At 57.9% G+C, this 56,405-nt stretch carries 56 protein-coding genes and 1 riboswitch (1 of these 57 running past the window's edge); of the genes, 36 read left to right on the top strand and 20 right to left on the bottom strand.

The annotated features are described in order from the left end of the window. Window positions 1–108 precede the first annotated feature (108 nt). The 7 genes from I9184_RS11310 (at window position 109) to I9184_RS11280 (ending at window position 7,481) form a co-directional block, all read left to right on the top strand. Window positions 109–558 carry a CopD family protein gene (locus I9184_RS11310; protein WP_209834379.1) on the top strand — a complete coding sequence of 150 codons (450 nt, stop codon included), beginning with the start codon at window positions 109–111 and terminating at the stop codon, window positions 556–558. 122 nt (window positions 559–680) lie between these two features. Beyond that, the gene (gene rho / locus I9184_RS11305; RefSeq protein ID WP_171635359.1) at window positions 681–1,952 is read left to right on the top strand and encodes a transcription termination factor Rho; all 1,272 of its coding nucleotides are present in this window, start codon (window positions 681–683) and stop codon (window positions 1,950–1,952) included. A 31-nt stretch (window positions 1,953–1,983) separates the two neighbouring features. Continuing rightward, on the top strand, window positions 1,984–3,270 hold the full coding sequence (gene mnmE, locus I9184_RS11300; RefSeq protein ID WP_209834377.1) for a tRNA uridine-5-carboxymethylaminomethyl(34) synthesis GTPase MnmE: 1,287 nt from the start codon (window positions 1,984–1,986) through the stop codon (window positions 3,268–3,270). 12 nt (window positions 3,271–3,282) lie between these two features. Further along, window positions 3,283–5,151 carry a tRNA uridine-5-carboxymethylaminomethyl(34) synthesis enzyme MnmG gene (gene mnmG / locus I9184_RS11295; RefSeq protein ID WP_171635361.1) on the top strand — a complete coding sequence of 623 codons (1,869 nt, stop codon included), beginning with the start codon at window positions 3,283–3,285 and terminating at the stop codon, window positions 5,149–5,151. Beyond that, window positions 5,148–5,768 carry a 16S rRNA (guanine(527)-N(7))-methyltransferase RsmG gene (gene rsmG, locus I9184_RS11290; RefSeq protein ID WP_209834375.1) on the top strand — a complete coding sequence of 207 codons (621 nt, stop codon included), beginning with the start codon at window positions 5,148–5,150 and terminating at the stop codon, window positions 5,766–5,768. The genes mnmG and rsmG overlap by 4 nt, the downstream gene beginning before the upstream one ends. After that, on the top strand, window positions 5,761–6,564 hold the full coding sequence (locus tag I9184_RS11285; protein ID WP_152459610.1) for an AAA family ATPase: 804 nt from the start codon (window positions 5,761–5,763) through the stop codon (window positions 6,562–6,564). The genes rsmG and I9184_RS11285 overlap by 8 nt, the downstream gene beginning before the upstream one ends. Window positions 6,565–6,584: 20 nt before the next feature. After that, window positions 6,585–7,481 carry a ParB/RepB/Spo0J family partition protein gene (locus I9184_RS11280; RefSeq protein ID WP_171635364.1) on the top strand — a complete coding sequence of 299 codons (897 nt, stop codon included), beginning with the start codon at window positions 6,585–6,587 and terminating at the stop codon, window positions 7,479–7,481. Here I9184_RS11280 and I9184_RS11275 read toward each other — a convergent pair. From I9184_RS11275 to rph, 4 genes are read right to left on the bottom strand one after another with little or no spacing between them, the layout of a single operon-like run. Then, window positions 7,471–7,824, bottom strand: coding sequence for a YbaN family protein (locus I9184_RS11275; protein WP_171724007.1), 354 nt, complete (start codon window positions 7,822–7,824; stop codon window positions 7,471–7,473). The two genes, I9184_RS11280 and I9184_RS11275, sit on opposite strands and share 11 nt — an antisense overlap. A gap of 2 nt (window positions 7,825–7,826) precedes the next feature. Beyond that, the gene (gene hemW / locus I9184_RS11270; RefSeq protein ID WP_209834373.1) at window positions 7,827–8,981 is read right to left on the bottom strand and encodes a radical SAM family heme chaperone HemW; all 1,155 of its coding nucleotides are present in this window, start codon (window positions 8,979–8,981) and stop codon (window positions 7,827–7,829) included. After that, window positions 8,971–9,585, bottom strand: a complete 615-nt coding sequence (gene rdgB, locus I9184_RS11265; RefSeq protein WP_171635366.1) for an RdgB/HAM1 family non-canonical purine NTP pyrophosphatase — start codon at window positions 9,583–9,585, stop codon at window positions 8,971–8,973. The genes hemW and rdgB overlap by 11 nt, the downstream gene beginning before the upstream one ends. Further along, window positions 9,582–10,295 (bottom strand): ribonuclease PH, encoded by a 714-nt coding sequence (rph, locus tag I9184_RS11260; RefSeq protein ID WP_171635367.1) that lies wholly within the window; start codon window positions 10,293–10,295, stop codon window positions 9,582–9,584. The genes rdgB and rph overlap by 4 nt, the downstream gene beginning before the upstream one ends. Before the next feature lie 112 nt (window positions 10,296–10,407). On the opposite strand from rph, the gene hrcA reads away from it, so the two are divergent. Together hrcA and I9184_RS11250 are read left to right on the top strand one after the other, a co-directional pair. After that, window positions 10,408–11,472: a heat-inducible transcriptional repressor HrcA gene (gene hrcA, locus I9184_RS11255; protein WP_152459604.1), complete on the top strand. Its 1,065-nt coding sequence runs from the start codon at window positions 10,408–10,410 to the stop codon at window positions 11,470–11,472. A gap of 10 nt (window positions 11,473–11,482) precedes the next feature. Next, window positions 11,483–12,046, top strand: a complete 564-nt coding sequence (locus tag I9184_RS11250; RefSeq protein ID WP_171116719.1) for a nucleotide exchange factor GrpE — start codon at window positions 11,483–11,485, stop codon at window positions 12,044–12,046. Between the two features lie 58 nt (window positions 12,047–12,104). On the opposite strand, the gene mutS is transcribed toward I9184_RS11250, so the two are convergent. Further along, a complete protein-coding gene (gene mutS / locus I9184_RS11245) occupies window positions 12,105–14,720 on the bottom strand; it encodes a DNA mismatch repair protein MutS (RefSeq protein ID WP_209834479.1) in 2,616 nt (871 codons plus the stop codon). 161 nt (window positions 14,721–14,881) lie between these two features. On the opposite strand from mutS, the gene I9184_RS11240 reads away from it, so the two are divergent. Beyond that, window positions 14,882–17,137 carry an NADP-dependent malic enzyme gene (locus I9184_RS11240; RefSeq protein WP_171724010.1) on the top strand — a complete coding sequence of 752 codons (2,256 nt, stop codon included), beginning with the start codon at window positions 14,882–14,884 and terminating at the stop codon, window positions 17,135–17,137. Window positions 17,138–17,140: 3 nt separating this feature from the next. After that, a complete protein-coding gene (locus I9184_RS11235) occupies window positions 17,141–18,013 on the top strand; it encodes a ribokinase (protein WP_171635370.1) in 873 nt (290 codons plus the stop codon). Here I9184_RS11235 and msrA read toward each other — a convergent pair. The 4 genes from msrA to I9184_RS11215 all read right to left on the bottom strand — a co-directional run bounded on the left by msrA (window position 18,010) and on the right by I9184_RS11215 (window position 20,896). Further along, window positions 18,010–18,681 carry a peptide-methionine (S)-S-oxide reductase MsrA gene (gene msrA / locus I9184_RS11230; protein ID WP_171635373.1) on the bottom strand — a complete coding sequence of 224 codons (672 nt, stop codon included), beginning with the start codon at window positions 18,679–18,681 and terminating at the stop codon, window positions 18,010–18,012. The genes I9184_RS11235 and msrA overlap by 4 nt on opposite strands. A gap of 190 nt (window positions 18,682–18,871) precedes the next feature. Further along, the gene (locus I9184_RS11225; protein WP_152459599.1) at window positions 18,872–19,153 is read right to left on the bottom strand and encodes an SCP2 sterol-binding domain-containing protein; all 282 of its coding nucleotides are present in this window, start codon (window positions 19,151–19,153) and stop codon (window positions 18,872–18,874) included. A 79-nt stretch (window positions 19,154–19,232) separates the two neighbouring features. After that, a complete protein-coding gene (locus I9184_RS11220; protein WP_171233588.1) occupies window positions 19,233–19,637 on the bottom strand; it encodes a DUF1810 domain-containing protein in 405 nt (134 codons plus the stop codon). Between the two features lie 32 nt (window positions 19,638–19,669). Next, entirely contained in the window at window positions 19,670–20,896 is a 1,227-nt protein-coding gene (locus I9184_RS11215) for an argininosuccinate synthase (RefSeq protein WP_152459598.1), read from the bottom strand. Between the two features lie 141 nt (window positions 20,897–21,037). Here I9184_RS11215 and I9184_RS11210 point away from each other — a divergent pair, with 141 nt between their 5' ends. Together I9184_RS11210 and ilvA are read left to right on the top strand one after the other, a co-directional pair. Beyond that, window positions 21,038–21,805, top strand: a complete 768-nt coding sequence (locus I9184_RS11210) for a hypothetical protein (RefSeq protein WP_171724014.1) — start codon at window positions 21,038–21,040, stop codon at window positions 21,803–21,805. Between the two features lie 58 nt (window positions 21,806–21,863). Further along, the gene (gene ilvA / locus I9184_RS11205) at window positions 21,864–23,090 is read left to right on the top strand and encodes a threonine ammonia-lyase IlvA (protein WP_171724015.1); all 1,227 of its coding nucleotides are present in this window, start codon (window positions 21,864–21,866) and stop codon (window positions 23,088–23,090) included. On the opposite strand, the gene I9184_RS11200 is transcribed toward ilvA, so the two are convergent. Beyond that, entirely contained in the window at window positions 23,087–23,416 is a 330-nt protein-coding gene (locus tag I9184_RS11200) for an Hpt domain-containing protein (RefSeq protein WP_209834371.1), read from the bottom strand. The genes ilvA and I9184_RS11200 overlap by 4 nt on opposite strands. 163 nt (window positions 23,417–23,579) lie before the next feature. Here I9184_RS11200 and I9184_RS11195 point away from each other — a divergent pair, with 163 nt between their 5' ends. Beyond that, on the top strand, window positions 23,580–24,854 hold the full coding sequence (locus I9184_RS11195; protein WP_171635382.1) for a SpoIIE family protein phosphatase: 1,275 nt from the start codon (window positions 23,580–23,582) through the stop codon (window positions 24,852–24,854). Here I9184_RS11195 and I9184_RS11190 read toward each other — a convergent pair. After that, window positions 24,851–25,294 carry an NUDIX hydrolase gene (locus I9184_RS11190; RefSeq protein ID WP_152459593.1) on the bottom strand — a complete coding sequence of 148 codons (444 nt, stop codon included), beginning with the start codon at window positions 25,292–25,294 and terminating at the stop codon, window positions 24,851–24,853. The genes I9184_RS11195 and I9184_RS11190 overlap by 4 nt on opposite strands. A gap of 76 nt (window positions 25,295–25,370) precedes the next feature. Here I9184_RS11190 and I9184_RS11185 point away from each other — a divergent pair, with 76 nt between their 5' ends. The 8 genes from I9184_RS11185 (at window position 25,371) to I9184_RS11150 (ending at window position 34,610) form a co-directional block, all read left to right on the top strand. Further along, window positions 25,371–26,357 (top strand): Hsp33 family molecular chaperone HslO, encoded by a 987-nt coding sequence (locus I9184_RS11185; protein ID WP_209834369.1) that lies wholly within the window; start codon window positions 25,371–25,373, stop codon window positions 26,355–26,357. Then, the gene (locus I9184_RS11180) at window positions 26,350–26,946 is read left to right on the top strand and encodes a CoA pyrophosphatase (protein WP_348539526.1); all 597 of its coding nucleotides are present in this window, start codon (window positions 26,350–26,352) and stop codon (window positions 26,944–26,946) included. The genes I9184_RS11185 and I9184_RS11180 overlap by 8 nt, the downstream gene beginning before the upstream one ends. After that, window positions 26,943–28,097 (top strand): CCA tRNA nucleotidyltransferase, encoded by a 1,155-nt coding sequence (locus I9184_RS11175; protein WP_209834364.1) that lies wholly within the window; start codon window positions 26,943–26,945, stop codon window positions 28,095–28,097. Before I9184_RS11180 ends, I9184_RS11175 begins: the two co-directional genes overlap by 4 nt. Before the next feature lie 191 nt (window positions 28,098–28,288). Next, complete coding sequence (locus I9184_RS11170) at window positions 28,289–30,127, top strand: ABC transporter ATP-binding protein (protein ID WP_209834362.1); 1,839 nt, start codon at window positions 28,289–28,291, stop codon at window positions 30,125–30,127. Then, on the top strand, window positions 30,124–31,956 hold the full coding sequence (locus I9184_RS11165) for an ABC transporter ATP-binding protein (protein WP_209834360.1): 1,833 nt from the start codon (window positions 30,124–30,126) through the stop codon (window positions 31,954–31,956). The genes I9184_RS11170 and I9184_RS11165 overlap by 4 nt, the downstream gene beginning before the upstream one ends. Before the next feature lie 39 nt (window positions 31,957–31,995). Further along, complete coding sequence (locus I9184_RS11160; RefSeq protein WP_209834358.1) at window positions 31,996–33,225, top strand: class I SAM-dependent RNA methyltransferase; 1,230 nt, start codon at window positions 31,996–31,998, stop codon at window positions 33,223–33,225. Window positions 33,226–33,246: 21 nt separating this feature from the next. Then, the gene (locus I9184_RS11155; protein ID WP_171635393.1) at window positions 33,247–34,032 is read left to right on the top strand and encodes an ion transporter; all 786 of its coding nucleotides are present in this window, start codon (window positions 33,247–33,249) and stop codon (window positions 34,030–34,032) included. Window positions 34,033–34,091: 59 nt separating this feature from the next. Next, on the top strand, window positions 34,092–34,610 hold the full coding sequence (locus tag I9184_RS11150; protein ID WP_171230125.1) for a L,D-transpeptidase family protein: 519 nt from the start codon (window positions 34,092–34,094) through the stop codon (window positions 34,608–34,610). On the opposite strand, the gene I9184_RS11145 is transcribed toward I9184_RS11150, so the two are convergent. The 7 genes from I9184_RS11145 to cysQ all read right to left on the bottom strand — a co-directional run bounded on the left by I9184_RS11145 (window position 34,607) and on the right by cysQ (window position 42,623). Further along, window positions 34,607–36,046, bottom strand: a complete 1,440-nt coding sequence (locus I9184_RS11145) for a nodulation protein NodH (protein WP_209834356.1) — start codon at window positions 36,044–36,046, stop codon at window positions 34,607–34,609. The genes I9184_RS11150 and I9184_RS11145 overlap by 4 nt on opposite strands. Window positions 36,047–36,052: 6 nt before the next feature. Continuing rightward, window positions 36,053–37,753, bottom strand: coding sequence for a beta-1,6-N-acetylglucosaminyltransferase (locus I9184_RS11140; RefSeq protein WP_209834354.1), 1,701 nt, complete (start codon window positions 37,751–37,753; stop codon window positions 36,053–36,055). Beyond that, window positions 37,750–38,736 carry a glycosyltransferase family 2 protein gene (locus tag I9184_RS11135; RefSeq protein ID WP_209834477.1) on the bottom strand — a complete coding sequence of 329 codons (987 nt, stop codon included), beginning with the start codon at window positions 38,734–38,736 and terminating at the stop codon, window positions 37,750–37,752. The genes I9184_RS11140 and I9184_RS11135 overlap by 4 nt, the downstream gene beginning before the upstream one ends. Window positions 38,737–38,920: 184 nt before the next feature. Then, window positions 38,921–39,964, bottom strand: a complete 1,044-nt coding sequence (locus I9184_RS11130) for a glycosyltransferase family 2 protein (RefSeq protein WP_209834352.1) — start codon at window positions 39,962–39,964, stop codon at window positions 38,921–38,923. A gap of 7 nt (window positions 39,965–39,971) precedes the next feature. Beyond that, window positions 39,972–40,955, bottom strand: coding sequence for a UDP-glucose 4-epimerase GalE (gene galE, locus I9184_RS11125; RefSeq protein ID WP_171724023.1), 984 nt, complete (start codon window positions 40,953–40,955; stop codon window positions 39,972–39,974). 70 nt (window positions 40,956–41,025) lie between these two features. Beyond that, on the bottom strand, window positions 41,026–41,826 hold the full coding sequence (locus I9184_RS11120; RefSeq protein ID WP_209834350.1) for a manno-octulosonate cytidylyltransferase: 801 nt from the start codon (window positions 41,824–41,826) through the stop codon (window positions 41,026–41,028). Further along, entirely contained in the window at window positions 41,826–42,623 is a 798-nt protein-coding gene (gene cysQ, locus I9184_RS11115) for a 3'(2'),5'-bisphosphate nucleotidase CysQ (RefSeq protein ID WP_171724025.1), read from the bottom strand. Before cysQ ends, I9184_RS11120 begins: the two co-directional genes overlap by 1 nt. 122 nt (window positions 42,624–42,745) lie before the next feature. Between cysQ and I9184_RS11110 the strand changes: the two genes are divergently transcribed. Next, window positions 42,746–43,570 (top strand): ABC transporter permease, encoded by an 825-nt coding sequence (locus I9184_RS11110; protein WP_171616598.1) that lies wholly within the window; start codon window positions 42,746–42,748, stop codon window positions 43,568–43,570. On the opposite strand, the gene I9184_RS11105 is transcribed toward I9184_RS11110, so the two are convergent. Continuing rightward, on the bottom strand, window positions 43,567–44,169 hold the full coding sequence (locus I9184_RS11105) for an alpha-ketoglutarate-dependent dioxygenase AlkB (protein WP_171635415.1): 603 nt from the start codon (window positions 44,167–44,169) through the stop codon (window positions 43,567–43,569). The two genes, I9184_RS11110 and I9184_RS11105, sit on opposite strands and share 4 nt — an antisense overlap. Window positions 44,170–44,381: 212 nt before the next feature. Here I9184_RS11105 and dnaK point away from each other — a divergent pair, with 212 nt between their 5' ends. The 13 genes from dnaK to radC all read left to right on the top strand — a co-directional run bounded on the left by dnaK (window position 44,382) and on the right by radC (window position 56,052). Next, window positions 44,382–46,289, top strand: coding sequence for a molecular chaperone DnaK (dnaK, locus tag I9184_RS11100; RefSeq protein ID WP_209834348.1), 1,908 nt, complete (start codon window positions 44,382–44,384; stop codon window positions 46,287–46,289). A 74-nt stretch (window positions 46,290–46,363) separates the two neighbouring features. Beyond that, on the top strand, window positions 46,364–47,512 hold the full coding sequence (dnaJ, locus tag I9184_RS11095; RefSeq protein WP_171635418.1) for a molecular chaperone DnaJ: 1,149 nt from the start codon (window positions 46,364–46,366) through the stop codon (window positions 47,510–47,512). A gap of 238 nt (window positions 47,513–47,750) precedes the next feature. After that, window positions 47,751–47,856, top strand: a riboswitch (TPP riboswitch). A gap of 44 nt (window positions 47,857–47,900) precedes the next feature. Next, entirely contained in the window at window positions 47,901–48,704 is an 804-nt protein-coding gene (gene thiD, locus I9184_RS11090) for a bifunctional hydroxymethylpyrimidine kinase/phosphomethylpyrimidine kinase (protein WP_171635419.1), read from the top strand. Then, complete coding sequence (thiO, locus tag I9184_RS11085; RefSeq protein ID WP_209834346.1) at window positions 48,701–49,678, top strand: glycine oxidase ThiO; 978 nt, start codon at window positions 48,701–48,703, stop codon at window positions 49,676–49,678. Before thiD ends, thiO begins: the two co-directional genes overlap by 4 nt. Next, entirely contained in the window at window positions 49,662–49,856 is a 195-nt protein-coding gene (thiS, locus tag I9184_RS11080; RefSeq protein WP_171635425.1) for a sulfur carrier protein ThiS, read from the top strand. Before thiO ends, thiS begins: the two co-directional genes overlap by 17 nt. Before the next feature lie 2 nt (window positions 49,857–49,858). After that, window positions 49,859–50,623 (top strand): thiazole synthase, encoded by a 765-nt coding sequence (locus tag I9184_RS11075; RefSeq protein WP_171635428.1) that lies wholly within the window; start codon window positions 49,859–49,861, stop codon window positions 50,621–50,623. Continuing rightward, the gene (locus I9184_RS11070) at window positions 50,620–51,216 is read left to right on the top strand and encodes a thiamine phosphate synthase (RefSeq protein ID WP_171330620.1); all 597 of its coding nucleotides are present in this window, start codon (window positions 50,620–50,622) and stop codon (window positions 51,214–51,216) included. Before I9184_RS11075 ends, I9184_RS11070 begins: the two co-directional genes overlap by 4 nt. After that, window positions 51,213–52,178, top strand: coding sequence for a HesA/MoeB/ThiF family protein (locus I9184_RS11065; protein WP_209834344.1), 966 nt, complete (start codon window positions 51,213–51,215; stop codon window positions 52,176–52,178). The genes I9184_RS11070 and I9184_RS11065 overlap by 4 nt, the downstream gene beginning before the upstream one ends. Before the next feature lie 20 nt (window positions 52,179–52,198). Further along, window positions 52,199–53,134, top strand: coding sequence for an ABC transporter substrate-binding protein (locus tag I9184_RS11060; RefSeq protein ID WP_152459567.1), 936 nt, complete (start codon window positions 52,199–52,201; stop codon window positions 53,132–53,134). Continuing rightward, window positions 53,131–53,805, top strand: coding sequence for a thiaminase II (tenA, locus tag I9184_RS11055; RefSeq protein ID WP_209834342.1), 675 nt, complete (start codon window positions 53,131–53,133; stop codon window positions 53,803–53,805). The genes I9184_RS11060 and tenA overlap by 4 nt, the downstream gene beginning before the upstream one ends. Then, window positions 53,802–54,530 carry an ABC transporter ATP-binding protein gene (locus I9184_RS11050; RefSeq protein WP_171635439.1) on the top strand — a complete coding sequence of 243 codons (729 nt, stop codon included), beginning with the start codon at window positions 53,802–53,804 and terminating at the stop codon, window positions 54,528–54,530. Before tenA ends, I9184_RS11050 begins: the two co-directional genes overlap by 4 nt. Then, window positions 54,527–55,261, top strand: a complete 735-nt coding sequence (locus I9184_RS11045) for an ABC transporter permease (protein ID WP_152459564.1) — start codon at window positions 54,527–54,529, stop codon at window positions 55,259–55,261. Before I9184_RS11050 ends, I9184_RS11045 begins: the two co-directional genes overlap by 4 nt. A gap of 35 nt (window positions 55,262–55,296) precedes the next feature. Then, entirely contained in the window at window positions 55,297–56,052 is a 756-nt protein-coding gene (gene radC / locus I9184_RS11040; RefSeq protein WP_171724034.1) for a DNA repair protein RadC, read from the top strand. 3 nt (window positions 56,053–56,055) lie between these two features. Here radC and I9184_RS11035 read toward each other — a convergent pair whose 3' ends face one another. Further along, window positions 56,056–56,405: the end of a phosphate ABC transporter substrate-binding/OmpA family protein gene (locus tag I9184_RS11035; protein ID WP_209834340.1), read on the bottom strand. The gene runs 1,207 nt beyond the window's last position; the window shows 350 of its 1,557 coding nt (coding positions 1,208–1,557); its start codon lies beyond the right edge, outside the window — the gene reads right to left on this strand; the stop codon is at window positions 56,056–56,058.

Raw genomic sequence — 56,405 nt, 5'->3', positions numbered from 1 at the left:
TTGTGTAAAAAAGTAATCCACGGATTTTACTCACCCTACAAAACCATCATCCTTTTTCTTTTCTTATTTTTTTATTAGGGAGGGTCCCGAACAACGCCCGGAGCCGAAATGACCGATCTTCTGTTCACTTTGTACCCATGGGTGAAGTCACTCCATATCATGGCGGTGATTTCGTGGATGGCCGGCCTGTTCTACCTGCCCAGGTTGTTCGTCTATCACGTCGAAAAGGCGCAGGCCGTCGAAGGCGCACAGGACATTTTCTTTGAAATGGAAGAAAAGCTGCTGCGTGTGATCATGAGACCCGCGATGATCGTTGCGTGGGTTTGTGGTTCGATCATGGTGTTCACGCCCGGCATCGTGGGATGGGACTGGAGCTGGCCTTGGGTCAAGGGCGCTGCCGTGATCGGCATGACCTGGTTTCATCACTGGCTGATGGCGCGACGCAAGGATTTTCTGGAAGGGCGAAACACGCTCAGTGGGCGGCAGTTTCGCATGATGAACGAGGTCCCGACCGTTTTGATGGTTGCCATCGTTCTGGCGGTTGTTCTGAAGTTCTGAGGGCATGTTTGACTCCGCCCCGCACTGCGCTTATGTAGGGGTCAACACGCCCGTCCGGGCGGCGTATCTTCCATACTGAAATTCCACTTCGTGCCGCGCTGTCAGCGGTGAAGGTATATATCATGACAACCGAATCCCTGAATCTTGCTGACCTGAAAGCCAAAAGCCCCAAAGACCTTCTGGCGATGGCCGAAGAGCTGGAGATCGAAAACGCCTCGACCATGCGCAAGGGCGAGATGATGTTCCAGATCCTGCGTGAACGCGCCGATGAAGGCTGGACCGTTGGTGGCGATGGCGTGCTTGAAGTGCTTCAGGACGGATTCGGCTTCCTGCGCTCGCCCGAGGCGAACTATCTGCCCGGCCCGGATGACATCTACGTCTCACCCGAGATGATCCGCCAGCACTCATTGCGGACAGGGGATACCGTGGAAGGCGAGATCAAAGCCCCGGATGAGAATGAGCGCTATTTCGCGCTGACAAAGGTGACCAAGATCAACTTCGAAGACCCGGAAAAGGCCAGGCACAAGATCCTGTTCGACAACCTGACGCCGCTTTATCCGGATGAGCGGCTGAAGATGGAGATCGAGGATCCGACCATCAAGGACAAGTCTGCACGGGTGATCGACCTGGTCGCGCCGATCGGCAAGGGCCAGCGGTCGTTGATCGTGGCGCCGCCGCGCACCGGTAAGACGGTGATCCTGCAAAACATCGCGCACTCGATCGAGCGCAACCACCCGGAATGCTACCTGATCGTCCTGCTGATCGACGAACGCCCGGAAGAAGTCACCGACATGCAGCGTTCAGTGAAGGGCGAGGTGGTATCCTCGACCTTTGATGAACCCGCGACGCGCCACGTGGCTGTGTCGGAAATGGTCATCGAAAAAGCCAAGCGTTTGGTCGAACATAAACGAGATGTTGTTATTCTTCTTGATTCGATCACAAGACTTGGTAGGGCCTTTAACACGGTGGTCCCATCCTCGGGTAAAGTTCTGACCGGTGGTGTGGACGCAAACGCCCTGCAACGGCCCAAGCGTTTCTTTGGCGCGGCGCGGAATATTGAAGAGGGTGGCTCGCTGACGATCATCGCAACCGCACTGATTGATACCGGCAGCCGGATGGACGAGGTCATCTTTGAAGAATTCAAAGGTACTGGTAACTCGGAAATCGTTCTGGATCGCAAGATCGCGGACAAGCGTGTGTTCCCGGCCATCGACATCCTCAAATCCGGCACGCGGAAAGAGGACCTGCTGGTCGACAAGGGCGATCTGGCCAAGACCTTCGTTTTGCGGCGTATCCTCAACCCGATGGGCACGACCGACGCAATCGAGTTCTTGTTGTCCAAGTTAAAGCAGACAAAGACAAACAGCGAATTCTTCGATTCCATGAACACCTGACACTGGTCTTTAACTCTAGCGAGGCCTTCGAATGGATACGATATTCGCCTTGGCCAGCGCGCAGGGCAAAGCCGGGGTGGCGGTCATCCGCCTCTCGGGTCCGGACTCTCATTCAGCTGCGGCGCGCCTGACGAGTGGTGCGCTGCCAAAGCGTGGCATGGTCCTGCGCACTCTGACCGATCATGGCGGAGCACGTTTGGACGACGGATTGGTCTTGACCTTCCAGGCCCCGGCCAGTTTTACCGGTGAGGACGTGGCCGAGCTTCAGATTCATGGAAGCACCGCCTCTGTCAACGCCGTTCTGCGTTGCCTGTCGGATACGGAAGGATTGCGCATCGCTGAACCGGGTGAGTTCACACGACGGGCGCTGGAAAACGGCAAGATGGACCTGACTCAGGTCGAAGGCCTGGCCGATCTAATCGATGCAGAAACGGAAGCACAACGTAAGCAGGCTCAGACCATTCTGGCGGGCGAGCTGGGCACGTTGGCTGAACGGTGGCGTCGGGATTTGATACGGGCTGCGTCCCTGTTGGAGGCTGTCATCGATTTTGCTGATGAAGAAGTTCCAACCGATGTGACGCCGGAAGTGCGCGAGCTGATCCAAGGCGTCATGTCGGACCTTCATCGCGAAGCAGATGGCGTCAAGATTGCCGAGCGAATTCGTACAGGGTTCGAGGTTGCGATCGTCGGCCTTCCAAATGCGGGAAAATCCACTCTTTTGAATGCTTTGGCAGGCCGTGAGGCGGCCATTACTTCGGAATATGCCGGGACCACGCGCGATGTGATCGAAGTTCGAATGGATCTGGCTGGTTTACCGGTGACCTTGCTGGATACGGCAGGCCTGCGAGAGACCGAAGATCATGTCGAAAACCTGGGTATCGAGCTTGCGCGCAGCAGAGCGGAGGCCGCCGACCTTCGCGTTTTCCTGTCTGAAACACCGAAGGACCTGGGGGTGGAGATGCGGGAAGATGATATACATGTTTTGCCCAAAGCAGATCTTAGAGGGATCGGGGAAAAGGGTGTTTCAGGGAAATCTGGCCAGGGAATAGATGCGTTAGTAGACCAGATATCGTGTGTTTTGCGCCAGCGAACCACTACCCATGGTATTGCAACTCGGGAACGTCACCGCATTGCAATCACCAGAGCATTGGACTCACTCACATCTGCAATCTCGGTTCTGGAATCAGGCCCAGACCTGTATGATATAGCGGCGGAGGAGCTGAGAACCGCCATACGCGCCCTTGAATCCTTGGTGGGCAGAATTGACGTGGAAACTCTGCTGGATGAAATCTTCTCCAGCTTCTGTTTGGGAAAATAAGGAGTGTTTCACGTGAAACATTCGAAGTTTGATGTCATCGTCATCGGCGCAGGTCACGCCGGAACCGAAGCCGCTCATGCATCAGCCAGAATGGGTGCTACAACTGCGCTGGTAACGCTGTCCGCAACGGACATTGGCGTCATGTCCTGCAATCCAGCGATTGGCGGTTTGGGGAAAGGCCATCTTGTGCGTGAGATTGACGCTTTGGATGGCGTCATGGGTCGGGTGGCGGATCAGGCGGGCATTCAGTTTCGATTATTGAACCGTCGAAAGGGGCCCGCCGTTCAGGGGCCGAGAGCGCAGGCGGATCGCGCCCTTTATCGTCTTGCCATGCAACAGGTAACGGAGAAGCAGGATAACCTGTCCGTCGTTGTCGGCGAGGTTGTCGATTTCCTGATGAACGGCGAAAAGGTTGCAGGTGTTGTTCTTTCCGATGGATCAGAACTTTCCGCGCGCGCCGTTATTTTGACGTCCGGTACGTTTCTAAGGGGCGTCATCCATATCGGTGACGTGTCTCGCCCAGGCGGGAGAATGGGGGATCGGCCTTCCATCAAACTGGCTGAGCGGTTGGATAGATACGATCTTCCCATGGGGCGATTGAAAACCGGAACACCACCGCGTCTGGACGGGCGGAGCATTGATTGGTCCGATCTTGAAAGGCAGGACGGCGACGATGAACCAACCCTGTTTTCTTTCATGTCGAAATCCGTTGTCGCGCCCCAGATTTCTTGTGGAATTACGCATACAAATGCGCGAACTCATGAGATCATTGCGTCGAATCTTTCGAAATCTGCCATGTATGGCGGTCACATCGATGGGGTAGGCCCGCGTTACTGCCCTTCGATCGAAGACAAGATCGTACGCTTCGCCGACAAGGAATCGCATCAAATCTTCCTTGAACCCGAAGGGGTCAACGACCACACAATCTATCCGAACGGCATATCGACATCTCTGCCCCAGGATGTTCAGCTGGACTATGTGCGGTCGATCAAAGGCTTGGAAAATGCAGAGATTCTGCAACCGGGATATGCAATCGAATACGACTATGTTGATCCGCGCGTCCTGAGTGCTTCTTTATCCTTGCCGGCTGTTCCCGGACTATATCTAGCGGGCCAGATAAATGGGACCACAGGATATGAGGAAGCTGCGGCTCAGGGCATGGTGGCCGGACTCAACGCGGCGTTAGAGACCCAAGGGCGGGAGCCTATCCATTTTACACGATCCGACAGTTATATTGGCGTAATGATTGACGATTTAACAACTCGAGGAGTTGCCGAACCTTACCGCATGTTCACGTCACGCGCGGAGTTCCGGCTATCTCTGCGTGCCGACAATGCTGATCAACGGCTGACTCCGCTTGGTTTGGAATTGGGGTGCGTCGGAGAAGGGCGCAAGGTTCAGTTCGAAGATAAAATGGACCAACTTGAGAGTGTGAAGTCAAAGCTGACGGAACGCACTTATACGCCCAAGGAAGTTCTCGCTGCCGGTATAAACGTTAATCAGGACGGAAACCGAAGGGATGGGATGGCAATTCTGGCGTTTCCCGATACCTCATTTGAAGATTTGTTGCCTCTCGTTCCTGATCTGCAGGACGTTGACCCAAAGATCAGGCTTCAGATCGAGAGGGACGCCTTGTATGCCAACTACATTGCCAGACAAAAGCGGGATGTCGAAGCAATGAAGCGGGATGAATCCTATGTTATCCCGAATGAGTTCGACTATTTTGCCTTGGACGGCCTGTCTTCGGAGATGAAACAGAAGCTGTCGCAGGCGAAACCCGCCAATATCGCTCAGGCAAGCCGTGTCGAGGGCGTTACTCCGGCAGCGCTGACGCTCGTTCTGGCAAAACTGCGCCGGGATCAAAGAGCTCGTCAGGCATGATGGTTGATTATTCGAAGTTTGAAGACCTGAATGTTTCACGTGAAACATTCGATCGCCTCGTGACCTATGTTGATCTGGTGAAGCGTTGGAATCCTAAGATCAACCTCGTGTCTAAGAACAGTTTGGAGCATATCTGGGATCGGCATATTCTTGATTCGGTGCAAGTCTATCGGTGCGCTGACAGGTTTGACACCTGGGCAGACCTGGGAAGCGGAGGCGGATTCCCTGGTATGGTCTGCGCCATCATCGCTGCGGAAGAAAACTTAGGCGCCGCATTCAATATGATCGAGAGCGACCAGCGGAAATCGGCTTTCTTGCGCAGCGTTGCGCGGGAATGCGGCATAAAATGCACGGTGATCTCAAAGAGGATTGAATCGGTTGATCCTTTGGCTGCAAGCATAATTTCTGCCCGAGCACTGGCTGACTTGCGCACCCTGTTGTCCTTTTGTGACAGGCATTTACACACCAACGGGACAGCGTTGTTGCCCAAAGGCGCAAATTGGAAAAAAGAGCTGGAAGACGCACGTGAGGAATGGAATTTCGAGGCTGAGGCGATTACAAGTTTAACTGAACCTCAAGCCGTTATCCTTAAGATAAATGGAGTATCACGTGGTTGATTTGTCTCGACCTTCAGGGCCTCGGATAATTGCTGTTGCCAATCAGAAGGGCGGGGTCGGAAAAACAACCACAGCGATCAACCTTGCAGCAGGATTGGCCGAATCCGGGTGTCGGGTGCTGGTGGTTGACCTTGACCCGCAGGGGAACGCTTCGACAGGTTTGGGTGTCGAAGATCGAGACTGGACAACTTATGATTTGATCCTCGACGACGCGCCATTGGAAGCCGTCGTTCAGGAGACTGAAATCGAAGGTCTTTTCGTTGTTCCGGCGACCGTTGATCTGAGTTCCGCCGATATTGAACTGATCTCCAACGAAAAACGCAGCTATCTTTTGCATGATGCTTTGAGGCAGCCAGCCATAGATGCGTTTGAACTGGATTTCGTGCTTATTGACTGCCCGCCATCCTTAAACTTGTTGACCGTGAATGCAATGGTTGCTTCGCATTCGGTGCTTGTTCCGCTGCAGAGCGAGTTCTTTGCTCTTGAAGGGCTTTCACAGCTGATGCTGACGATTCGAGAGGTCCGCCAAACGGCGAATCCAGATCTGAGAATCGAAGGTATTGTGTTGACCATGTATGACAACCGCAACAACTTGTCCCGTCAGGTTGAAAAGGACGCGCGTGACAATCTGGGTGAGATGGTCTTTAAAACGAAGATACCCAGAAATGTGCGGGTCAGCGAAGCGCCGTCATATGCGCTGCCTGTTTTGCAATATGACTCGGGATCGCTTGGGGCCATGGCCTATCGGCATCTTGCTCGTGAGATCTTGCACAAGAACAATAAGACCGCTGCCTGAGCGGGAACGAGGAGGGCGACATGAGCGCCAAGAAAGCAAAGTCCAGAGGTTTGGGGCGGGGGTTGTCTGCCCTTATGGCGGATGTGAATCCTGAATCAGAAGGCCGGATTTCAACGGATGCACGCAGACCGGATCTGAAAGTCCCGATTGAAAAGCTGAAAGCCAACCCCAACCAGCCGCGCCGGACATTCATGCCCGAGCAGTTGGACGAGCTGGCAGCGTCGGTTAAGGAAAAAGGTATTATTCAGCCGTTGATCGTTCGCTCGACGGGGTCCGATGAATACGAAATCGTCGCGGGGGAACGCCGTTGGCGCGCGGCACAGATGGCGCAGCTGCATGATATCCCGGTGATTGTGCGTGAATTCGATGATACGGAAGTGTTGGAAGTTGCGATTATCGAAAACATCCAACGCGCGGATCTGAACGCGGTGGAAGAGGCCGCCGGCTACAAGCAGTTGATGGACCGGTTTGGTCACACACAGGAAAAGCTCGCCGAGGCCCTGGGTAAAAGCCGCAGCCACATCGCAAATCTTTTGCGGCTTCTGTCCTTGCCGTTGGATGTTCAAACCCTTGTTATTGAAGGAAAATTATCTGCGGGCCACGCCAGGGCGCTGATTACGGCGGAAAATCCGTCGGAACTTGCGAAACAGATCGTCAAGGATGGCTTGTCGGTGCGCGCAACCGAGGCTCTGGTCAAAAAACAGCAGCAAGGCACTGCCGAGCGTTCTGCGCCGCGCTCCAGAAATCTGGATGCTGGAAAGGATGCAGACACACGTGCGTTGGAAAAAGACCTGTCCGCGATCCTGGCGATGAAAGTTTCAATCAATCACAAGGCCGGAACGGAAACGGGACAAGTTGTTCTGACCTACGAAAACCTGGATCAGCTGGACGACTTGTGCGCCAAGCTCAGCCGTTAGGCCGTGACCAGATAAAGATCATGACACCGCCCAGCACAACCGCCTGAATGATCAACACAAAAGGCGGTGCTGACAACAAAACAGAGAGTCCAAAAACGGCGGCGATCGAGACGGTTGCCGCCTTTTTTGCGGCTGGTCGAATGGCACCGGAACTTTGCCAATCAAGAATCAGTGGCCCAAAAAGGTTATGGGTCACAAGCCAATTGTGCAGCCGCGAGGATGAGCGGGCGAAGAAAAACGCGGCAAGCAGAAGAAAAGGCACCGTTGGAAGAAGGGGCAGAACAACCCCAACAGCCGCCATGGCAACACATAGCAATCCCAGTCCGGCCCAAAGATACTGCATGCTCAGTCCAACAACTCCCGGATGACTGCGTTCAATACGGCGCGACCGTCTGATGTGGCGATGAGGCGCCCGTTGCTGCGCTGTACCATGTTGATGTCGGTCAGATGATCTATGGCTTCAGAAGGAAGAGAGCGGCCAGACAAGGCTTGCCACCTGTCCATATCTAGTCCCTCAGAAATTCTCATACCCATCATAAGGTATTCATTTGCCTGATCTTCAAGGGGCAATGCGCTGCGGTTCTTTTCACCATTGCCTTGATTCGCGGCATTAAGCCAACGCTGGGGGTTCAGATAGGTTTCGGTCGCGTATTTCCGACCATTCAGGGTAATCCTCCCATGGGCGCCGGGGCCGATTCCCACATAGTCGCCATACCGCCAGTAAATCAGGTTGTGCTGCGATTCTGCGCCCGGTCGGGCATGGTTCGAAACTTCATAGGCCGGCAAGCCATGTGCTTCGCAGATTTCCTGCGTGGCCAGATACATGTCGGCGGCACTGTCATCTTCGGGCAAGCCGAGTAACTTACCGACGGCGTATCGATCCCCAAAGGCCGTCCCGTCTTCGATCGTCAGTTGATAGAGCGACAGGTGGTCGATGGCCATCGATAGCGCTTGGGTCAGTTCCTCTTGCCAGGCGTCCAGTGTCTGGTGTTGGCGCGCATAGATCAGGTCAAAGCTGACCCGGTTGAAACAGTTGCGGGCGATGTCAAAGGCGGCGCGGGCCTCTGCCGCGGTGTGGATGCGGCCCAGCCGCCTCAGGTCTTCGTCATTCATTGCCTGAATGCCCATCGAAACCCGGTTCACGCCCGCATCGCGATAGGCGGCGAACCGCCCGGCCTCGACCGAACCGGGATTGGCCTCGAGCGTGATTTCCATGTCATTGGCGGGCCGCCACAGGGCGCGGGCGGTGTCGATCACGGCGGCCACGGTCTCGGGTGCCATCAGTGACGGGGTGCCGCCGCCAAAGAAGATCGTGTTCAGAACCCGGTCGGGCGTTTCGGCAGCAGATCGCTTGAGTTCGGACAGATAGGCGCTAAGCCATTGTTTTTGGTCAATATTTTTGGAAACATGGCTATTGAAGTCGCAATAGGGGCATTTGGCCTCGCAAAAGGGCCAATGCACATACAGGCCAAAGCCCCCGTTGCGCCAATCATCCGCCAAAGCAGCCTTTCACGAACATTTCCACCGCGCGACCGCGATGGCTGATCTTGTTCTTTTCCCAGCGATCCATCTCGGCAAAGGTAATGTCGTAGCCGTCGGGGACAAACATCGGGTCATAGCCGAACCCATCCTTGCCGCGGATCGGCCAGACCAGATGACCGGGCGCGACGCCTTCGAACACTTCGTCGTGCCCGTCGGGCCAGGCCAGAACCAGAGTGCAGCGGAATTGGGCCGTGCGAGGGTGCGGCGCGTTTTTTGCTTCGAGCTCATCATGGGCGCGAGTCATGGCCATCAGAAAATCGCGGCCATTTCCGGTTTCGGCCCAGTCGGCCGTGTATACACCCGGCGCGCCGTTCAGCGCGTCGATCGTGATACCGGAATCGTCCGACAGGGCGGGAAGTCCGGTGGCCTGTGCGGCGGCGTGGGCCTTGATCCGGGCGTTGCCGACAAATGTGTCTTCAGTCTCTTCCGGCTCAGGCAGGTCCATCTCGGCCGCGCCCACGACCGTCACGCCAAAGGGCTCGAGCAGATGGGTCATCTCCTCAAGCTTGCCTTTGTTGTGGGTGGCGACCAGCAATCTGTCGCCGTCGAACTTGCGGGTCATGCGGTGGCGGCCTTTTGCGCGGCCGCCAGTTCGGAAACGCCTTTTTCCGCCAGATCCATCAGTTGATCCATTTGGGTGCGGCTGAAGACCGAGCCTTCGGCGCTCATCTGCACTTCGATCAGTTTGCCGGATCCGGTCATGATGAAGTTGCCGTCGACGCCGGCTTCGCTGTCTTCCGGGTAATCCAGATCCAGAACCGGTTGACCGGCATAAATTCCGCAGGACACAGCTGCTACAGGGTCCACTAGGGGGTCCGAGATTACATCGCCCGCTTTCATCAGCTTGTTCACCGCCAGACGCAGCGCAACCCAACCGCCGGTGATCGAGGCGCAGCGAGTGCCGCCATCGGCCTGAATCACATCGCAGTCCACGGTGATCTGACGTTCGCCCAATGCAACTCGATCCACACCGGCGCGCAGGGCGCGGCCGATCAGGCGTTGGATTTCGACCGTGCGGCCCCCTTGTTTGCCCGCGGCCGCCTCGCGCCGCATCCGCGTATTGGTGGCACGGGGTAGCATGCCGTATTCGGCTGTGACCCATCCCAGGCCCGAGCCCTTGATAAACGGCGGCACGCGATCTTCGATCGTAGCGGTGCACAGAACATGGGTGTCGCCCATTTTGATCAGGCAGGAACCTTCGGCATGTTTCGTGACTCCCGTCTCGATTGAAACGGCGCGCATTTCACTTAAATCTCTTCCAGAGGGTCGCATCGGAATTCCTTTGTTTGCTGGGTTGGGGATAACGCCCCGCAGCGTTACGATGCAACCCCGATTGACCTTTCATTTGCCTGCTATTTAATGACGAACGAGCAGGGGAACACGGATGAGCGAAGCGAGCAAGATTCTGGACGAGATGAACGACCGGTCACGCGAAGTGTTCCGGCTGATTGTCGAGAGCTATCTGGAAAGCGGAGAGCCCGTCGGCAGCCGTACTTTGACGCGTACGTTGTCAGAAAAAGTCAGCGCTGCAACTGTCCGCAATGTGATGCAGGATCTGGAGTTTCTGGGCCTTCTGGATAGCCCCCATGTCAGCGCGGGCCGAATCCCGACGCAGCAAGGCCTGCGAATGTTTGTAGACGGATTGCTTGAGGTTGGCGACCTGGGTGCCGATGACCGGCAGAAACTGGAGCAGACATTAGGCTCTAACACGGGTGATGTTGGTGGAATGCTGGACCGTGTCGGCTCTGCCTTGTCAAACGTGACACAAGGGGCTTCGCTGGTTCTGACGCCCAAGCATGAATCGGAAATCAAACATATCGAATTTGTTTCTCTGGGCCATGATCGGGCTTTGGTGGTTTTGGTTTTCTCGGACGGACATGTGGAAAACCGGCTGTTCACGCCGCCGCCTGGGCAAACACCCAGTTCCATGCGCGAGGCCGCGAACTTCCTGAACGCACTTATCGAGGGACGGACACTCAGCGAAGTGCGGCGGCAAATGCAGACGCAGATCGATGCGCGCAAGCAGGAAATCGACACTCTGGCCCGTGAGATGGTCGAAAGCGGAATGGCCGTTTGGGACGGAGACGGAAGCGACTCGGCCCGTTTGATCGTGCGCGGGCGCGCGAATCTTTTGAACGAACCCGGTCAGGCCGAGGAACTTGACCGCATCCGCACCCTGTTCGATGACCTTGAGCGCAAGCGAGACATCGCCGAATTCCTTGAATTGACCGAGGAAGGCGAGGGTGTGCGCATTTTTATCGGGTCTGAGAACAAACTTTTCTCACTTTCGGGTTCCTCTTTGGTGGTGTCTCCTTATATGAACGCTGATCGAAAGATAATCGGTGCGGTGGGGGTCATCGGACCCACACGTCTGAATTATGGGCGGATCGTACCGATCGTGGATTATACGGCGCAACTGGTCGGCAAGCTGATATCCGACCGGAGCTAGAGGGTAAAAGATGGCAGAGCCGAAGAATGAAGATTTTCTGGACGATATCGCAACCGCCGAGGCCGAAGAGCTGGCCGAAGAGCTGATGGATATCAGCGAAGAAGAACTGGAACTGGACGCGCTGCGGGCCGAACGGGATGACTATAAAGACAAGTTCATGCGCGCGCTGGCGGATGCCGAAAACATGCGCAAGCGCAGCGACAAGGCGCGCCGCGATGCGGAACAGTATGGCGGATCCAAACTGGCCCGCGATATGCTGCCCGTCTATGACAACATGAAGCGCGCCCTGGAAGCTGCGACGGATGAGCAGAAAGAAGTGGCTGCTGGTCTGCTGGAAGGCGTCGAATTGACCATGCGCGCCTTGAAGGACGTGTTCCAGAAGCACGGAATCGAAGTGATCACACCCGAAGTGGGCGACCGGTTTGATCCGAACGTGCATGAGGCCATGTTCGAGGCGCCTGTCCCCGGAACCAAGGCAGGAGACATCATTCAGGTGTCCGCCGAAGGGTTCATGTTGCACGATCGTCTGCTGCGCCCGGCACAGGTGGGCGTGTCGTCAACCCCGGCAAGCTGAAACGCGCCCAAGGGCGCGTGCCTTCGGCGAGAGTATTTGGGAAAAGATGAAGGGGCGGTCAGGATCTGGCCGCCTCTTTCAGTTTGTAGATCAGATCGAGGGCTTCGCGCGGGGTCAGTTCGTCCGGCAGGATCTGGTCCAGCATATCGGTGACTGGCGACGCTTTCGGGACCGGCTGCGGCGGGGGCGGTACGGCGGAAAATAGCGGCAGATCGTCGATCAGCGCCTTCTGCTTGCCGCCCTCGCGTTCCGTTTTCTCCAACTGGTCCAGAACCACGCGAGCGCGTTCGACCACGGATGCGGGAAGCCCGGCCAATTGCGCGACCTGCACGCCATAGGAGCGGTCGGCGGCGCCCTTGTGGACCTCGTGCAGGAATATCACCTCGCCGTCCCATTCCTTGACCGCGACGGTGGCGTTTTCGACGCCTTCCAGTTTACCGGCCAGCGCGGTCAGCTCGTGGTAATGCGTGGCGAAAAGCGCGCGGCAGCGGTTGGCGGCGTGCAGATGTTCCAGCGTGGCCCAGGCGATGGACAGGCCGTCATAGGTGGCGGTGCCACGCCCGATTTCGTCCAGGATCACCAGCGCCCGGTCATCAGCCTGGTTGAGGATGGCGGCGGTTTCCACCATCTCGACCATGAAGGTCGACCGGCCCCGCGCCAGATCGTCGGACGCGCCTACGCGGCTGAAAAGCTGGCTGACCACGCCGATATGCGCCTGCTCGGCCGGGACGTAGCTGCCCATCTGGGCCAACAGGGCGATCAGCGCATTCTGGCGCAGAAAGGTCGACTTACCGGCCATGTTCGGACCGGTAAGTAACCAGATGGCGGCGCCGTCCTCGGCGCTGAGGTCGCAGTCATTGGCGATGAAGGCATCGCCCGATTGCTGGCGCAGCGCGTGCTCGACCACAGGGTGGCGGCCCGCGACGATGTCGAAGGCGCGCGATCCGTCCACCTGCGGGCGGCACCAGTTCTCGCCCCGCGCCAGATCGGCCAGCGCGGTGGTTAGGTCCAGCTCGGCCAGCCCGCGCGCGGCCTGATTGACGCGGGCAGCCTGCGCCAAAATCTTGTCAGAAAGCCTTTGATAGAGCCGCTTCTCGATCTCCAATGCCAAATTGCCGGCGTTCAGGATGCGGGTTTCGATCTCGCTGAGTTCAACCGTGGTGAACCGCACCTGGTTGGCGGTGGTCTGACGATGGATATAGGTCTCGGAAAATGGCGGGTTCAGCATCTTCTCGGCATGGGTGGCCGTGGTTTCGATGAAATAGCCCAGCACGTTGTTGTGCTTGATCTTCAACGAGGCGATGCCGGTATGTTCGGCATATTTCCGCTGAAACCCGGCAATGACCGAGCGGCCTTCGTCCCGCAGGGTGCGGGCCTCGTCCAGTTCGGGGTCGAAACCCGGCGCGATGAAGCCGCCATCGCGCGCCAGCAGCGGCGGGTCGGCGACCAGCGCCTGATCCAGCAGGTCGAGCAGATCGTCAAAGCCCACAAGGTTCTGCACCGCAGTCGCCAGCAGCACCGGCAGGTCCTGACCTTCGCAGATTTCGGAAATTGCCTGCGCCTGCGCCAGCCCGTTGCGGATGGCGGCCAAGTCGCGCGGGCCGCCTCGGTCCAGCGACAGGCGCGACAGGGCGCGGTCCAGATCGGGAGTTTTGCGCAGAGCCTCGCGCAGGTCCGATGCGATCAGGCTGTCTTCAGCGGCAAAACTGACCGCGTCCAACCGTCCGTGAATAACATCGAGGGTACGCGAAGGGCTGGACAGGCGCTGCTCCAGCAACCGTGCGCCGCCGGGCGTGACCGTACGATCCACCACGGATAACAGCGATCCGGCGCGCCCGCCGGACAGGGATCGAGTCAGTTCCAGATTGCGACGCGTGGCGGCGTCGATTTGCACAACACGGTCCTCGGATTCCTTGAGTGGTGTTTGCAGCAGGGGTAGTTTGCCTTTTTGAGTAATCTCCAAATAGTCAATCAAGGCACCCATCGCCGATACTTCTGCGCGCCCGAAGGACCCGAACGCGTCCAGAGCATTCACATGAAACAATCCGCAGATGCGTTTTTCCGCCGCAGTGCTGTCGAAGCTGGCTCGTCCAATTGGTGTCAGCGAAATTCCCAGATCTCGTACCGTTTCCTGCAAAGGCTGTTCCATTCCGTCGGCCACGATCAGCTCGGATGGGGCCAGCCGGGCCAGCTCGGGGCTCAGCCGGACCGAGGTCAATGGCATCACGTGAAACGCCCCGGTTGAGATATCTGCCCAAGCCAGCGCGGCCTCGTCGCGCACCTCGGAATAGGTAGCCAGAAAATTGTGACGGCGGGCTTCCAGCAGGGCATCCTCGGTCAGCGTACCGGGTGTCACCAGTCGCACGACATCGCGCTTTACGACTGATTTAGAGCCTCTTTTCTTCGCTTCAGCGGGGCTTTCCATCTGTTCGCAGACAGCGACGCGGAACCCTTTGCGGATCAGTGTCAGCAAATACCCTTCGGCGGCGTGAACCGGCACGCCACACATTGGAATGTCAGTTCCGTTGTGTTTGCCGCGTTTGGTCAGGGCGATGTCCAGCGCCTCGGCGGCGTTCACGGCATCCTCAAAGAACATCTCGTAGAAATCGCCCATGCGATAGAACAGCAGGGCATCCGCGTGGGCCTCTTTGATTTCCAGGTATTGCGCCATCATCGGCGTGACGTTGGACAAGGCTGCTCCCCTCTGGCGTATTCCGGCGCGACCTTACAAACCCGGCCCCTGCGACGAAAGGTGAAAACGTATTGTCGTTGAGACGCGCCTTTGCCTGCGCTATGAGGCAAAAGCCCAACAGATGTAAAGAAACGACATATCCGATGCCCAAAGCGAAGATCACCAAAGAAGAGGCGCTGGCCTTTCACCTCGACCCGACCCCCGGCAAGTGGGAGGTGCAGGCCACCGTCCCGATGACCACGCAGCGGGATCTGTCATTGGCCTACAGCCCCGGTGTGGCTGTCCCATGTGAAGCCATCGCCGAGGCGCCGGAAACCGCGTATGACTATACCAACAAGGGCAATCTGGTCGCTGTGATCTCGAACGGGACGGCGGTGCTGGGTCTTGGCAACCTTGGTGCACTGGGCTCGAAACCGGTGATGGAGGGGAAATCCGTTTTGTTCAAACGGTTCGCCGACGTGAACTCGATCGATATCGAGCTGGACACCGAAGACCCGGATGAGTTCTGCCGCGCGGTTCGACTGATGGGGCCGACCTTCGGCGGCATCAACCTGGAAGACATCAAGGCGCCCGAATGTTTCATCATCGAACAGCGCCTGAAGGAAGAGATGGACATCCCGGTCTTCCATGATGACCAGCATGGAACAGCGGTGATCTGCGCGGCGGGTCTGCTGAACGCTCTGCATATCTCGGGCAAGAAGATCGAGGATGTGAAGATCGTTCTGAACGGGGCCGGGGCGGCAGGAATCGCCTGTATCGAATTGCTCAAGGCGATGGGCGCCCGCCATGAAAACTGCATCGTCTGCGACACCAAGGGCGTGATCTATCAGGGCCGGACTGAGGGAATGAACCAGTGGAAGTCGGCGCATGCGATCACAACCGACCTGCGCACATTGGAAGACGCGATGAAGGGCGCGGATGTGTTCCTGGGCGTTTCGGTGAAAGGCGCGGTCACGCAGGATATGGTTGCCAGCATGGCTGACAATCCTGTCATCTTTGCGATGGCCAATCCCGATCCGGAAATCACCCCGGAAGAAGCGCACGAGGTCCGTGTGGACGCCATCGTGGCGACCGGGCGCAGCGACTATCCAAACCAGGTGAATAATGTTCTAGGCTTCCCCTACCTGTTCCGCGGTGCGTTGGACATTCATGCCCGCGCCATCAATGATGAGATGAAGATCGCCTGTGCCCACGCACTTGCAAATCTGGCGCGCGAGGATGTGCCGGATGAGGTCGCCATGGCCTATGGCAAGTCGCTGACCTTTGGGCGGGACTATATCATCCCCACGCCGTTTGACCCGCGCCTGATCCACCGTATCCCGCCCGCTGTTGCCAGGGCGGGGATGGACACCGGTGCCGCGCGCCGTCCGATCATCGACATGGACGCGTATGAGCTGAGTCTGAAATCCCGGATGGACCCGACCGCCAGCATCCTGCGCGGGCTGAACGCCCGGGCGCGACAGGCGCAAAGCCGCATGATTTTTGCTGAGGGCGATGATCCCCGCGTGCTGCGTGCAGCGGTCATGTATCAGCGGTCAGGTTTCGGCAAGGCGCTTGTGGTTGGTCGGCCAGACGATGTTAAGACCAAACTGGAAGCCACGGGCCTGGGCGACGCTGTGCGTGAAATCGAGGTCGTGAATGCGGCCAACACCGCGCATCTCGAGACCTATTCGAATTTCCTTTATGAGCGTTTGCAGCGTAAGGGCTTTGACCGTAAAGATATTCACCGTCTGGCCGCACGGGACCGGCACGTGTTTTCCTCGCTGATGCTGGCCCATGGGCATGGTGATGGTCTGGTCACCGGCGCAACCCGCAAGTCCGCGCATGTGCTCGACCGGATCAACCATGTGTTTGATGCCGATGCCGCCAACGGTGCCGCCGGTGTGACAGCTTTGCTGCATAAAGGTCGGATTGTCCTGATTGGCGACACTTTGGTACATGAATGGCCCGACGAAAACGATCTGGCGAATATTGCCGAACGTTCGGCCGCAGTTGCCCGGCATATGGGGCTGGAGCCGCGCGTGGCTTTTGTCAGCTTCTCAACCTTTGGCTATCCGGTGTCAGAACGTGCTGAAAAGATGCACCGCGCCCCGGCTGTTCTGGATCAGCGCGGCGTCGACTTTGAATACGAGGGTGAAATGACGGTGGATGTCGCCCTGAACGTCGAACAGCAGGCGGCCTATCCGTTCTCGCGTCTGACCGGTCCGGCGAATATCCTGATCGTTCCCGCACGGCACTCGGCCAGCATCTCGACCAAGCTGATGCAGGAAATGGGCGGTGCCACCGTGATCGGGCCGATCCTGTCGGGCGTCGACAAGCCGATTCAGATTTGCTCGACCGTCTCGACCGCGAACGATATTCTGAACATGGCCATTCTGGCCTCGTGCGACATCGGGTAACCCATGACAATCTGGAACCTCGGCTCGATCAACGCGGATATGGTCTATGACTTGCCGCATCTGCCTGCGCCAGGGGAAACTCTGGCCGCCCACGGGCTGGACCGGTTTCTTGGCGGGAAAGGTGCCAATATGTCAGTGGCGGCTGCGCGGGCCGGATCACGCGTCAGCCATATCGGTGCCGTCGGGCATGATGGGCGCTGGGCGAAGGATCGACTGACGGAATATGGTGTGGACACACGCTATATCTCTGAGGTGGATCTGCCGACCGGGCACGCGATCATTGCGGTGGACGCCGAGGGTGAGAACCTGATCATCCTTTATCCGGGGGCCAACCATGCTTTGGATATCAGCCATCTGGGGCAGGCGCTGTCATCGGCAAGCACCGGTGATCTGCTGATCTTGCAGAATGAAACCAACGCACAGGTCGAAGCTGCGCAATTCGGGCGCAAACTTGGATTGACCGTGTGTTATGCCGCTGCACCGTTTCAGGCACAGGCGGTTCAGGCGGTTCTGCCCTATCTGGATTTCCTGATCCTGAACGAGATCGAGGCCGAACAATTGCGGCAGGAAACCGGGATGGGTGCGGCTGACCTGCCCGTGCGGCATGTCATTGTCACGCTGGGCTCAAAAGGTGCCCGGTATTTGCAGCAGGGCAATGACCCGGTGGAATTTTCGGCCCACAAGGTGCAGGCCGTGGATACCACCGGGGCAGGTGATACTTTTACCGGCTACGTGCTGGCTGGAATGGATCGGGGAATGCCGATGGAACAGGCCATTCTGCAAGCGAACCGCGCCGCTGCCCTGATGGTCACGCGGCACGGGACTGCGGATGTCATTCCCGATCTGAAAGAAGTGCGCGACGCGTCCTTCGATTAAGAGCCGGCGAAAGGCGCATCTGAACCCCAAAGCTGTTTGACACGCGCGTCACGGCCACAGGCTTTGCGATATGCTTTATAGGCGTTTTGCTGACGTTTCGGCCCAAAGCGGGTAAAGATCAGCTTGTTCCCTTTGTAGTAATCCTGATGATAGGCCTCGGCAGGGTAAAACGTGCCCGCGTTCAGGATCGGGGTGACCACCTTTTGGCCCAATGCCCGCTCTGCGTCTTTCTTCGCCTGTTCCGCCAACGCCTTTTCGCCCGGGTTAGAGACGAAAATTGCGGTTCGATAGCTGTCGCCCCGGTCGCAGAACTGACCACCGGCATCCGTTGGGTCAACCGAGCGGAAGAACATGTTCAGCAGCGTTTCACGTGACACCCGGGCCGGATCGAAAGTGATCTGAACCGCTTCATAATGGCCAGTGCCACCTTTGGAGACCTGATCATAGGTGGGGTTGGCCGAATTGCCGCCGGTATAGCCCGACACAGCCCCGACAACGCCCGGTACCGATTCAAAATCGGACTCAACACACCAGAAACAGCCCCCCGCAACTGTCAGCGTTTCGGCCCCTGCCGCGGGGGCGGGCAGAGCGCGCAACATCGCAGCCAATGTGATCAGGGTGAAAAGAATGGCCGGTTTGAAGGCTTCCAGAAAAGCGGTTCGTGACATGTCGGGTCTCCTTTCGGCACCAAGGTGACCCGAACCCGAATGACATTCAATTGCCTGACATCTGATGTCACGGTCTGGTGAGGCAAGTTTATCGGCGGCGGATGTCAGTGGAACAGCTTGCGCAGGCCGTCTTGGCGGAGGGACAGGGCGCCCCGGCGAGGTGGAATTCCGCGGTGAACCTGCCTTCGGCTTAACCCAGCAGCTGCCCCAGTTTCATCGCAACGCCCATATTGCCCGAGATTTTGAGCTTGCCCAAAGCGACACCTGTCATCGGGTTCAGTTTTCCGGTCAGAAGCTTGGTCAGGTTGTCCTGCGAGATGCGGATCGTGCAATCCGTTTCCTGGTCCTGTGTCGATGCCTGACTGTCGGCCAGAACAATAACGCCGTCCTCGCCACAATCGAATTTCAATGAGCCGTCAAAGGTTTTGCCGTTCAGGCCTTTTTGAATTTCGTCGGCGATATGCTGAAGCATCCGGGTTCCTTTCGCAGTTTCCGAATGCGTAAAACGTCAGGTATCGAACAGGCAAGGCTGACCCGACTGGAACTTCCGATCACGATGCGCCAAGGCTCTGAACGGTTCGCGCGCAAGGCTCCCCATCGTAGAAAGCGTCAAGAATTGCCTGAAACTCGGCCGGAGCATCTGCCACCGAGGAAAACAATGTCATCGAAGAGCGAAGCTTTTTCGCGTCAACCCCACCCAGAATGTCGCTGGCAGCGCGCCCCTGATGCAGCAACAACAACGAGGCCGCTTGCGTCAGACGGTGGCGCAGTACCGGGTGGTTCAGATAGCGCGTGGCTTCATCCAGATCTTCGATGCCGTAAAGCTGCGCCATATGGGACTGGCCCAGCTCGGCCAGTTGCGGAAACACGAACCACATCCAGTGGCTGGTCTTCTGCCCCTGTTCCAGTTCGCGCAGGACATCGGCCCAGACCGTGTCCTGCGCTTCGATGAACATTTCCAGTTCGTCGTTCAGACCGTCATCTTCGGTCACTTGGACAACCGCTTGTCGCGCGCGGCCAGCAGTTTCAACCGCAGCGCGTTCAGTTGGATGAAGCCCGCGGCGTCTTTCTGATCATAGGCACCCGCGTCTTCTTCGAAGGTCACATGCGCCTCGGAATACAGCGAGTGATCCGACCAGCGGCCCACGGTCGAGGCCAGACCCTTGTACAGCTTCACCCGCACGGTGCCGGTGACGTGTTCCTGGCTCTTGTCGATGGCGGCTTGCAGCATTTCACGTTCAGGCGAGTACCAGAAGCCGTTGTAGATCAGTTCCGCATATTGCGGCATCAACTGATCCTTCAGATGCATCGCGCCCCGGTCCATGGTGATGGATTCGATGCCGCGATGCGCCTCAAGCAGGATGGTGCCGCCGGGTGTTTCATAGATGCCGCGCGACTTCATGCCAACAAAGCGACCTTCAACAAGGTCCAGTCGGCCAATGCCGTGCTTGCCGCCATATTCGTTCAGCTTGGTTAGGATGGTCGCGGGGCTCATCGCCTCGCCATTGATACTGACCGCGTCGCCTTTTTCAAAGCCGATCTCGATGAATTCCGGCTGATCGGGCGCGTCCTCGGGGTGGACGGTGCGCTGATAGACATAGTCGGGCGCCATATCGGCTGGGTCTTCCAGAACCTTTCCTTCGGACGAGGTGTGCAGCAGGTTGGCATCGACCGAGAAGGGGGCCTCGCCGCGCTTGTCCTTGGCGATCGGGATCTGGTTCTGTTCCGCAAATTCCAGCAACTTGGTGCGGCTGGTCAGGTCCCACTCGCGCCAGGGTGCGATCACTTTGATATCGGGGTTCAGCGCATAGGCCGCCAGTTCGAACCGTACCTGGTCATTGCCCTTGCCGGTGGCACCGTGGGCGACCGCATCGGCACCGGTGGCTTCGGCGATTTCGACCAGACGTTTCGAAATCAGGGGGCGCGCGATGGACGTGCCCAGCAGGTACAGACCTTCGTACTGCGCATTGGCGCGGAACATCGGGAAGACGAAGTCGCGCACGAATTCCTCGCGGATATCCTCGATATAGATGTTCTCGGGCTTGATCCCGAGCAGCTCGGCCTTTTTGCGAGCGGGCTCCAGCTCTTCGCCCTGACCCAGATCGGCGGTGAAGGTGACGACCTCACAGCCATATTCGGTCTGCAACCATTTCAGGATGATCGAGGTATCAAGGCCACCGGAATAGGCCAGAACAACTTTCTTGGGCGCGGACATCTGACTTCCCCTTATGCGTAAGACGATTGGCCCCTAGCGGGTTTTCGACGTGGGGGCAAGTTGTGAGGATTGACGCAGTACCTGAATTGAGGTGAAACGGGTGCAGAGAATAACAAGCATTGGTTGAAGGGGCGGTTTTAAATGTTGGGATGGCAAATATTTGTGCATTCGGTGCGGATGGTATTTGGAAACATCAAGCAGGTGCTGCAGATTACGGTTGGCCCTGCCCTGATTGCGACAATCATCATCGTGGGCGTGTTCATGGCGCTTGGTATTCCGCTTGAGGCGCTGGATGAAAACGCAGTCGATCTGCCACCGGGTGTAACCGCAGGTTCAGCCTTTGTTTTTGTGGTCGTTTTGCTGGCGGTAATGTTCGTCACCATGTTCTGGATCGCGGTGTCATGGCACCGCTTCATCCTGATGGAAGAGTACCCCACGGGAATACTTCCGACATTCCGTTTCGACAGGATTCTTGCCTATTTCGGTCGCTTCCTGATGTTGGGGATTTTGATGGTGATCGCGTATATCCCCATGGGTCTGGTCGCTGCTGCATTAGGCGAAGGTTTTGCAGGGCTTTCGATCATTCTGATGATTGCATACTCCGTTTTTCTGGTCGTATGCTTCTATCGCCTGTCAATTATTCTGCCCGCGGCGGCGATAGGAAATCCCATATCGCTCGGTGAGGCATGGAACAACACATCCGGGGTCAGTGGTGCAATCTTGTTGCTGCTCCTCGTTGCATTCCTGTTCCAGGTGTTGGTGCAGCTGGCTTTCGCCGCCTTGGCAATAATACCGGTGCTGGGCGTTTTACTGACCGTGTTCTTCGGCACGCTCATCCTTCCGATGATCAACGTCAGTATCTTTACCACAATGTACGGCGTCTTCATCGAAAAGCGCGAACTGTCCTGAGCGGCGTACACATATGTATTCCTTGCCCTTATCGCGATGATGGGGCAGGGAAACGGGCATGACTGATTTCATGACCCGCGCCCGCGCAGCCGAACAGGCGATGCGCTCTGTGTTTCCGGCGACGCCATTGCAGCGGAATGCCCATCTGTCTGACCGCTACGGCGCCGATATCTGGCTCAAGCGTGAGGACCTCAGCCCGGTGCGGTCTTACAAGATCCGTGGTGCGTTCAATGCCATGCGCAAGCAGCAGGGGCAGGACCTGTTTGTCTGTGCCAGTGCTGGCAACCACGCGCAGGGCGTGGCGTTCATGTGTAAGCATCTGGACGTGCGCGGCGTGATCTTCATGCCGGTAACGACGCCGCAGCAGAAAATTCAAAAGACCCGCATTTTCGGCGGCGACAATATCGAGATCCATCTGACCGGCGACTATTTCGATGATACTCTGGCGGCCGCTCAAGCCTGGTGCACGCAACAGGGCGGATATTTCCTGTCTCCTTTTGACGACGCTGATGTAATCGAAGGCCAGGCCTCACTGGCGGTCGAGATCGAAGAGCAATTGGGCGGTGTGCCGGATCATATCGTTCTGCCGGTTGGCGGCGGTGGCATGTCCTCTGGCGTGGCCACATGGTTCGGGGATCGCAGCCATTGTCTGTTTGTCGAACCGGCCGGAGGTGCCTGTTTGCGCGCTGCTTTGGCTGCGGGGCACCCTGTTTCGCTGGATCATGTGGATACCTTCGTCGATGGCGCTGCGGTCGGCCGAATTGGCGAGAAACCGTTCGAATTGTTGAAATCACGCCATCTGTCGGATGTGCTGGTTCTGTCCGAGGACCGAATCTGCACCACCATGATCGAGATGCTGAATGTCGAAGGCATTGTTCTGGAGCCCGCCGGCGCGCTGGCGATCGAAGCGGTGGGCGATATTCAAAGCTTTGTACGGGGCAAGACCGTGGTCTGCGTGACATCCGGAGGCAATTTCGATTTCGAACGCCTGCCCGAGGTCAAAGAACGCGCCCAACGCTATTCCGGGGTGAAGAAGTATTTCATCCTGCGCCTGCCGCAGCGCCCCGGCGCGTTGAAGGAGTTTCTGGGTATTCTCGGCCCCGAGGACGATATCGCCCGCTTTGAATACATGAAAAAATCGGCGCGCAATTTCGGTTCGGTTCTGATCGGGATTGAAACCCGCAAGCCTGAAAACTTCATGCGTCTGTTCGCGCATCTGGATGAGGCAGGGTTCACCTACACGGATATAACCGAAGACGAAACGCTGGCGCAGTTCGTGATTTAATCCAGATTCTGGCGCAGCTCAGCGTCGAATTTCTGTTTCGAGCTGTCAAATACGGCCAGAATAGCGGGCAGATCGACATCCTCGCCCTGACCCGCGGCCGCCTGCCGTTCGCCGTCCTGACAGAGTTTCGAGAACTGGTCGAATCCAAGACTGAGCGCGCTGCCCTTCAGGAAATGCAGGTTCTGTTCCAGCTCGGACCGGCTTGTATCCTGATGCAGGCGGGCGATGACCTCCTGCACTTCCTCCAGAAAGATGTCGACCACCTCATCAAACTCATCCGGGCCAACCTCGTCCCGCAATTGTCGGACTCTGCCCCAGTGGATCATACTGCGTCACCTGCCGTTGAACATGCGGTTTCAGGAATAGGCAACACCAGTAAAAACCGGGTTAACAGCCAAGCGGGATTGCGGCCTTCGGTCTTCACCGGATGTTAAAACCGTCGCCACTAGGATCGCCCTGTGTGAATGAACGCATCAGGTCAGAGGGTAAATGGTGCCAAGGGCGAGTCTTGAGGAAACCAGATCAGATCTGGATTTCGGCGCGATCCGTAAGGTGCTGGTTGTTGATGACAGCCGTTTGCAGCGGCGCATCCTGGTTGCATCGCTCAGAAAGTGGGGCTTTGAGGTGGTCGAGGCCGATACGGGCGATGCGGCCCTGGCGCATTGTCTGGACGATCCGCCTGATCTTGTTCTCAGCGATTGGGTCATGCCGGGGATGAGCGGGCTTGAGTTCTGCAATGCGTTTCGCGCCCTGGATACCGATCAATATTGTTATTTCATCCTTCTGACTTCCAAAAGTGAAAAGCAGGAGGTTGCGCGCGGACTGGATGCCGGGGCAGACGACTTTCTGATCAAACCCCTGGAGGCGGATGAGTTGCGGGCGCGCATATCCGCAGGCGCGCGCATTCTGGACATGCAGCGCGAGCTTTCACAGAAAAACCGCCTGATCGAATCCGCGCTGGAAGAACTCAGGCTGGCGCATGACGCGATCGACAAGGACCTCATGCAGGCCCGAAAAATCCAGGAATCGCTGGTTCCGGAATTTACGCGGAGCTTTGGAAAATCCCGGGTCAGCCTGTTGTTGAAACCCTGCGGCCATATCGGAGGAGACCTTGTTGGCATGTTCTCGCCCGGGGTCAATCGGCTGGGGTTCTACAGCATAGATGTATCCGGGCATGGCATCACCTCGGCCATGATGACGGCGCGTCTGGGCGGTTATCTTTCCAGCAAGCATTTCGATCAAAATGTCGCAATGGAAAAGAGGTTCAACAAATTCTATGCACTGCTGCCTCCGGAAGACGTCGCAAGCATGCTCAATTCCCGATTGATGGCGGATGAGGGGATCGAGGAATATTTCACGATGGTCTACGCCATTGTGGATCTTCGAAACGGGCATCTCAAGATGGTGCAGGCCGGGCATCCGCATCCGCTTCTGCTGCGGCAGGATGGCAGCACTGAATTTCTGGGTGATGGCGGGTTGCCGATCGGGCTGATCGAAGATGCGAGTTTTCAGCAAATCGAGATTCACATGAAACCCGGCGACAAACTGTTGGTGTATTCGGACGGGTTTACCGAATGTCAGCTTGCCGAAGGCGGTTTGCTAGAGGAAGACGGTTTGCGACAGATGGCCCAGCAGTGCATTTCTGAAAAGGGCGGCTCGGAGTTTCTGGACGACATGTTCTGGCGATTGACCCAGGAGATTTCGCCCAAAGATGGCATTGGGGATGACGTATCCGCCGTTTTCTTTGAATATAACGGGCCTTAAAGCGAACTGAGATGCATTTCCGCAAAGTGCCGGTCACCGTCATTGCCCAGCAATTCAACGGCATCGGCGGCTTCCATCCACAGTGCTTCGTGGAATGCCTCGCTCGGCGGGCCTTTGCGGCGTACGGGACGGGCGCGGTAGATCAGGCAGACCTTTTCGGCCCACAGATCGTATTCGGGCATATAGGTGAACCGACGAAAAGCGCCGATGCGACGCGGGTTGGCAACGTGCCACCCGGTTTCTTCATAGACTTCGCGATGCAAGGCCGAAATCGGTGATTCGCCCGGATCGATGCCTCCACCCGGCAATTGCAGATCCGGGCCCGGTTCGGTCTGACAGGTCAACAGCAATTGGCCGCCACGTGGCAAAAGGGCATATACGCCAACCCTTCGGGTGTATTTCCGCCCCGTCTCGGGGGTTTCACCGAACCGCCTGATCATGTATGGCCCCTTTCAACCCGATCTGTACGACCTATATGGTGCCGGTATGCCAACCCGTGGCGTGTAAGGAAACCCCATGTCTCTTGGAACAAAAATCGCGTGGGACGATACTGTCCTGCCCTTTCAACTTGATGCATCCGACATGCGCGGCCGCGTGGCCCGTCTGGATGGCGTGCTGGAAGGTATCCTGAAACAGCATGACTATCCCGAGCAGGTCGAGGCGCTTGTGGCCGAGATGGCCTTGCTGACCGCGTTGATCGGCCAAACGGTTGCGTTGCGCTGGAAACTGTCGTTGCAGGTACAGTCCAAAGGGGCGGTGCGCATGATCGCAACCGACTATTATGCGCCGCAGAAAGAGGGCCAGCCCGCCCAGATTCGGGCTTATGCCAGTTTTGACCGGGACCGGCTTTCCAATTCCGCACCGTTCGATCAGGTGGGCGAAGGGTATTTTGCCATCATGATCGATCAGGGTGAGGGCACGCAGCCGTATCAGGGCATTACCCCGCTGGCCGGTGGATCACTGAGTGCGTGCGCCGAGGCGTATTTTGCACAATCCGAACAGCTGCCGACGCGGTTTTCGCTGAGCTTCGGCAAATCGACCGAGCCGGGCGTGGGCGAGCATTGGCGTGCAGGCGGCATCATGCTGCAACACATGCCCAAAGCGTCGCCCTTTGCCGCGTCGGGCGAAGGAACCGGTGACATTCTGACCGCTGCCGAACTGGTCGACGGCGAAGAAGGTGAAAACTGGGGTCGCGTCAATATCCTGCTGGATACCGTCGAGGAATTGGAGATGATCGGCCCCTCTGTTGCGCCGACCGACCTTCTGGTTCGCCTGTTTCACGAGGAACAGCCGCGTGTCTATGATGCGCAGTCCGTGCAATTTGGCTGCACCTGTTCCGAGGATCGTGTGCGACAGAGCCTGTCGATCTATTCGGCCAAGGATATCGAAAAGATGACCACGCCCGAGGGCGAAGTCACCGCGGATTGTCAGTTCTGCGGGGCTCATTATGTGTTGGACCCAGCAACTGTCGGGTTCGATGCCGAAGACCCCAAAGGTGCATGACCTGGTTGAAAAGATCCGGGCGGCCCTGCGCCGCCCCGGTCACGGGTCCAGCGACTTTGACCTGAACCCGGATACCGTTCTGCCGCCCGGACGACGGTTGCGACCCGCCGGTGTTCTGGTGGCCATTTCGCTGGCTGATGACACACCGCAGGTCATCCTGACCAAACGCTCATCCGCGTTGAAGCATCACCCGGGCCAGATCGCCTTTCCCGGTGGCAAACAGGACGAAACCGATGCTGATGTTACGGCTGCGGCGCTGCGGGAAGCTGAGGAAGAGATCGGCCTGCCCCCGGAAATGCCCGAGATCCTGGGATTTCTGTCGACGCATGAGACCGTGACCTCGTTCACTGTGACACCGGTTGTCGCAGTTTTGCGGGACAGGTTCCAACCCGTGCCTGAACCCGGCGAAGTGGACGAAGTTTTCTCGACCCCCCTTGCCCATCTTTTGAATCCTGAGAATTATCTGGTCGAGTCGCGCCGATGGCGCGGCCAAAGACGCAGATACTACGCAGTTCCGTACGGCCCCTATTACATCTGGGGCGCGACCGCCCGCATATTGCGCGGGCTTGCTGCACGGGTGAATGAATGATGCTGATTGACGAAGCCTGGATCAGTGAACCAGCGACCCAAAAGGTCTGTTCGGCGCTGACCTCATCCGGGGCTCAGGCGCTTTTCGTGGGTGGATGCGTGCGCAACGCGCTGCTTGGCGCACCAGTGTCGGATATCGACATTGCCACCGATGCAAAGCCCGGGCAGATCGTCGAGCTGGCGCAGGCTGCCGGGCTCAGGGCCATTCCGACCGGCATCGAGCATGGTACGATCACAGTGGTCAGCGCGGGCATCCCGCACGAGGTCACCACCTTCCGCCGTGACGTGGAAACAGATGGCCGCCGCGCGGTCGTGGCTTTTTCCGATCATGTCGAAGAAGACGCGGCGCGACGGGATTTCACCATGAACGCGCTCTATGCCCAACCCGATGGAACCGTGCTGGACCCTCTGGGTGGTCTTCCCGACCTCGAGGCCCGGTTGGTGCGGTTCATCGGAACCGCCGAGAACCGCATTCGCGAAGACTATCTCCGCTCGCTTCGCTACTTCCGTTTTCACGCCTGGTACGGGGATCCGGATGGCGGTTTCGACCCCGATGCCCTGGCCGCCATCGGCGCCAATCTTGACGGGCTGGAGTCATTGTCGCGCGAGCGGATCGGGGCAGAGCTGCTGAAATTGCTGGCGTCACCTGATCCGGCCACTGCCGTTGCGACCATGCGCAGTACCGGTGTTTTGGCCCGTGTGCTGCCGGGGGCGGACGATCGGTCTTTGGCCCCTTTGATCGCGCTGGAACAGGCGGCTGGTGCCGATCCCGATCCGGTGCGTCGTCTGGCAGCCATTGCCTCGCCCGATGATGCCGCGACATTGCGGTTGAGCCGTTCGCAGTTGCAACGCCTGATCAGGATGCGTGAAGAAGCACAGTCCACAACCAGTATTGCTGAACTGGGATACCGCTATGGCGATGAAGGGGGATTGCACGAGACGCTTTTGCGCTGCGCCTTTCTGGAACAACCCTGGTCTGAAGATTTGCGGCGCGATCTGCATGCAGGCGCAGCAGCACGTTTCCCTGTCCAGGCCAGGGATCTGATCCCCAACTTCACCGGCCCGGCGCTGGGCAAGAAGCTGGCCGAGCTGGAAAAACGCTGGATCGCATCCGGTTTTGCGCTGTCACGCGAAGAGTTGCTGGCACATTAGCGCGAAGTCTCAAAAGGGGATGACATCTCGGATCCTTTGTGCTTAGGTGCGCCTGTCACATGGATGGAGGAATGCGAATGTATTACGGGATCTGGTTCGGCTAAAGCCGGGACACCTGCCCCGTAAAGGGTGGTGTTCAGGCGCCATCTTTCTTCGCACGTCTATTTTCCTGCTCAATCGGAGCACTATCCATGTTTCGCTATTTCGAAAACCTTGTTGACCCTTTTGTTGCCTACCGTGAGTCTGACACTCCGCCGACGCGGTTGTGGCCCTTCATGCTGGATTATTCGCGGCCCTTTATTCGGGTATTTTTCTGGGCGGCGCTGGTTTCCATAATCGTCGCGGGTGTTGAAATCGGGCTGATCTACTACATGGGTCGCGTCGTGGATCTGTTGGGCGGCACGCCGGCAGAGGTCTGGCAAAATCACGGAACGGAATTGCTGCTGATGGCAGCCTTTGTGTTGCTGTTGCGTCCGCTTCTGCATTTGGTCGACGTACTTCTGCTGAACAATACGATTTTGCCGAACTTCGGTACGCTGATCCGTTGGCGTGCGCACAAACACGTGTTGCGTCAGTCGGTTGGCTGGTTCGAAAACGACTTTGCCGGGCGGATTGCAAACCGGATCATGCAGACACCTCCGGCGGCGGGTGAAGTGGTCTTTCAGGTTTTTGACGCGATTTCCTTTTCGCTGGCCTATTTGATCGGTGCGGCGATCCTGCTGTATGCGGCGGATCCGCGTTTGTTGATCCCGCTGCTGATCTGGCTCGGATTCTACGCCATGCTGGTGCGCTGGACCGTTCAGCGTGTTGGTCCGGCGTCAAAAGCTGCCTCGGATGCGCGTTCGACGGTCACGGGGCGGGTGGTGGACAGCTATACCAACATCCATTCGGTCAAAATGTTTGCCCATGGCCCGCAAGAGCTGGACTATGCCCGCGAGGCGATCGAGGAAACCCGTCGGACATTTCAGATTGAAATGCGGATTTTCACTATTATGGATGCCGTTCTGGTCACTTTGAACGGTATGCTGATCGTGGGTGTTGTGGGCTGGGCGATTGCCTTGTGGATGCAAGGCAGCGCTTCGGTCGGTGTTGTTGCGGCGGCTACGGCCTTGACCCTGCGCCTGAATGCCATGACCGGATGGATCATGTGGGCCCTGACCAGCTTTTTCCGCCAACTTGGTATCGTGTCCGAGGGGATGGAGACCATTGCCCAGCCCATCGATTTGCTTGATGCACCGACTGCGAAGCCACTGCAACTCAGCAAGGGTGAGATCCAGATCCGCGACCTCTCGCATCACTATGGTCGCGAGGCCGGCGGTTTGGACCATATCGACCTGACCGTCCGGCCCGGCGAAAAGATTGGTTTGATCGGGCGGTCTGGCGCGGGAAAATCGACCCTAGTAAAGCTGCTTTTGCGATTCTACGACGTTGAGCGTGGCGCAATTCTGATTGACGATCAAAACATTGCGGATGTCACGCAGGACAGTCTGCGGAGCCATATCGGCATGGTTCAGCAAGATAGCGCGTTGCTGCACCGGTCGGTGCGCGACAACATCCTCTATGGCCGTCCGGATGCGTCCGAGGCACAGATGATCGCCGCCGCCAAACAGGCCGAAGCACATGAGTTCATCCTCGATTTGCAGGATCCGCAGGGTCGCACCGGGTACGACGCGCATGTCGGTGAACGGGGGGTGAAGCTGTCAGGTGGCCAGCGGCAGCGTGTGACGCTGGCGCGGGTGATCCTGAAGGATGCACCGATCTTGTTGTTGGATGAGGCGACATCCGCCCTAGATTCCGAGGTCGAAGCGTCAATTCAGGAAACTCTCTACGGCATGATGCAAGGAAAAACCGTGATCGCCATTGCCCACAGGCTTAGTACCATCGCGCAGATGGATCGCATTCTGGTGATGGATGCAGGCCGTATCGTCGAGGAAGGCACGCATTCTGATCTTCTGGCGCAAGGTGGCCTTTACGCCCAATTCTGGGCGCGGCAATCTGGTGGCTTCATGAACCCGGAGGCCGCTGAATGAGGATTGCCGACCTCATCTATCCGTTCAGGAACACCGAAACGCCCCCACCGCAGACGTTGGGGGCGTTCATCCGCTGGAGCCTTTCCGGGGCGTGGCCGATGCTGTTTGTTGCGGCGTTCTTCTCGGCCATTGCAGGCGCGATGGAGGCGGTCACGGCATGGATACTGGGCCGCGTGATTGATGTGGCGACCGCCAGCGGACCCGAGAATTTTCTGACCGCTTCTAATATGTGGATGATCCTCGGTGCGGTCGCCTTCTTCATGTTGCTTCGCCCGATCCTGTTTGGCCTGTCATCCTTGTCGAACAATTATATTGTCATGCCAAACATCACACCTTTGGTTCTGGCCAAGTTGAACCGTTGGACCTTGGGTCAGTCAGTGACCTATTTCGACGATGATTTTGCCGGTCGGATCGCGCAAAAGCAGATGCAGACATCGAACGCCATGGCTTCGGTCGTGTCGGAAACGATCAGCGCGATTGTGTTTGCCCTGGCGTCTCTGGTGGGGTCTTTGCTTTTGTTAGGGTCTATTCATCCTTTGGTGATGCTGCCCTTCGCGGCATGGCTGGCTGTGTATTTCATGCTGGTGCGCTGGTATCTGCCGCGCATCCGCAAACGTTCCGCCGCGCGGGCCGGGGCGCGGGCGATGGTGTCCGGGCAGGTGGTCGATACGATCACCAACATCAAAACCGTGAAGCTGTTCGCCCACTCGAAATTCGAAGATCAGGCGGCGCGTGAATCGATGGTGGATCTGCGTGAAAAATCGCTGGATTTCGGCAAGTTGTCGGCGAGTTTCCGGTTCATCCTCATGACACTGGCCGGTGTCCTGCCTGTCTTGCTGCTGGGCGCGACTTTGTGGCTGTGGCAGGGCGGTATGGCGACCGCCGGGGATATCGTGGCTGCCGGGGCGGTTTCGATCCGTATTGCTCAGATGACCGGTTGGGTCAGTTTCACCTTGATGGGGCTGTATGCCAATGTCGGTGAAATCGAAAACGGGATGAAAACGCTGGCCAAGCGTGACCGGGTCGAAGATATGTGCGGGGCGAAGGACCTAGACGTGACCGAAGGGTCGATTTCCTTCGAAGGCGTCAGCTTTGCTTACGGGCGCGATATCGGTGGCGTCACGGACTTGAGCCTGACCGTCAACCCGAGCGAAAAGCTGGGCATCGTCGGTGCATCCGGGGCGGGGAAATCCACGCTCGTCTCACTGTTGCTCAGGCTCTATGATAGGGAAAGTGGCGCCATTCGTATCGACGGCCAGGACGTGTCACAGGTGACGCAGGACAGCCTGCGCCGACAGATAGGTATGGTCACGCAGGAAACGGCGATGTTCAACCGGTCTGCTCGTGAGAACATTCTGTATGGTCGGCCGGACGCCTCAGAGGCCGAGATGATTGAGGCCGCAAAAAAGGCCGAAGCGCATGATTTCATCCTGAGTCTTGAAGATGCTCATGGTCGAAAAGGCTATGATGCTCATCTGGGTGAACGGGGCGTGAAACTCAGCGGCGGGCAGCGACAACGGATCGCTCTGGCGCGCGCCATTCTGAAAGATGCTCCAATTCTGGTTCTCGACGAGGCGACATCGGCGCTGGATTCCGAGGTTGAAGCTTCGATTCAGACCGCGCTGCATCGGGTGATGCAGGGTAAAACGGTGCTGGCCATTGCGCACCGGCTGTCGACACTCAGCGAAATGGACCGGATTGTTGTTTTGGACGAGGGCAGGATCGCCGAAACCGGAACGCATGAGGCGCTGCTGGACCTGGGTGGGCTGTATGCGCGGTTCTGGCACCGCCAGTCGGGCGGGTTCATTCAGGCAGAAGCTGCGGAATAAGGGTTTTTTTGCTGCGAAAGCCCGGCTATCAGGCCTCTCATGACGCAGCAATTCACAATCACAAGGCTTGGCCATCAGGGCGACGGTATTGCCGATGGTCCTGTTTACGCCCCTCGTACCCTTCCCGGCGAGATCGTCAGTGGCACCCTTGTTGGTCAGCAATTGACCGATATCCGGGTCGAGACACCGTCCGAACACCGTGTCAAAGCCCCTTGCCGCCACTACAAAGCGTGTGGTGGCTGCCAGTTGCAGCACGCATCCGATGCATTTGTGGCCGACTGGAAACTGCAAGTCGTCCGCAAGGCGCTGACGGCGCAGGATCTCGAAGCACCCCTGCGCCCGATACACACATCGCCCGAACGGTCACGTCGGCGGGCTACGATTGCCGTAAGGCGCACGAAAAAGGGCACATTGGCGGGGTTTCACGGTCGTGCATCCGGCACGATCACCGAGATACCCGATTGCCGGTTGCTTGACCCGGCCTTGATCGTGGCCATTCCCGTGGCCGAGGCGCTGGCCACCCTGGGCGCAAGCCGCAAGGGCGTTCTGGCTGTCACGCTCACACTGTCCGAAGCTGGTCTGGATGTGGCCGTAACAGGTGGCAAGCCGCTGGACGGCCCCTTGGAACTGGCGTTGGCGCAGGCGACCGAGAAACATGGGCTGGCCCGGCTCAGTTGGGATGATGAGGTTATTGCCATGCGGCATGCGCCGGTTCAGCGCTTTGGAGCAGCCGGAGTCACGCCACCCCCCGGAGCTTTCTTGCAAGCAACAAAGGACGGAGAAAAGGCTCTGTCAAAGGCAGTTTCCGAGGCTACACGGGGTGCGAAACGTATCGCTGACCTGTTTGCAGGCAGCGGAACGTTCTCTTTACCGTTGGCGGAAAGCGCCGAAGTTCACGCGGTTGAAGGCGAGGCCGCCATGATCGAGGCGTTGGATCAGGGCTGGCGCAGGGCACAGGGGCTGAAACGCGTCACGACCGAGGCCCGCGACCTGTTTCGCCGCCCGCTGATGCCGGACGAGCTGAAATCTTTTGACGCCATTGTTCTGGACCCGCCTCGCGCCGGTGCCGAAGCGCAGGTAAACGAGATAGCACAGGCGCAACGCCCGGTGATCACTTATGTCTCGTGCAATCCCGTCACCTTTGCGCGCGATGCAAAAACGCTGGTTAACGCGGGTTACACCCTTGAATGGGTACAGGTCGTTGACCAATTTCGGTGGTCGTCACATACGGAACTCGCTGCGCGGTTTGTTCTGAACGCCGCATCTTGATCTTACTGGGGAAGCTGACACATGGGGTCCAAACAGCGTTTGCTGAATATTATCGAAGCGCCCGTTTTCGGGCGGTTCATAACGGCCGTGATCATTTTCAATGCCATTCTTTTGGGGATGGAGACATCGCCGACCCTGATGGAACTGGCAGGTCCTTTGATCGTGGCGCTGGACAGGCTTTGCCTGGCGATCTTTGTGGCTGAAATTTCCATGAAACTGATTGCCACCGGGCGCAGGTTCTTCACAAATGGCTGGAACATATTCGATTTCCTGATCGTTGGAATTGCCCTGGTTCCCAGCGCCGGGGGTCTGTCGGTGCTGCGCGCCCTGCGAATTCTGCGGGTGTTGCGCGTGATTTCCGTGGCGCCTCGTCTGCGTCGCGTGGTCGAAGGGTTCATCTCGGCCCTTCCGGGCATGGCCAGCGTGTTTCTGCTGATGGCAATTCTGTTCTATATCGGTTCGGTAATCTCGACCAAGCTGTTTTCGGAATCGTTCCCGGATTGGTTCGGCGATCTGGGCCTGTCTGCTTATACGCTGTTCCAGATCATGACGTTGGAAAGCTGGTCGATGGGCATCGTGCGCCCGGTGATGGAGGTCTATCCCTATGCCTGGGTCTTCTTTGTTCCCTTCATCATGGTCACGACCTTTGCGGTGGTGAACCTGTTGGTGGGTCTGATCGTCAATTCGATGCAGGATGCCCATCATGCCGAGGATGAGGTTAAAACCGATGCCTATCGCGATGAGGTTCTGGAACGGCTGGAAAGCATTGAACGTAGACTGGCCGAGCAGTCGAACATCAAAATGTGATTTCAGTTTTTCCAATTTTTGGCATAATGATCGAAAAAAAGCAGAGCAGGCAGTGAAACATGGATCGTCGAGTATTCGGTTTAGGCGCGTTGGCAACGCTGAGCCTTTCGGCTTGTGCCTCTAGCGGCCCAAGATTTCTGACTTACAACGGACCCGAGGTGACCTCTTTGGTGGTCAACAAGGGCACGCGCAAACTTTACTTGTTGCACAACGAAAAGATCCTTAAGGAATATGACGTCGATTTGGGGTTTGCCCCGAATGGAACGAAGAACCAGCGCGGTGACGGTAGAACGCCCGAGGGCACCTATCTGATCGACCGTCGCAACCCCAGAAGCCGGTACCACCTATCGCTGGGCATTTCTTATCCAAACTCGCAGGATGTCGCCAAAGCCAAGGCTGCGGGCGTTGATCCGGGTGGGGATATCTTCATCCACGGTGAACCCAATCTGCGTTCTGAGCGGAGACGCGCAAAAAAGAAGCGGGATTGGACAGCTGGATGCATCGCGGTCAAGAATGACGAAATCGAAGAGATTTACGCGATGGTTAACAAAGGTACGCTGATAACCCTGCGCCCTTAGGCCGTTTTTGGCGCCCAGTCACTGAACCCGAATGCTTCATAGTCGCGCTGATAGGCGTCAACCGCCAGCGCTTCGAGGTTTTTGTCGCAGATCAGCTGCAAAGCGTAGGGTTCATCCGGTGCGCAGGAGCCAGGCTGAGGCGGGTTTGAATGCCCCATGCTGCGCGCCAGATTCGGCAGATCGGTCATCAGATCCTCCTCTCTCAGAATCAGATCCGGCAGAGTGAAGGATGCGATCCCTTCCAACGTCCTGGACTGGCTGCACCACGTGCCGTCCACACGGACCGGTGTCTGCCCGTTGAGGTTGAGGCGCAGAAAGTTCAGAAAGCCCGAAAACGCTTCGCGGTGCTGTTCGACAGAATAATTGTTGTCCCTCACTTGCCCCGGGATCGGCAGCTTGAGCCGGTTGCGAAGATAATTCCGCACCATCTTATAGCTGCTCGGCCCCGTGTTCAGAATATGACTGCAAAACGCCGTATGTGCCCGGGCCAGAGGGTGACGCAGGACGGTAAATTGCCGATGACCGGGATGGCCCTGCTTCCATGACCGGACCTGTTTGCGATTTCGATCCGTGATCAGCTTGTCGGTCTGACATCCGTCCAGATCAGCCAGCCATTGCACGATAAGAGGCTCTATCCCGCCCCGAATGGGCAAATACATCAAAGGAGACCTTGCAGCGGCAACATAAAGCGGTACAGCCGCGCCGCGCTGCGGCTCAAAGCTTGTTGACCGATGCAATCCGAACCGATCCTGATCGCACAGGGCTTGTTTCAGTTCATCAGGATTAGTGACCTTGGACAAAGCCGGCGCCGGGTTTTGCGGTTTCAGGGTATCATCCAGTCGGGTCAGCCGCCCCTCAACCCCCAGCCATGCAGCCAGCCCGTTTATGACCTCCAGCTCGGTCAGGTCGTCATAGTGAATGAAGAACCCGGTTTGGCCTGTCTTTTGCAGGTGCCGTTGCACCATAAGCTGATGGTCTTGCAGCTGGTTCAGGTAATCCGAAAATTCGTCGGCGTCGAAGTCAACCTGCGCGTCGACGCGGCGTTTCACATTCTTCAGCAGCCACTGCTGCGTTTTCTGTGCTATTTTCAGCGACAGGTAGCTGTCCAATGGGTTGCGGGTCAGAATGATCTTGGCACAGCGCGGATCGTTCAGCATGGGTTTCAGGATACGTGGGTCATGGTCTTCGAAATATCGAAAGCCATTGATGTCACCCGGTGCTGATTTGATCGCCTTGAGCAATCGCATGGGGTCCGCATCCCGGTCTTCCAGCGAAAGGCCAAGCAGACGATCGGATTTCAGGCTGCCCGCAAAATGCGGATTGAACGCCTCTCCGTGACAGGTGACCCCTTCCAGCGCGTTCAGGTTGGCCTCAAGCAGGTTCGAACCTGTGCGCATGGCGGCCAGAATCACGAAGTAATCAAAATGGGCTGACATGGGCAATCACTGCACCAGATACGGTTTTCGGTATGGCTTTTCCTGGCGACCGAACACATCGTCCGCCGGGAAATCACCCATCAGATATGGGTGCATTCCCTGATTCTTGAGGTTTTGCAGGAACTTCCCGAATCCGGACAGTTCGACCATGGTTGGCACTTCGGTCAGATGGCTGGTCTGCTGCATGCCGATTTCTTCTAGAATGCCCTGCAAGGCATCCATCGGAGATTCAATGAAGTCGGCCAGCGTCCAACTGCGCATCCGCGCCTTGGTCCAGACCGATGTCAGCACCTCCAGCTGCTTGGTTTCAATTTGTTGCAGGCGCGCCGCCTCACTTCGGATTTCCGAGAAGTTCATATTGGACCGGAACAGTGGGATCGCCCATGCGCCGGTGATGACCGAAATCTGAGCGTTTTTGTCCCGCGCCAGAAACCAGTTGATTTCCTGAGTGTCCCGCGGGCTGAACTGGAAACACTGGCGTTCACCGCGCGTATTCCAGATCAGGTTCGACAAAAAGGCGGTCGGGTTATAGTCCCGCAGCGCCGCACTGTCGCTGAGGGCGCCATTTGTTATGGCTTCTCCTTGCGAAAATTCGGCGCGTTCCGGCCCGAATAGATGCCCGTGGACTCTGGCCCCGGTGGTTGCGGCTAACCAAGGTTCGAAATCCTCGAACAGTTCCGAAAAGCCTTGGAATACGGAATATTGTGACGATGTCAGACCGTTTTCACTGCCATGGCGGGGAAACCGGCTTTGCATATACAGCCCGTCGCGCCCGCGGGTTCGCCGTTCCACCGCTTTGGAAAATACGCGATCGATCTTGCCCGGATTGGGCTCTGCCGGTTTCATCGCCCCGGCCTGATCTGTCAGGAATGCCTGGTACAATCGCTCTGCGCGGGGCCAGATTTTACGGGCGACAAAACAATCCGATCGGCGCAGCAATTGCAGATGATCGTCATAGAAGATGTGCGGGCGGCCCTGGTAATCGAATTTGGACAGCGTCAGGGACCTGCTTTCAATATGCGTGGAATACAAGCGCGCCAGCGTCTGGAAATAGCTTTCATCCGGAATCCAGACATGACGGAAATACTTGTCATACAGCTTGCGCCTGGGGTCTTGAAGGATTGCCGACAGCGTTTGGCGGGTCAGGCACCACCACTGGCTTCCCATATGCGGAACCAGTCCGTCGGGGATTTTCCTGCGAAAGCCCATCAGACGCTGAAGTTTTACATATGCGTCGAATAGTTTGCGATGCTTGCGCCACGAAAACGGAAACCGCAGGGTGAACCGTTCATGATCCAGCCCGCCGATGGTCCAGCTGACATCGGATGTCGTCGCGCTTTCGATGAAATCGACACGCGGCCGGTCTGACAGGTAATCGATCAGTTCCTGAACCGGTCGCAAGGGCAGGCAGGCCCCCGAGGCAAGAAATACATGCCGAACTTCGGGGAAACGCTCCAGCATCAACTCGGACGCGCTTTGCGAGGCGGCAACGATACCCCAGCCACCCCAATCGCAGCGATGTCGGTCAGAAAACACGATCGATGGATTGTTCGAACAGGACGCAACAAACCGGGAAAAAACAGTGTCTGGCACCTTGCGATCCACATGGATGACCACCGGGCACCCTGCTGCTGTCCAGTGGCGTGCGACCTGCTCGGCGCGGTCCAGCGAAGTATGAACCAACATGACAATACCCAGACCGCTCATGCCCAGTTTCCTTTCGACATGAGGCCCAGGATCTCAAGCTGTCGCCAGTTGATGTAGGCCTCGGACCATTCGCACCAGAAAACAGGCTTGTCCTCAAGCCGGGTTGCATATGCCTTGTATTCGCCCGAGCCCCGGTAATGCTGGCCACGCAGCAATTCCTCGCGGGCTTTTTCCCCAAGAGTATTGATCAACTTGGCATGAAGCAGTGACCCGCTGGCCTTTTCGCCGCCCCATTCGTCGTAAACCTGGTTAAGCCCGCGCGGCAAAAGCGAATGGGTCGAGCTGACATAAACATAGCGCCGGTTCCATTTTACCAGCGGAATCTTGTTCAGCGCCGGTGCTTTGGAGGGGTTGTCCTGAAAGAACACGCGCGCCCGTGGACCCCCTTGAATCCAAAGGTTCTTGTACTCGGGGTTCTTGGTGATCATGTAATTCCCGGGATCGAACCAGCGCGCGATTTCGAACGGGTTCTGACCTTCGGCATAGGGGTCGGCGTCCACCGGACCTTCGGGGTACATGTCGATCAGCATCGTGCCAAAACTGCGCACGGCACTGCCATCCAGCCAGTCCGTCAAGGCTCGGATTGGACGGGTGTCGCAGAACGGATAGATGAAGAATTCGTCCGGATCGACGCTCAGCACCCAGTGATCGTGCGCGTATTTGCGCAGCAGATAGTTCGACCAGTCCAGACCATAGCTTGCCCGTTTGTAGCTGGTCGTCGTCCGCCAGACCGAAACGTCAGCCTGTTCTTTCAAAAATTCAAAACTGCCATCATCGCTGTTGTTGTCGACAAACAGAAAATGGTTGATACCCAGTTTGCGATAATATTCAAGAAAGAAGGGCAGGCGAATTTTCTCGTTCCGCACAACGCTCATCAGCAGGATATCATCACGCCGTATGGCCTGTGTGTTGTTGCTGACTGGCTTGAGCTCGCGGCGTCGTCTGAGGCAGCGCAGAATACGGCGCTTGCGCCGCAATCTCATTTTGTAGGACTCAAACAGGCTCACGTGACTGCCCAACCTTTTTATAACGCGAGCTTTCCCCGAACCAGCCGTGACAGTTGGCACGACATGGCATTACCGGTTTATGCCATCTTTGCATCTTCTGACGCAACGTCTTTAAAACCCGCAAACTGTAAACGTGCGGTTGATGCCCTTGTTTTCGTTTTCAATCCCAGCCTCCGCCGTTCATCAGACCCAACTGTTCCAGCTGGCTCCACCCGGTGTAGCGCACCGATTGTGGGGTCCACATGTCCGGCTGGTTGATTATCCCATCGTAGTATGGCCCGAATTGGTCCGGATCATGAAAATGTTGGCGTCGCTGCTTTTCGGTATTGGATTTCTCGATAACGTCCGGCAGGAACTTCGTGTGCAGCAACACGCCCGACGGGGTATCGCCGCCCGGGCCATCATAGGTTTCGTTCAGGCGGCGCGGCAGGGCAGAATGGCATGAGTTCACATAGGCATAGCGCCGCGACCAGCGCATCAGCGGGATCTTGTTCAGCGTGGGTGATCTTTGCCGGGTTTGCGTAAAGAAAATACGTTCCCGCGCGCCACCCTGCACCCACATATTGCCCATCGGGCTTTGCCGCTGCGCGCGATACGGTCCTGCATCGAACCAGCACAGCAGATTTGTGGGGTCGGTGTCCGGGTCATAAGCCGCATCACCCAAGGGGCCCTTGGGATAGAGGTCCAGCATCAGCGTCCCGAACCCGATCTTCCCGTGCAGGTCCAGCCAGGTTGTCAGGTCATGCAGGGACCGGGTGTCGCAGTGGGCATAGACCAGCAGTTCATCCGCATCCACCATCAGGCACCAGTGGCGGTGGCCATAGCGCATCTGCAACCAGGTCAGCCAGTCCAGGCCAAACCGCGATCCACGATAGCTGGAATGGGTTCTCCACACCGAGACATCCGGTTGATCTTGCAGATACTCGGATGATCCATCGTCGCTGCCGTTGTCGACGATCAGAAAATGATCGACGCCCAAGGCGCGATAGTGACGAAAGAACCAGGGCAGGCGGATGATTTCATTGCGCAAGGTGACAAAGGCCAATATGTCACCCCGCTGGATTCGGGATGTCTGATCCTTCTGGCGGGTCAACTGATGTCGGCTGCGCAGCGACCTCCAGAGCAGCCGCCGGCGTTTCCAGCGCAACCTGTACTTCCGTGCCCATCCGATCCGGGGAAGTGTCAAAGCAGAGCTGGATGTCACCGGGTCCTCATTTTTCGTAGTGGCCGTTCTGGTGCCAGCGCCAGGCGTCTGCGATCATCGTCTCTAACGTAGATCTTTTTGGCTTCCATCCCAGTTCATTTTCAGCCCGCACAGAACCAGATACCAGCTTGGTGCAATCTCCTGCCCGACGAGGGCCCACTGTATACGGCACGGGACGGTTGGTGACGGACCTGGATTGCTCGATCACCTCAAGAACGGAAAACCCGGACCCGGTGCCCAGATTGAAGACACGGCTGCCTTTGCCCTGTTCCAGCCAGCCCAGCCCCAGAATATGCGCATCTACCAGATCGCAAACATGTACATAATCGCGGATACAGGTGCCGTCGGGCGTATCATAATCTGTGCCAAAGACGGTCAGACCGTCCCGCTTGCCGTCAATCGCGTCCAACATCAGCGGGATCAGATGGGTTTCGGGGCGGTGAAACTCGCCCACGTCTCCTTCGGGGTCTGCACCTGCAACGTTGAAATACCGGAAGATGACATGGCGCAGCCCATGAGCCGCCTCGAAATCCTTGAGGATATCTTCGATCGCGCGTTTTGATGCCCCGTAGGCGTTCAGAGGATACTGCGCCGTGGATTCATCAAGAACCACATTGTCGTGCTCGCCATACGTTGCACATGTGGACGAAAATACGAAATCCAGACAGCCGGCCTCGACGGCTGCTTCAATCAGAGTCAGCGAGCCCGTGACATTGTTCGACCAATACACGCCGGGCTGGCGCATGGCATCGCCAACCTGGCTGAGCGCCGCGAAATGCATCACCGCATCTGGCTTGTGTTTCGCGAACACCTCATCCAGGCGGTCCCGGTCCAAAAGGTCGCCCTGTTCAAAAGGGCCAAATTGCACCGCATCCTGCCAACCCGTGATCAGGTTGTCGTAGGTCACAGGAAGGTAACCTGCCTGCGCAAGCGCCTTGCAGGCATGTGAGCCGATATACCCGGCACCACCGGTGACAAGAATTGTCTTCATGGCATATCCATTGGGGCTGGTTGAGGCACAGTTTCTACAGGGGCGCCGTCAGAGTCATGGGGAAAAGACGTCACTCCAGCCCCATGGCTGCCATCATCTCTTCGATCTTGGGCACGTCCTGCGGGTTGTTCAGTTCCCAGAACTGACGGCCCCTTGCCTCGACCTCGACGCACAGAACCTTGCGCCCGTTTTCCATGAACCTGAGCTGTTCCAGGCCTTCCAGCTGTTCCAGAGGCCCGGTTGGCCAGCCCGGATACGCCGCAAGGGCGTCGGGCCGATAGGCGTAAACGCCGACATGGTGAAACACGGGTGTCGCTTCATCGCCGGCGTATGTCTGCGACGTGAAGGGAACAACCTCTTTCGAGAAGTACATCGCACTGTGATCGCGTCCGAACACTGCCGTCGTGCCACCTACACGGCCATGCTTGCGGTCGTTCAGCAGACTGTTCAACGCACTGCCGTCACAGCGCAGGACAGGGGTCGCAACACCGGCATCCGAGGCGGCGCGCAGGCCGGAAACCAGATCTTCGACAAACCAATGCGGGGTCAGCGGAGCGTCGCCTTGCAGGTTGACGATGATTTCATACCCGCCACCCAGAACCTCATGCGCCTCGGCGCATCGTTCGGTGCCGTTCTGACAGTTTTCCGAGGTCATCACGACCTCGGCCCCAAAACCCTCGGACACGTCGCGAATGCGCTCATCATCCGTCGCAACAACAACGCGATCGACACCCGAGACTGACATGGCTGCACGCCAGGACCGTTCGATCAGTGTCATGGATGCGCCTTTTGCGCCGGTCAGGGGAACCAGTGGCTTGCCGGGATAGCGGGTCGAGGCGTAACGGGCGGGAATGGCAATCAGAACGGACATCAGGCTTCCTTCAGTTCAACACCCGGAGCGTAAGCAATAAAGAACGGATTTGCATAGCCGTCCTTGCCATAAACCAACGGAGTATGGTCGTCAAAACGCACAACCTGGCCACCGGCTCCGGCCAGTACCGCGTGGCCTGCCGCCGTATCCCATTCCATCGTGCGCCCGACGCGCGGATAGATATCCGCTTCGCCCGTGGCAACCAGACAGAACTTGAGCGACGAACCCGCGCTTTTGCTGTCCTTCACATGATATTTGTTGATGTAGTCCTCGGTGGCCTGATCCCTGTGGGACTTCGACGCCACGACCAAAAGCCCGGAATTATCCGGTTCAGAGACTGATATGGGCGTCAAAGAACCGGTCTCGTTTTTGTCGAAAGCGCCCGTTTCCTCGACCGCGCGGCCATCAGCCAGCGTGAAGAACATACGACCCCGCGCCGGGGCATAGACCACTCCCCGGGTTGGCACTCCGTTTTCGACAAGCGCGATGTTGACGGTAAAGTCGCCGCGACGGTTGATGAATTCCTTGGTGCCGTCCAGCGGATCAACAATGAGGAAAGTATCGCCTTTTTCCGAATGCGAAGCGGCCTGTTCTTCGGTGATCAGAAGAATATCCGGGAATGCCGCACGCAAGCCTGCCGAAATCAATGCATCAGCGGCTTCGTCTGCCACGGTCACAGGGCTGGAGTCGGATTTGACTTTGACATCGAAATCATCCGCCTCGTAGATTTCCATGATCTTGTCGCCTGCCTCCAGAGCCAGTCGCCGGATGACGGGAATAAGCGCATCGTAGGTCACAAAAAAGCTCCGTTCCTGTGGTTTGTTGATCCAAAATCGCGATCGACTTATGATGCGGCGGTTACGGAACGGCAAGATATTCATGCCAGTTTAGAGGCGACGAAGCAGAAAAGACCCTTTGAATGTTCTATTTCAAGCGCAACCAAACGCTGCTGGGCGGCGCTTTCACGACGGCTGAGCTGGTATTCCATGCCACCGTGCGAAAGGTGCGCTCGCAACATCCGAATGCAATAGTCGCCATCCTGATCAATGTTTTGCAGCTTGTGGTGATGGGAACCACTTTCTACCTGCTCATGTCACTGATGGGCCGGGGCGGAATTCCAAAGATCAGGGGCGAATTTCTGCTGTATGTTCTGTCCGGCGTGTTCCCCTTCATGCTGCACATCCAGTCAATAGGCGCGATTTCAGGGGTTGGGTCCGCGAACAATCCGATGATGCTCCATTCGCCGATGAATGTGATGGTGACGATCCTGTCTGCGGCGCTCGGTATTCTTTACAAGCAACTGCTGGCTATGTTCGTGATCCTGTTCATCTACAGCGTCGCGGTCGCCCCGATCGAGGTGCAGGATCCCGGCGGTGCTTTCGCGATGCTGATATTGGCCTGGTTTACCGGATGCGCCGTGGGTTTGGTGTTCATGGCGATGAAACCCTGGTTTCCGACGACTGTGGGAATGCTCACCAATATCTACCGTCGCCTGAACATGGTGTTTTCGGGAAAGATGTTCGTCGCAAACACGCTGGGCGGCGGATTGCTGATGATGTTCGCCTGGAACCCGCTGTTTCATATTATCGACCAGTGCCGGGGCTTCATCTTCCGAAACTACTTTCCGCGAAACACAAGTTGGGAATATGCGCTATGGGTCGGGATAGCTTTGTTGATGATCGGTTTGATGGCTGAGTTTTTCACGCGCCAGCATGTTTCACAAAGCTGGAACGCGCGCCGCTAACATGCGACCCGCAGCGTCAAGTTGATCCGTCCGCCTTTTGGCAACAGCCGGGATGATCCGTATCTGATCCGGTCGACTCCGTGATAGGCCAATCGTGCCGGGCCGCCCATCACTACCACGTCGCCCGAGCCGAGCCAGATCGACTCGGTCTTGCCGCCACGGGTCGTGTTCCCAATCCGGAACAGGGCGTCATCGCCTAGGGAAACCGACAGAACGGGCCAGGAAAAATCTGCCTCGTCCTTGTCCTGATGCAGGCCCATTTTGGCGCCTTCCCCGTAGTAGTTGATCAAACAGCAATCCGGTGCGCGCTCGGTGCTGACCAGATCGTGCCAGATATCAAGAATGTTCGTGGGGATTTCAGGCCAGACCCCGCCTTTCGGGTGCTTGTCCTGATAGCGATAGCCTGCCTTGTCGGTCACCCATCCCAGATCCCCGGCCGAGGTCATTCTTACCGACATCTCTTTGCCCGAAGGCGTGACGGGTCGAAACAAGGGTGCCGCTTTCAGAATCGGTCGAAGGGCCGCGATCAGCCGTGCCTGGGCAGCAGGGTCAATATAGCCTTTCCTGATTTCGAACCCTCGCAAGACAACTCGCGTCATTCCGGAAACCCCAAACCTTTCCAATTTCTTGCCAAAAAAGACCTCAAATTCCCGAAAACCTGCACTCTACGGTGCTTGCAGGCCTCTTGCCTCGCCCTTATATACGCCGAGACGTGCGATGGTAGTGCTGTCGCGCACATCAGATCGGGGGTGGGATGCCATAAAGGGTCCGACCCTCGGGACATCGCCTTGAAGAGAAAGGGATTGCAAAAATGGGAAAAGTAATCGGGATTGACCTGGGAACCACGAACTCCTGCGTGGCCATCATGGAAGGCTCGCAGCCGAAGGTCATCGAAAACGCCGAAGGGGCGCGGACCACGCCTTCGATCGTCGCCTTCACCGAAGATGAGCGACTGGTCGGTCAGCCTGCAAAACGTCAGGCGGTCACCAACCCCGACAACACGATTTTTGGCGTCAAACGTCTGATCGGTCGTCGCGTGGATGATGCAGAAGTCGAAAAAGACAAGAAAATGGTGCCGTATTCCATCGTGAACGGCGGCAATGGTGATGCGTGGGTTGAAGCCCGCGGTGAAAAGTATTCCCCGAGCCAGATCTCGGCCTTCACTCTGGGCAAGATGAAGGAAACCGCCGAAAGCTATCTGGGCGAAGATGTCACGCAGGCGGTTATCACCGTTCCGGCATATTTCAACGACGCCCAGCGTCAGGCCACCAAAGACGCCGGTAAAATCGCCGGTCTGGAAGTGCTGCGGATCATCAACGAACCGACAGCGGCTGCGCTGGCCTATGGTCTGGACAAAGAAGAAACCCAAACCATCGCGGTTTATGACCTGGGTGGTGGTACCTTCGACGTGACCATTTTGGAAATCGACGACGGCCTGTTCGAGGTTAAGTCGACCAACGGCGACACCTTCCTGGGTGGTGAAGACTTTGACATGCGCATCGTCAACTACTTGGCGGATGAGTTCAAAAAGGAACACGGTGTCGATCTGTCTCAGGACAAGATGGCCCTGCAGCGTCTGAAAGAAGCCGCTGAAAAAGCCAAGATCGAACTGTCCTCGACCTCGCAGACCGAGATCAACCAGCCCTTCATCTCGATGGGCGCCAACGGTCAGCCGTTGCACATGGTCATGAAGCTGACCCGTGCCAAGCTGGAATCTCTGGTGTCGGACCTGATCAAGAAGTCGCTGAAACCGTGCCAGGCCGCTCTGAAAGACGCGGGTCTGTCGGCTGCTGACGTGGACGAAGTTGTTCTGGTCGGTGGTATGACCCGGATGCCGAAAGTGATCGAAGAGGTCACCAAATTCTTCGGCAAAGAGCCGCACAAGGGCGTGAACCCGGACGAAGTGGTTGCCATGGGCGCCGCCATTCAGGCCGGTGTTCTTCAGGGCGACGTCAAAGACGTGGTTCTGCTGGACGTGACCCCGCTGTCGCTGGGTATCGAAACGCTGGGTGGCGTGTTCACCCGCCTGATCGACCGCAACACCACGATCCCGACCAAGAAGTCTCAGGTCTTCTCGACCGCCGAGGACAACCAGAACGCCGTGACCATCCGCGTGTTCCAGGGTGAGCGTGAAATGGCTGCGGACAACAAGATCCTCGGTCAGTTCAACCTTGAAGACATCCCGCCGGCACCGCGCGGCATGCCTCAGATCGAGGTGACTTTTGACATCGACGCCAACGGCATCGTCTCGGTTTCGGCCAAAGACAAAGGCACTGGCAAAGAACAGAAGATCACCATCCAGGCATCGGGCGGGCTGTCCGATGAGGATATCGAAAAGATGGTCAAGGACGCCGAAGAGAACGCGGAAGCCGATAAGGAACGCCGCGAGCTGATCGAGGCGAAGAACCAGGCGGAAAGCCTCATTCATTCGACCGAAAAGTCGATGGAAGAGCATTCCGACAAGGTCGACCCGACCACGATCGAAGCCATCGAGTTGGCGATCGCCGCGCTGAAGGACGAGCTGGAAACCGAAAATGCCGACAAGATCAAGTCGGGCATCCAGAACGTCACCGAAGCCGCGATGAAGTTGGGCGAAGCCATCTATAAGGCGCAAGCCGAAGAAGGCGAAGAGGAACCTGCTGCCGCAGACGCTGCACCAGGCGACGATGACATCGTTGACGCCGAGTTCGAAGACCTCGACGACGACAAGCGTAAGTAACGGGTAACCGGGCCAGTATGGGCCGGTCCGGATGCCGGGCCGGCCTATTTACGTTGAGGCGGAAGGAAACACTGATGTCAAAACGCGACTATTACGAAGTGCTCGGCGTGTCCAAGGGCGCTTCGGCGGATGAGATCAAGAAGGGTTTTCGTAGGAAAGCCAAAGAGCTGCACCCAGACCGCAACAAGGACAACCCGGATGCCGAGGCGCAGTTCAAGGAAGCCAACGAGGCTTACGACGTGCTGCGCGATGCCGAAAAGAAGGCGGCTTACGATCGCTTTGGCCATGCTGCATTTGAAAACGGCATGGGCGGCGGTGGCCGCCCCGGTGGCGGCTTTGGCGGTCAAGGCGACTTCTCCAGTGCATTTTCGGATGTATTTGACGACCTGTTCGGTGATTTCATGGGTGGTCAAAGGGGCGGCGGCGGACGTCGCGCCGCGCGCGGCTCGGACCTGCGCTACAACCTGCGTGTGACGCTGGAACAAGCCTACTCGGGCCTGCAAAAAACCATCAACGTGCCAACGGCCGTGGCGTGTTCGTCCTGCGAAGGTACCGGGGCTGAAGGTGGCGTTGAACCCACATCCTGCCCCACCTGTTCGGGCATGGGGAAAGTGCGGGCACAACAGGGCTTCTTTACGGTGGAACGGACTTGCCCGACCTGTTCGGGATTGGGTCAGATCATCAAGAACCCCTGTAAATCTTGTCAGGGGGCCGGCAGGGTCGAAAAAGACCGCGCTTTGTCGGTGAACATTCCTGCTGGTGTCGAAACCGGTACGCGAATTCGTCTGGCAGGCGAAGGTGAGGCGGGAATGCGCGGCGGCCCTCCGGGCGATCTGTATATTTTCGTCGAAGTGGCCGAGCACAAACTGTTCGAACGCGACAGCGTAAACCTCTACTGCCGCGTGCCGGTCAGCATGGCCAAGGCGGCGCTGGGCGGATCGATCGAGGTTCCGACCATTGATGGCGGTCGCGGCCGTGTTCAGATTCCGGCCGGAAGCCAGTCGGGTCGGCAAATGCGCCTGCGCGGCAAAGGCATGCCTGCGTTGCGCGGCGGTGGTGTTGGTGACATGTTCATTGAACTGGCCGTGGAAACCCCGGTCAACCTGACCAGCCGCCAGAAAGAACTTCTGCGCGAGTTTGATGATCTGGGTGAAGACAACCATCCGGAATCAAAAAGCTTTTTTTCGTCCGTCAAGTCTTTCTGGGATGGCATGAAAGGCTGAACGACCAGGAACGGGGGCTCTGCCCCCGCCGCCCTTTGGGCGACTCCCCCGGGATATTTTCAGCCAGATGAAGCAAAGGACCCTGTATTCATCTGGCGAAAAATATCCCGGAGCGCGAGGCAGAGCCTCGCATGTCACTGTCCTAAACATGCAGTTTTGGCCTTAGCAGAAAGCTGAAAGTGGCAATACATCTGGAAAATTGAGTCTTGATTCCGGCCTTCGACCCTGAGATTGTCCGCTTCAACCGTTGGGGTGCCCTTTGACAGGGCTGAGAGACGCAACCGCGTTAACCCATCGAACCTGATCCGGGCAATTCCGGCGTAGGGAACGGTCTCTTGAACACAGACGTTTTCTCTACTCCGTTGCCCATAGAAGATGGAGCAACGACATGGTGGCAATTGCCCTGACCATAGCAGGATCCGACAGTGGCGGCGGCGCGGGCATTCAGGCTGACCTTAAGGCAATGTCGGCGCTGGGTGTTTTTGGCGCAAGTGTCATCACCGCCGTTACCGCGCAGAACACGCAAGCTGTCACCGCTGTGCATGGAATTCCGCTGGATGTGATTTCCGCCCAAATCGACGCGGTTCTGAACGATCTTGACGTCAGGGCCGTTAAAATCGGCATGCTTGGGACACCTGAGATCATTCATACGGTCGCCAGGGGCCTGGCGGCGTTCGACGGTCCCGTGGTTCTTGATCCGGTTATGATTGCAAAATCCGGCGACGCTCTGTTGGAGCAAGAGGCGGTCCGGACGCTGCGCGATGTGTTGTTGCCAACGGCGACTGTTCTTACGCCGAATCTGCCTGAGGCGGCGTGCCTGCTGAACATGCCAGCGGCAGAAACGCGTGAGCTGATGGCTGAACAGGGCCGGGCATTGTGCGCCTTGGGTGCGGGTGCAGTCGTGATGAAAGGCGGACACGGGTCAGGTGATATCTGCCACGATTTGCTGATCGATCCGTCGGGTGTCATGGCCGAGTTTCAGGCCCCACGTCAGGATACGAAAAACACCCATGGAACAGGATGCACCCTGTCGTCATCCATCACCGCCGGTTTGGCCAGGGGACTGACCCTGAAGGACGCAGTTGCGCAGGCGCATGACTATCTGCAAGGGGCCATCGCGCGCGCGGATGAGTTGAATGTCGGCGCTGGGCACGGGCCGGTGCATCATTTCCACCGGGTTTGGCCCTCGTGACGCTTTGGTCTGTCATAGGGGCAGGGGTTGCCGGTCTTGCCGTTGCCAGCGAACTGGTGTCGCGCGGTGCAAAAGTGCAGATATTCGACCCCGGCGGGCCACCGGGCCCGCATGGGTGTTCATGGTGGGCCGGAGGAATGCTGGCACCTTGGTGCGAATATGAAAACGCGGAAGAACCGGTGTTGCGTCTGGGGCAGTCCGCGATGGAATGGTGGGCCCAACGCACCAAAGTGACCCAGCGGGGAACGCTTGTTGTCGCAAGTGCCCGTGATGTGCCGGACCTGCGCCGATTTGCGCGTCGAACAAAAGAGTTCACCAAGGTCGAACGGGCAGAAATATCTGAATTAGAGCCTGATCTGACGGGGTTTGGCCAAGGCCTGTTCTTCGAACGCGAAGCCCATGTTGATCCGCGTCAGGCGTTGCAAGATCTGTATCGTCAACTGCAAAGCCAGGGCGTCGTGTTCCACCGGAAGCTGGCGCCCGCCCAGTTGGAGAATGCAATTGACTGCCGTGGCCTTCACGCCCGCGAATACCTACATGATCTGCGCGGCGTGAAGGGTGAGATGCTGGTCATACGATGCCCTGACGTGGAGCTGACGCGCCCGGTTCGTTTGCTGCACCCGCGAATGCCGCTTTATATCGTTCCGCGCGGCGGCGGCGTCTACATGTTGGGTGCGACCATGATCGAATCCGAGGATAGCAGCCGCATTACCGCCCGTTCGATGCTGGAATTGCTCAGCGCGGCCTATGCCGTGAACCCGGCTTTTGGTGAAGCCGAAGTGTTGGAGATAGGCGTCGATCTGCGCCCCGCCTTTCCCGACAACTTACCGCGCATCCGGCGTTTGGGCCGCACGATCTATGCCAACGGGCTTTATCGCCACGGATATCTGTTGGCACCGGCGCTGGCGCGGGGTGTTGTGGATCTGGCGCTGAACAACACACATTCGGAGATGGTAGATGAAGATCGTGCTTAACGGCGAGACGCGCGAGGTGCGCGCCGAAACCCTGTCGGAATTGTTGGACGAATGCGGTTTCTCGGGCCGTGTGGCCACCGCCGTGAACGAAGAATTCGTACCCTCAAGCCTGCGCGTCGCTCACAAGCTGGCCGAAGGTGACCGGGTCGAGGTCGTCGCACCGATGCAGGGGGGCTGAAGATGAAAACGTTTTACGGCACTGAACTGCCCAACTCACTGATGCTGGGCACGGCGCAATATCCAAGCCCGGCCATTCTGGAACAGGCGTTTCGCGAAAGCGGTGCAGGCGTTGCCACTGTATCCTTGCGGCGTGAAGCGGGTGCAGGCCAGACCTTTTGGAACATGATCCGCGAATTGGGAGTTCTGATCCTGCCCAATACGGCCGGTTGCCATACGGTGAAAGAGGCCGTGACGACCGCCCATATGGCCCGCGAAGTGTTCGAGACCCGATGGATCAAGCTGGAACTCATCGGACATACGGACAGTCTGCAACCGGACGTTTTCCAACTGGTAGAAGCCGCCCGCATTCTGACCGAGGATGGGTTCGAGGTGTTTCCCTACACCACCGATGATCTGATCGTGGGCGAACGCCTGTTGGAAGCGGGATGCGAGGTGCTGATGCCCTGGGGCGCACCGATCGGGTCAGGACGCGGGCTGAACAACGAATACGCCCTGCGCGCGATGCGGGCCGAATTTCCTGACATTCCCCTGGTGGTGGATGCCGGTATCGGCTTGCCCAGCCACGCGGCCCGCGCGATGGAGCTGGGCTTTGACGCGGTTCTGCTGAACACCGCTGTGGCCCGTGCCGGAGATCCGGTTCTGATGGCCAAGGCGATGGCGCAGGCAACCCTTGCCGGGCAATTGGCCCATCAGGCCGACCCGATCGAGCCGCGCGATATGGCGGAACCCTCTACTCCTGTTGTTGGAAAGGCCTTCCTGTCATGACGCTGGACCGTTTCTATCCGATCTTTGATCACTCGGACTGGCTGCGGCGGATGTTGCCGCTGGGCGTCAAGCTGGTGCAGCTGCGCATCAAGGATCAGCCAGACGATGCGGTGCGCGACCAGATCGCAGTCTCACGCGAATTGTGCCGCGACCATGGGGCGGTTTTGGTGATCAATGACTATTGGCAACACGCGATCGATCTGGGCTGCGACTGGATCCATCTGGGGCAGGAAGATCTGGACGACGCCGACCTAAAAGCCATCCGAAAAGCGGGTCTGAAACTGGGCGTTTCCACCCATGACGACGATGAGCTTGAGCGTGTGCTGGCCATGGATCCCGATTACGTGGCATTGGGCCCGGTCTACCCCACCATCCTGAAAAAGATGAAATGGCATCAGCAGGGCCTGCCCCGCGTAACGGAATGGAAGGCGCGGGTTGGTGATATTCCCTTGGTCGGTATTGGCGGCATGAGTGTCGAGCGCGCAGCCGGTGTGCTGAAGGCCGGGGCGGACATCGTCTCGGCAGTCACGGATATCACCCTGAACCCCGACCCCGAAGCACGGGTGCGCGCGTGGATCGAGGTCACACGATGAGTCGATATGCCCGCCAGACGCTTTTGCCCGAAGTCGGGGCAGAGGGGCAGGTACGCTTGTCGGCGGCCCGTGTTCTGGTCGTTGGTGCGGGCGGTCTGGCTGCACCGGTTCTGCCACTTTTGACAGGGGCCGGGGTGGGGCGGATCACGGTCATGGACGGGGATACCGTCGATCTGTCGAACCTGCACCGTCAAACGTTTTTCTCCGAGGCCGATTGCGGGCAACCCAAGGCAGAAACCGCCGCCGCCCGTTGCCGCGCGCTGAATGATGAAACTGATGTCATTGGCCTGAATCAGGCTCTGACCAGTGAAAATGCGCCCGGTTCGGTGTCGCAAGCCGATATCATTCTGGATTGTGCCGACAGCTACGCAGCCAGCTACATCCTGTCGGACACGTGTCTGGCGCAGGGCAAACCTTTGATCAGCGCCTCGGTGCTGGGGCTTTCGGGTTATGTGGGCGGTTTCTGCGGCGGGGGCCCATCGCTGCGCGCTGTATTTCCCGATGCACCGGACAGCGGCGCCAGCTGCGCCACTGCGGGGGTTCTGGGCCCCGTGGTTGGCGTGATCGGGGCGATGCAGGCGCAGATGGCGCTCAGCTTGATCCTTGGACTTGATCCCTCACCCCTTGGGCAGTTGGTTCAATATGACGCAAGAACCCTGCGCAGCACCGGGTTTCGCTTTGATGACGCACCCGAGCCCGGCAACTGCTTTCGCTTTCTGTCCGCAAGCCAGCTGAAGGGCACGGATCAGATCATCGAGCTGCGCAGTTCGCAGGAAGCCCCTGTTCCCATCCATTCGAACGCGACGCGCATTTCGCCGGATAATTTGCGCGAAATAGACCCTAATGGCGGAAAAAGGCTGGCTCTTTGCTGTGCCACCGGTTTGCGGGCATGGCGTGCCGCAGAACAAATTCAACCAGATTGGCCGGGCGAGATTGTCCTCGTCGCGGCCTCAACCTCGTGAAGAAAAGGGAAACGCGAGATATGAAAAAGCTGATGACAGCCATCGCCCTTCTGGCCGCCGCGCCGGCATGGGCCGAAGACAAAATGACCGTCCTGCTGGACTGGTTCATCAACCCTGACCATGGTCCTATCATCGTGGCGCAGGAAAACGGCTATTTTGCTGAACAAGGGCTTGAGGTCGAGATCGTTCCGCCCGCCGACCCGTCCGCCCCGCCCCGTTTGGTGGCTGCCGGCCAAGCCGACCTGGCGGTGTCTTACCAGCCGCAATTGCACTTGCAGATTCACGAGGGCCTGCCTCTGAAGCGTGTCGGCACATTGGTTGCAACGCCGCTGAACTGTCTTCTGGTGCTGGAAGACGGGCCGATCAAGTCGCCTGCTGACCTCAAGGGTAAAAAAATCGGCTTCTCGGTCGCGGGGGTCGAAGAAGCCATCCTTGGCACCGTTCTGGGCAAATACGATGTTGCGCTGGGCGATGTCGAGCTGATCAATGTCAACTTTTCCCTCTCGCCGTCGCTGATGACCGGTCAGGTGGACGCGGTGATTGGCGCTTATCGCAACTTCGAACTGAACCAGATGGATATCGAAGGTCGTCCCGGCACCTGCTTCTATATCGAGGAAGAGGGCGTTCCGTCTTATGATGAACTGATCTATGTCGCCAATCCGGAAACGATGGACAAGGACAAGATCGCCCGGTTCCTCGCCGCGACTGAAAAAGCGACCCAATATATCGTCAACAATCCGGAAAAAAGCTGGGAAATCTTCGCGGCGACCTCGCCTGAACTTCAGGACGAGCTGAATGCCCGCGCCTGGGTCGATACACTGCCGCGCTTTGCGCTGCGTCCGGCGGGTTTTGATGCCGGTCGTTATGCCCGGTTCGAAACCTTCCTGAACGAAAGCGGGATGATCGACAGCGTCCTTCCGGTCAGTGACATCACCATCGACGTGACCGCGCAATGAGCAATTATGGCAAAGCCTTTGCGCTGATGCGCGATGCTGCGGCGGATCCGTGGCGGGATTATACCCGCCACGCCTTCGTAGAGGGTATGAAAGACGGAACGCTGCCACGCGAGGCGTTTCTGCACTATCTGCGGCAGGATTATGTGTTTCTGATCCACTTCTCACGTGCCTGGGCGCTGGCCGTGGTGAAATCAGAAACGCATAAAGAAATGCTTGCCGCATCGCGAACTGTGAACGGTTTGATCAGCGAAGAGATGAAACTGCATATCGGTATCTGCGCGGCGGAAGGTATCTCGCAGGCAGAGTTGTTTGCCACGCCAGAGCGACACGAGAATCTGGCCTATACCCGGTTTGTCCTGGAAGCAGGCTACAGCGGAGATCTTCTGGACCTGCTGGCGGCCCTTGTTCCTTGCGTCATGGGGTATGGTGAGATCGGTACGCGCCTGTCCGCCGAGGCAACGTCCGAGACATATCGCGGCTGGATCGACACTTATGCCGGCGAAGATTACCAAGCCGCGTGTGTGGCGGTTGGCGAGTTGCTGGATCAGGCTCTAACAAAACGTATTGGGGCTGATTTTCAGGGTTCGCCACGCTGGGATCGACTGTGCCAGACCTTCCGCAAGGCGACAGAGCTTGAAGTCGACTTCTGGCGGATGGGTTTGACGCCATGACACCTGCGCCCGAACTGACCATCAACGGCACTGCCACGATCGACGGCGCGACCCTGTTTGCGCCGTTGTCCCTGACCCTAGGGGCCGGGGCGTGGACATGCCTGCTGGGCGGTTCGGGCGTGGGAAAAACCACGGTTCTGAGGTTGATTGCGGGGCTCGAGACCGGGGCTGTCTTCGCTGGACGGATCACGGCAAGTGATGGCTTGCCTGTGGCTGAGCGTGTCGCATACATGGCGCAGGATGATCTTCTTTTGCCTTGGGCAACCGTCGCGCAGAATGTCTCGCTGGGTGCGCGTCTGCGCGGGGAAAACGTTGATCTTGATCGACGTGACCGCCTGATCGAGCGTATGCGGTTGCAGGATCACATGAACAAGAAGCCCAATGCGTTGTCCGGCGGGCAACGTCAGCGTGTCGCCCTGGCCCGGACACTGATGGAAGATCGCCCCGTTGTTTTGCTGGACGAGCCCTTTTCGGCCCTTGATGCCCGCACCCGCGCTGACATGCAGGATCTGGCCGCTGAAGCATTGCACGGTCGCACCGTCCTTCTTGTGACCCATGATCCCGCAGAGGCCGCGCGTCTGGGGCAATCCATCGTGGTGATGACCGAACACGGATTGACGCAGTGCGAACCGCCCCGGGCCCAGGCCCCGCGCCGCGTGGATGATTTGGAGACATTGGAAACCCAGGGTGCCTTGCTGCGTCTTCTCCGCGAGGGCGTGGCATGAAGTATTTTTCTGCACTGGCCGCAACTTTGTTTGCCTTGCTGATCTGGCAGGGCATCGTGACCCTGACCGGGTTGCCGAAGTTCATCCTGCCCGGACCCGCCGTCGTGGCCGAAACCTGGTGGCAGAACCGCTGGGTGATCGCCGAGCATACCTGGATCACAGCGATCGAAGTGGTGATCGGTCTGGCATGCGGAACGCTGCTGGGTGTCGTCACTGCGTTGCAACTGGCGAATTCGCGGGCGGCGCGGGTCCTGGTGCAGCCGATGCTCGTGTTCACGCAGGCTCTGCCGGTATTCGCATTGGCGCCGTTGCTAACGCTATGGCTGGGCTATGGGCTGTGGTCCAAGGTCGCCATGGCGGTGTTGATCATCTATTTCCCCATCACCTCATCCTTTTTTGACGGGCTTATGCGCACCCCGTCGGGGTATCTGGATCTGGCCCGAACGATGCAGGCCAGCAAGCGCGCCGTATTGTGGCATATCCGTATTCCGGCCGCTCTGCCGTCGCTGGCGTCGGGGATGCGGCTGGCGGCGGTCTATGCCCCGATCGGAGCGGTGATCGGCGAATGGGTCGGCTCGTCGCAGGGGCTGGGCTATCTGATGCTGCTGGCCAATGGACGTGCCAAGACCGATCTCATGTTTGCCGCGATGCTGACCCTGGGCGTATTCTCGATCCTTCTGCACATGATTGTCCGCCGGGCCACGGCACGCATGGCGGGTGAGGTGCGTTAACCAATCAGAAACCGATTCTGGGTCAGGGTGCGCCCATGACACAGGACGCCTTTGCCGAAGCCCCGATGCTGTTTGATACGGACGAAGCGCCGGCGCAGCCGCTGCCCTCTGGCCGGTTACCCTCCTACATAAAAGACCACCGCAAGCGGCTGCGCGAACGGTTCAGGACCGGCGGATCGGCGGCGATGCCGGATTACGAACTGCTTGAACTGGTCCTGTTCCGATCCATTCCCCGTCAGGATGTGAAGCCACTGGCACGGGCATTGATGGACACTTTTGGTGATTTCAATCGTGTCCTGACCGCGCCCGAGGAACGGCTGCGCCAGATCAAGGGCGTTGGCGATACCGTGGTTACCGACCTGAAAATTCTTGAGGCCTGCGCCCACAGGATGGCCCGCGCCCGGGTGATGCAGCGGCATGTGATCTCGGGATGGGATGCGCTACTGGATTATTGCCACACCACCATGGCGCATCGTGAGATCGAACAGTTTCGCGTGTTCTATCTGGATCGCAAGAACGTAATGATCGCGGATGAGGAACAGGCCAAAGGCACCGTGGATCACGTGCCGGTTTACCCGCGCGAGGTTGCCAAACGAGCGCTGGAACTGAATGCCTCGGCCCTGATTCTGGTGCACAACCACCCGTCGGGTGATCCGACGCCCTCGCAGTCGGATATCGACATGACCAACCGTATTCAGGATGCCTGTGCGGCCTTGGGCCTGACCCTGCACGACCACCTGATCATTGGAAAATCGACCGAGTTGAGCTTTCGGTCCGAAGGGTATCTGTGAGCTTCACTGCACCCAGATTTCAACCCGGCGGTTGACCTTGCGGCCCCATTCGGTGTCGTCACAGGCCATCGGCATTGCTTCGCCAAACCCTTCCGCGACCACCTCGATACTGTCTGATATCGATGTCTCGGCTGCGGCCAGAACCGCGTTTCGTACCGTCTGTGCACGTCGCAGGGCAATGCGGGCGTTGGCGGCGGCCCCGCCATCCCCGTCGCTGAAACCGGCAAACACCAGCTTGCGCGCCTTCAATATGCCGGCGTCAAGCATATGTGCCAGTTGCTGAATATTGGAACGTGACTGCGCATCCGGACGGGATGATCCGGGCTCGAACCGAACCGACAGGGACAGGCGCG

Source organism: Ruegeria sp. HKCCE3926 (genome assembly GCF_017872515.1).
Classification (GTDB): Bacteria; Pseudomonadota; Alphaproteobacteria; order Rhodobacterales; family Rhodobacteraceae; genus Ruegeria.
This window is presented reverse-complemented; position numbering and strand designations above follow the sequence as displayed.

What these genes read in the sequence shown, in the direction of transcription:
- I9184_RS11110 (WP_171616598.1), top strand. Translation starts at nt 42,746, where the DNA reads ATGTTCTATTTCAAGCGCAACCAAACGCTGCTGGGCGGCGCTTTCACG.
- I9184_RS11160 (WP_209834358.1), top strand. Translation starts at nt 31,996, where the DNA reads ATGACGCAGCAATTCACAATCACAAGGCTTGGCCATCAGGGCGACGGT.
- dnaJ (WP_171635418.1), top strand. Translation starts at nt 46,364, where the DNA reads ATGTCAAAACGCGACTATTACGAAGTGCTCGGCGTGTCCAAGGGCGCT.
- ilvA (WP_171724015.1), top strand. Translation starts at nt 21,864, where the DNA reads ATGACTGATTTCATGACCCGCGCCCGCGCAGCCGAACAGGCGATGCGC.
- I9184_RS11190 (WP_152459593.1), bottom strand. Translation starts at nt 25,294, where the DNA reads ATGATCAGGCGGTTCGGTGAAACCCCCGAGACGGGGCGGAAATACACC.
- I9184_RS11225 (WP_152459599.1), bottom strand. Translation starts at nt 19,153, where the DNA reads ATGCTTCAGCATATCGCCGACGAAATTCAAAAAGGCCTGAACGGCAAA.
- I9184_RS11120 (WP_209834350.1), bottom strand. Translation starts at nt 41,826, where the DNA reads ATGTCCGTTCTGATTGCCATTCCCGCCCGTTACGCCTCGACCCGCTAT.
- I9184_RS11280 (WP_171635364.1), top strand. Translation starts at nt 6,585, where the DNA reads ATGAGCGCCAAGAAAGCAAAGTCCAGAGGTTTGGGGCGGGGGTTGTCT.
- mnmE (WP_209834377.1), top strand. Translation starts at nt 1,984, where the DNA reads ATGGATACGATATTCGCCTTGGCCAGCGCGCAGGGCAAAGCCGGGGTG.
- I9184_RS11275 (WP_171724007.1), bottom strand. Translation starts at nt 7,824, where the DNA reads ATGCAGTATCTTTGGGCCGGACTGGGATTGCTATGTGTTGCCATGGCG.
- rdgB (WP_171635366.1), bottom strand. Translation starts at nt 9,585, where the DNA reads ATGACCCGCAAGTTCGACGGCGACAGATTGCTGGTCGCCACCCACAAC.
- I9184_RS11250 (WP_171116719.1), top strand. Translation starts at nt 11,483, where the DNA reads ATGGCAGAGCCGAAGAATGAAGATTTTCTGGACGATATCGCAACCGCC.
- I9184_RS11075 (WP_171635428.1), top strand. Translation starts at nt 49,859, where the DNA reads ATGAAAACGTTTTACGGCACTGAACTGCCCAACTCACTGATGCTGGGC.
- I9184_RS11195 (WP_171635382.1), top strand. Translation starts at nt 23,580, where the DNA reads ATGGTGCCAAGGGCGAGTCTTGAGGAAACCAGATCAGATCTGGATTTC.
- I9184_RS11310 (WP_209834379.1), top strand. Translation starts at nt 109, where the DNA reads ATGACCGATCTTCTGTTCACTTTGTACCCATGGGTGAAGTCACTCCAT.
- I9184_RS11145 (WP_209834356.1), bottom strand. Translation starts at nt 36,046, where the DNA reads ATGTCAGCCCATTTTGATTACTTCGTGATTCTGGCCGCCATGCGCACA.
- I9184_RS11140 (WP_209834354.1), bottom strand. Translation starts at nt 37,753, where the DNA reads ATGAGCGGTCTGGGTATTGTCATGTTGGTTCATACTTCGCTGGACCGC.
- I9184_RS11135 (WP_209834477.1), bottom strand. Translation starts at nt 38,736, where the DNA reads ATGAGATTGCGGCGCAAGCGCCGTATTCTGCGCTGCCTCAGACGACGC.
- hrcA (WP_152459604.1), top strand. Translation starts at nt 10,408, where the DNA reads ATGAGCGAAGCGAGCAAGATTCTGGACGAGATGAACGACCGGTCACGC.
- thiS (WP_171635425.1), top strand. Translation starts at nt 49,662, where the DNA reads ATGAAGATCGTGCTTAACGGCGAGACGCGCGAGGTGCGCGCCGAAACC.
- I9184_RS11170 (WP_209834362.1), top strand. Translation starts at nt 28,289, where the DNA reads ATGTTTCGCTATTTCGAAAACCTTGTTGACCCTTTTGTTGCCTACCGT.
- I9184_RS11165 (WP_209834360.1), top strand. Translation starts at nt 30,124, where the DNA reads ATGAGGATTGCCGACCTCATCTATCCGTTCAGGAACACCGAAACGCCC.
- thiD (WP_171635419.1), top strand. Translation starts at nt 47,901, where the DNA reads ATGGTGGCAATTGCCCTGACCATAGCAGGATCCGACAGTGGCGGCGGC.
- I9184_RS11155 (WP_171635393.1), top strand. Translation starts at nt 33,247, where the DNA reads ATGGGGTCCAAACAGCGTTTGCTGAATATTATCGAAGCGCCCGTTTTC.
- I9184_RS11105 (WP_171635415.1), bottom strand. Translation starts at nt 44,169, where the DNA reads ATGACGCGAGTTGTCTTGCGAGGGTTCGAAATCAGGAAAGGCTATATT.
- I9184_RS11060 (WP_152459567.1), top strand. Translation starts at nt 52,199, where the DNA reads ATGAAAAAGCTGATGACAGCCATCGCCCTTCTGGCCGCCGCGCCGGCA.
- I9184_RS11215 (WP_152459598.1), bottom strand. Translation starts at nt 20,896, where the DNA reads ATGTCCGCGCCCAAGAAAGTTGTTCTGGCCTATTCCGGTGGCCTTGAT.
- radC (WP_171724034.1), top strand. Translation starts at nt 55,297, where the DNA reads ATGACACAGGACGCCTTTGCCGAAGCCCCGATGCTGTTTGATACGGAC.
- dnaK (WP_209834348.1), top strand. Translation starts at nt 44,382, where the DNA reads ATGGGAAAAGTAATCGGGATTGACCTGGGAACCACGAACTCCTGCGTG.
- galE (WP_171724023.1), bottom strand. Translation starts at nt 40,955, where the DNA reads ATGAAGACAATTCTTGTCACCGGTGGTGCCGGGTATATCGGCTCACAT.
- tenA (WP_209834342.1), top strand. Translation starts at nt 53,131, where the DNA reads ATGAGCAATTATGGCAAAGCCTTTGCGCTGATGCGCGATGCTGCGGCG.
- I9184_RS11050 (WP_171635439.1), top strand. Translation starts at nt 53,802, where the DNA reads ATGACACCTGCGCCCGAACTGACCATCAACGGCACTGCCACGATCGAC.
- rho (WP_171635359.1), top strand. Translation starts at nt 681, where the DNA reads ATGACAACCGAATCCCTGAATCTTGCTGACCTGAAAGCCAAAAGCCCC.
- I9184_RS11175 (WP_209834364.1), top strand. Translation starts at nt 26,943, where the DNA reads ATGATGCTGATTGACGAAGCCTGGATCAGTGAACCAGCGACCCAAAAG.
- mutS (WP_209834479.1), bottom strand. Translation starts at nt 14,720, where the DNA reads ATGATGGCGCAATACCTGGAAATCAAAGAGGCCCACGCGGATGCCCTG.
- I9184_RS11065 (WP_209834344.1), top strand. Translation starts at nt 51,213, where the DNA reads ATGAGTCGATATGCCCGCCAGACGCTTTTGCCCGAAGTCGGGGCAGAG.
- I9184_RS11240 (WP_171724010.1), top strand. Translation starts at nt 14,882, where the DNA reads ATGCCCAAAGCGAAGATCACCAAAGAAGAGGCGCTGGCCTTTCACCTC.
- I9184_RS11185 (WP_209834369.1), top strand. Translation starts at nt 25,371, where the DNA reads ATGTCTCTTGGAACAAAAATCGCGTGGGACGATACTGTCCTGCCCTTT.
- rph (WP_171635367.1), bottom strand. Translation starts at nt 10,295, where the DNA reads ATGCGACCCTCTGGAAGAGATTTAAGTGAAATGCGCGCCGTTTCAATC.
- msrA (WP_171635373.1), bottom strand. Translation starts at nt 18,681, where the DNA reads ATGTCACGAACCGCTTTTCTGGAAGCCTTCAAACCGGCCATTCTTTTC.
- I9184_RS11235 (WP_171635370.1), top strand. Translation starts at nt 17,141, where the DNA reads ATGACAATCTGGAACCTCGGCTCGATCAACGCGGATATGGTCTATGAC.
- I9184_RS11200 (WP_209834371.1), bottom strand. Translation starts at nt 23,416, where the DNA reads ATGATCCACTGGGGCAGAGTCCGACAATTGCGGGACGAGGTTGGCCCG.
- I9184_RS11045 (WP_152459564.1), top strand. Translation starts at nt 54,527, where the DNA reads ATGAAGTATTTTTCTGCACTGGCCGCAACTTTGTTTGCCTTGCTGATC.
- I9184_RS11070 (WP_171330620.1), top strand. Translation starts at nt 50,620, where the DNA reads ATGACGCTGGACCGTTTCTATCCGATCTTTGATCACTCGGACTGGCTG.
- rsmG (WP_209834375.1), top strand. Translation starts at nt 5,148, where the DNA reads ATGATGGTTGATTATTCGAAGTTTGAAGACCTGAATGTTTCACGTGAA.
- I9184_RS11210 (WP_171724014.1), top strand. Translation starts at nt 21,038, where the DNA reads ATGTTGGGATGGCAAATATTTGTGCATTCGGTGCGGATGGTATTTGGA.
- I9184_RS11220 (WP_171233588.1), bottom strand. Translation starts at nt 19,637, where the DNA reads ATGTTCATCGAAGCGCAGGACACGGTCTGGGCCGATGTCCTGCGCGAA.
- I9184_RS11150 (WP_171230125.1), top strand. Translation starts at nt 34,092, where the DNA reads ATGGATCGTCGAGTATTCGGTTTAGGCGCGTTGGCAACGCTGAGCCTT.